Source organism: Klebsiella sp. RHBSTW-00215 (assembly GCF_014103785.1).
Classification (GTDB): Bacteria; Pseudomonadota; Gammaproteobacteria; order Enterobacterales; family Enterobacteriaceae; genus Klebsiella.
Window position 1 is genome coordinate 3,219,108 of sequence record NZ_JABXQS010000001.1, and the last position, 57,671, is coordinate 3,276,778.

47 protein-coding genes and 2 pseudogenes (1 of these 49 only partly in view) are annotated in these 57,671 nt (G+C 55.9%); 29 read left to right on the top strand and 20 right to left on the bottom strand.

Going from position 1 to position 57,671, the window contains the following annotated elements:
- The 4 genes in view from entA to entC are tightly spaced (at most 13 nt apart) and all read right to left on the bottom strand, a layout consistent with a single transcriptional unit that may run on beyond the window.
- Window positions 1–23: the 5' portion of a 2,3-dihydro-2,3-dihydroxybenzoate dehydrogenase EntA gene (gene entA / locus HV127_RS15255; protein WP_182237040.1), read on the bottom strand. It extends 733 nt beyond the left edge of the window; the window shows 23 of its 756 coding nt (coding positions 1–23); it begins with the start codon at window positions 21–23; its stop codon lies beyond the left edge, outside the window.
- Complete coding sequence (entB, locus tag HV127_RS15260; RefSeq protein ID WP_182237043.1) at window positions 23–874, bottom strand: enterobactin biosynthesis bifunctional isochorismatase/aryl carrier protein EntB; 852 nt, start codon at window positions 872–874, stop codon at window positions 23–25. The genes entA and entB overlap by 1 nt, the downstream gene beginning before the upstream one ends.
- Window positions 875–887: 13 nt before the next feature.
- A complete protein-coding gene (entE, locus tag HV127_RS15265) occupies window positions 888–2,495 on the bottom strand; it encodes a (2,3-dihydroxybenzoyl)adenylate synthase EntE (RefSeq protein WP_182240664.1) in 1,608 nt (535 codons plus the stop codon).
- Window positions 2,496–2,504: 9 nt separating this feature from the next.
- The gene (gene entC / locus HV127_RS15270) at window positions 2,505–3,680 is read right to left on the bottom strand and encodes an isochorismate synthase EntC (RefSeq protein ID WP_182237045.1); all 1,176 of its coding nucleotides are present in this window, start codon (window positions 3,678–3,680) and stop codon (window positions 2,505–2,507) included.
- Between the two features lie 313 nt (window positions 3,681–3,993).
- Between entC and fepB the strand changes: the two genes are divergently transcribed.
- Both fepB and HV127_RS15280 read left to right on the top strand, forming a co-directional pair.
- Window positions 3,994–4,953, top strand: coding sequence for a Fe2+-enterobactin ABC transporter substrate-binding protein (gene fepB / locus HV127_RS15275; RefSeq protein WP_182237047.1), 960 nt, complete (start codon window positions 3,994–3,996; stop codon window positions 4,951–4,953).
- A gap of 240 nt (window positions 4,954–5,193) precedes the next feature.
- The gene (locus tag HV127_RS15280) at window positions 5,194–7,320 is read left to right on the top strand and encodes a glycosyl hydrolase family 18 protein (RefSeq protein ID WP_182237050.1); all 2,127 of its coding nucleotides are present in this window, start codon (window positions 5,194–5,196) and stop codon (window positions 7,318–7,320) included.
- Between the two features lie 259 nt (window positions 7,321–7,579).
- Here the strand turns inward: HV127_RS15280 and entS are convergent, their stop codons facing one another.
- On the bottom strand, window positions 7,580–8,821 hold the full coding sequence (entS, locus tag HV127_RS15285) for an enterobactin transporter EntS (RefSeq protein WP_182237052.1): 1,242 nt from the start codon (window positions 8,819–8,821) through the stop codon (window positions 7,580–7,582).
- 112 nt (window positions 8,822–8,933) lie between these two features.
- Between entS and fepD the strand changes: the two genes are divergently transcribed.
- From fepD to HV127_RS15310, 5 genes are all read left to right on the top strand, one after another.
- Entirely contained in the window at window positions 8,934–9,941 is a 1,008-nt protein-coding gene (gene fepD / locus HV127_RS15290) for a Fe(3+)-siderophore ABC transporter permease (protein ID WP_182237054.1), read from the top strand.
- Window positions 9,938–10,930, top strand: coding sequence for an iron-enterobactin ABC transporter permease (gene fepG / locus HV127_RS15295; protein ID WP_181483115.1), 993 nt, complete (start codon window positions 9,938–9,940; stop codon window positions 10,928–10,930). The genes fepD and fepG overlap by 4 nt, the downstream gene beginning before the upstream one ends.
- Window positions 10,927–11,733 carry an iron-enterobactin ABC transporter ATP-binding protein gene (gene fepC, locus HV127_RS15300; protein WP_182237056.1) on the top strand — a complete coding sequence of 269 codons (807 nt, stop codon included), beginning with the start codon at window positions 10,927–10,929 and terminating at the stop codon, window positions 11,731–11,733. The genes fepG and fepC overlap by 4 nt, the downstream gene beginning before the upstream one ends.
- 323 nt (window positions 11,734–12,056) lie before the next feature.
- Window positions 12,057–13,040, top strand: coding sequence for a hypothetical protein (locus tag HV127_RS15305; protein WP_182237058.1), 984 nt, complete (start codon window positions 12,057–12,059; stop codon window positions 13,038–13,040).
- A gap of 2 nt (window positions 13,041–13,042) precedes the next feature.
- Window positions 13,043–13,615 (top strand): N-acetylmuramoyl-L-alanine amidase, encoded by a 573-nt coding sequence (locus tag HV127_RS15310; RefSeq protein WP_182237060.1) that lies wholly within the window; start codon window positions 13,043–13,045, stop codon window positions 13,613–13,615.
- Between the two features lie 81 nt (window positions 13,616–13,696).
- Here HV127_RS15310 and entF read toward each other — a convergent pair whose 3' ends face one another.
- Genes entF through fes form a run of 3 tightly spaced genes read right to left on the bottom strand, consistent with a single transcriptional unit; the run spans window position 13,697 to window position 19,070 of the window.
- Window positions 13,697–17,578, bottom strand: coding sequence for an enterobactin non-ribosomal peptide synthetase EntF (gene entF, locus HV127_RS15315; protein WP_182240666.1), 3,882 nt, complete (start codon window positions 17,576–17,578; stop codon window positions 13,697–13,699).
- A 10-nt stretch (window positions 17,579–17,588) separates the two neighbouring features.
- Window positions 17,589–17,792, bottom strand: coding sequence for an MbtH family protein (locus HV127_RS15320; protein WP_182237062.1), 204 nt, complete (start codon window positions 17,790–17,792; stop codon window positions 17,589–17,591).
- Window positions 17,793–17,819: 27 nt separating this feature from the next.
- Entirely contained in the window at window positions 17,820–19,070 is a 1,251-nt protein-coding gene (gene fes / locus HV127_RS15325) for an enterochelin esterase (protein WP_228727526.1), read from the bottom strand.
- A gap of 365 nt (window positions 19,071–19,435) precedes the next feature.
- Here fes and HV127_RS15330 point away from each other — a divergent pair, with 365 nt between their 5' ends.
- Both HV127_RS15330 and entD read left to right on the top strand, forming a co-directional pair.
- Complete coding sequence (locus tag HV127_RS15330) at window positions 19,436–21,691, top strand: TonB-dependent siderophore receptor (RefSeq protein ID WP_182207189.1); 2,256 nt, start codon at window positions 19,436–19,438, stop codon at window positions 21,689–21,691.
- 69 nt (window positions 21,692–21,760) lie between these two features.
- Complete coding sequence (entD, locus tag HV127_RS15335; protein WP_182237066.1) at window positions 21,761–22,384, top strand: enterobactin synthase subunit EntD; 624 nt, start codon at window positions 21,761–21,763, stop codon at window positions 22,382–22,384.
- A gap of 169 nt (window positions 22,385–22,553) precedes the next feature.
- Here entD and HV127_RS15340 read toward each other — a convergent pair whose 3' ends face one another.
- Together HV127_RS15340 and HV127_RS15345 are read right to left on the bottom strand one after the other, a co-directional pair.
- Entirely contained in the window at window positions 22,554–23,489 is a 936-nt protein-coding gene (locus HV127_RS15340) for a transketolase C-terminal domain-containing protein (RefSeq protein ID WP_182237068.1), read from the bottom strand.
- Window positions 23,482–24,312: a transketolase gene (locus tag HV127_RS15345; RefSeq protein WP_110273255.1), complete on the bottom strand. Its 831-nt coding sequence runs from the start codon at window positions 24,310–24,312 to the stop codon at window positions 23,482–23,484. The genes HV127_RS15340 and HV127_RS15345 overlap by 8 nt, the downstream gene beginning before the upstream one ends.
- A gap of 364 nt (window positions 24,313–24,676) precedes the next feature.
- Here HV127_RS15345 and HV127_RS15350 point away from each other — a divergent pair, with 364 nt between their 5' ends.
- From HV127_RS15350 to HV127_RS31725, 5 genes and pseudogenes are all read left to right on the top strand, one after another.
- Window positions 24,677–25,627: a sugar-binding transcriptional regulator gene (locus HV127_RS15350; RefSeq protein ID WP_182237070.1), complete on the top strand. Its 951-nt coding sequence runs from the start codon at window positions 24,677–24,679 to the stop codon at window positions 25,625–25,627.
- A 364-nt stretch (window positions 25,628–25,991) separates the two neighbouring features.
- The gene (locus HV127_RS15355; protein WP_182237072.1) at window positions 25,992–27,512 is read left to right on the top strand and encodes an FGGY-family carbohydrate kinase; all 1,521 of its coding nucleotides are present in this window, start codon (window positions 25,992–25,994) and stop codon (window positions 27,510–27,512) included.
- A gap of 133 nt (window positions 27,513–27,645) precedes the next feature.
- On the top strand, window positions 27,646–28,581 hold the full coding sequence (locus tag HV127_RS15360; RefSeq protein WP_110273252.1) for a D-ribose ABC transporter substrate-binding protein: 936 nt from the start codon (window positions 27,646–27,648) through the stop codon (window positions 28,579–28,581).
- Window positions 28,582–28,624: 43 nt separating this feature from the next.
- Entirely contained in the window at window positions 28,625–29,245 is a 621-nt protein-coding gene (locus HV127_RS15365; RefSeq protein ID WP_182237074.1) for a DUF2291 domain-containing protein, read from the top strand.
- A gap of 1 nt (window position 29,246) precedes the next feature.
- A pseudogene (locus tag HV127_RS31725) lies at window positions 29,247–29,345 on the top strand (hypothetical protein); the annotation flags it as partial.
- A 147-nt stretch (window positions 29,346–29,492) separates the two neighbouring features.
- Here the strand turns inward: HV127_RS31725 and HV127_RS15370 are convergent.
- Window positions 29,493–30,473 carry an IS5-like element IS5 family transposase gene (locus HV127_RS15370; RefSeq protein WP_042934497.1) on the bottom strand — a complete coding sequence of 327 codons (981 nt, stop codon included), beginning with the start codon at window positions 30,471–30,473 and terminating at the stop codon, window positions 29,493–29,495.
- Between the two features lie 59 nt (window positions 30,474–30,532).
- Here HV127_RS15370 and HV127_RS15375 point away from each other — a divergent pair.
- Together HV127_RS15375 and HV127_RS15380 are read left to right on the top strand one after the other, a co-directional pair.
- Window positions 30,533–31,273: pseudogene (locus HV127_RS15375) on the top strand (iron ABC transporter permease); the annotation flags it as partial.
- On the top strand, window positions 31,270–32,061 hold the full coding sequence (locus HV127_RS15380) for an ABC transporter ATP-binding protein (RefSeq protein WP_182237076.1): 792 nt from the start codon (window positions 31,270–31,272) through the stop codon (window positions 32,059–32,061). The pseudogene HV127_RS15375 and the gene HV127_RS15380, both read left to right, overlap by 4 nt.
- A gap of 535 nt (window positions 32,062–32,596) precedes the next feature.
- Here HV127_RS15380 and HV127_RS15385 read toward each other — a convergent pair.
- On the bottom strand, window positions 32,597–33,937 hold the full coding sequence (locus tag HV127_RS15385) for a HipA domain-containing protein (RefSeq protein ID WP_182237078.1): 1,341 nt from the start codon (window positions 33,935–33,937) through the stop codon (window positions 32,597–32,599).
- Window positions 33,927–34,268, bottom strand: a complete 342-nt coding sequence (locus HV127_RS15390; protein WP_142464039.1) for a helix-turn-helix transcriptional regulator — start codon at window positions 34,266–34,268, stop codon at window positions 33,927–33,929. Before HV127_RS15390 ends, HV127_RS15385 begins: the two co-directional genes overlap by 11 nt.
- A 440-nt stretch (window positions 34,269–34,708) precedes the next feature.
- Between HV127_RS15390 and HV127_RS15395 the strand changes: the two genes are divergently transcribed.
- The 6 genes from HV127_RS15395 (at window position 34,709) to HV127_RS15420 (ending at window position 41,900) form a co-directional block, all read left to right on the top strand.
- Window positions 34,709–35,134, top strand: coding sequence for a nucleotidyl transferase AbiEii/AbiGii toxin family protein (locus HV127_RS15395; protein ID WP_228727527.1), 426 nt, complete (start codon window positions 34,709–34,711; stop codon window positions 35,132–35,134).
- 231 nt (window positions 35,135–35,365) lie between these two features.
- The gene (locus HV127_RS15400; protein ID WP_182237080.1) at window positions 35,366–36,289 is read left to right on the top strand and encodes an aminoimidazole riboside kinase; all 924 of its coding nucleotides are present in this window, start codon (window positions 35,366–35,368) and stop codon (window positions 36,287–36,289) included.
- Window positions 36,290–36,452: 163 nt separating this feature from the next.
- Complete coding sequence (locus tag HV127_RS15405) at window positions 36,453–37,970, top strand: carbohydrate porin (RefSeq protein ID WP_182237082.1); 1,518 nt, start codon at window positions 36,453–36,455, stop codon at window positions 37,968–37,970.
- A gap of 124 nt (window positions 37,971–38,094) precedes the next feature.
- A complete protein-coding gene (locus HV127_RS15410) occupies window positions 38,095–39,465 on the top strand; it encodes a sucrose-specific PTS transporter subunit IIBC (protein ID WP_182237084.1) in 1,371 nt (456 codons plus the stop codon).
- Complete coding sequence (locus tag HV127_RS15415; RefSeq protein WP_182237086.1) at window positions 39,465–40,865, top strand: sucrose-6-phosphate hydrolase; 1,401 nt, start codon at window positions 39,465–39,467, stop codon at window positions 40,863–40,865. Before HV127_RS15410 ends, HV127_RS15415 begins: the two co-directional genes overlap by 1 nt.
- A gap of 30 nt (window positions 40,866–40,895) precedes the next feature.
- Complete coding sequence (locus HV127_RS15420; RefSeq protein WP_182237088.1) at window positions 40,896–41,900, top strand: LacI family DNA-binding transcriptional regulator; 1,005 nt, start codon at window positions 40,896–40,898, stop codon at window positions 41,898–41,900.
- A 146-nt stretch (window positions 41,901–42,046) separates the two neighbouring features.
- On the opposite strand, the gene HV127_RS15425 is transcribed toward HV127_RS15420, so the two are convergent.
- From HV127_RS15425 to HV127_RS15440, 4 genes are all read right to left on the bottom strand, one after another.
- Entirely contained in the window at window positions 42,047–42,886 is an 840-nt protein-coding gene (locus HV127_RS15425; protein ID WP_182237090.1) for a PRD domain-containing protein, read from the bottom strand.
- Window positions 42,886–44,307, bottom strand: coding sequence for a glycoside hydrolase family 1 protein (locus HV127_RS15430; RefSeq protein WP_182237092.1), 1,422 nt, complete (start codon window positions 44,305–44,307; stop codon window positions 42,886–42,888). Before HV127_RS15430 ends, HV127_RS15425 begins: the two co-directional genes overlap by 1 nt.
- Window positions 44,304–46,184 (bottom strand): beta-glucoside-specific PTS transporter subunit IIABC, encoded by a 1,881-nt coding sequence (locus HV127_RS15435; RefSeq protein ID WP_182237094.1) that lies wholly within the window; start codon window positions 46,182–46,184, stop codon window positions 44,304–44,306. The genes HV127_RS15430 and HV127_RS15435 overlap by 4 nt, the downstream gene beginning before the upstream one ends.
- Window positions 46,185–46,395: 211 nt before the next feature.
- Window positions 46,396–47,325, bottom strand: a complete 930-nt coding sequence (locus tag HV127_RS15440; RefSeq protein ID WP_182237096.1) for a LysR substrate-binding domain-containing protein — start codon at window positions 47,323–47,325, stop codon at window positions 46,396–46,398.
- A gap of 171 nt (window positions 47,326–47,496) precedes the next feature.
- On the opposite strand from HV127_RS15440, the gene HV127_RS15445 reads away from it, so the two are divergent.
- Genes HV127_RS15445 through HV127_RS15475 form a run of 7 tightly spaced genes read left to right on the top strand, consistent with a single transcriptional unit; the run spans window position 47,497 to window position 53,962 of the window.
- Window positions 47,497–48,447, top strand: coding sequence for a branched-chain amino acid ABC transporter permease (locus tag HV127_RS15445; RefSeq protein WP_139538538.1), 951 nt, complete (start codon window positions 47,497–47,499; stop codon window positions 48,445–48,447).
- Window positions 48,448–48,456: 9 nt separating this feature from the next.
- Window positions 48,457–49,563 (top strand): ABC transporter ATP-binding protein, encoded by a 1,107-nt coding sequence (locus tag HV127_RS15450; protein ID WP_182237098.1) that lies wholly within the window; start codon window positions 48,457–48,459, stop codon window positions 49,561–49,563.
- Complete coding sequence (locus HV127_RS15455; protein ID WP_142464030.1) at window positions 49,560–50,327, top strand: ABC transporter ATP-binding protein; 768 nt, start codon at window positions 49,560–49,562, stop codon at window positions 50,325–50,327. Before HV127_RS15450 ends, HV127_RS15455 begins: the two co-directional genes overlap by 4 nt.
- The gene (locus tag HV127_RS15460) at window positions 50,320–51,039 is read left to right on the top strand and encodes an ABC transporter ATP-binding protein (protein WP_182237100.1); all 720 of its coding nucleotides are present in this window, start codon (window positions 50,320–50,322) and stop codon (window positions 51,037–51,039) included. The genes HV127_RS15455 and HV127_RS15460 overlap by 8 nt, the downstream gene beginning before the upstream one ends.
- Before the next feature lie 27 nt (window positions 51,040–51,066).
- On the top strand, window positions 51,067–52,224 hold the full coding sequence (locus HV127_RS15465) for a branched-chain amino acid ABC transporter substrate-binding protein (protein ID WP_110273177.1): 1,158 nt from the start codon (window positions 51,067–51,069) through the stop codon (window positions 52,222–52,224).
- A 17-nt stretch (window positions 52,225–52,241) separates the two neighbouring features.
- Entirely contained in the window at window positions 52,242–52,724 is a 483-nt protein-coding gene (locus HV127_RS15470; protein WP_139538534.1) for an L-2-amino-thiazoline-4-carboxylic acid hydrolase, read from the top strand.
- The gene (locus HV127_RS15475) at window positions 52,721–53,962 is read left to right on the top strand and encodes a Zn-dependent hydrolase (protein ID WP_182237102.1); all 1,242 of its coding nucleotides are present in this window, start codon (window positions 52,721–52,723) and stop codon (window positions 53,960–53,962) included. Before HV127_RS15470 ends, HV127_RS15475 begins: the two co-directional genes overlap by 4 nt.
- 46 nt (window positions 53,963–54,008) lie before the next feature.
- On the opposite strand, the gene HV127_RS15480 is transcribed toward HV127_RS15475, so the two are convergent.
- From HV127_RS15480 to HV127_RS15490, 3 genes are read right to left on the bottom strand one after another with little or no spacing between them, the layout of a single operon-like run.
- Window positions 54,009–55,031 carry an ABC transporter permease gene (locus HV127_RS15480; protein ID WP_180349565.1) on the bottom strand — a complete coding sequence of 341 codons (1,023 nt, stop codon included), beginning with the start codon at window positions 55,029–55,031 and terminating at the stop codon, window positions 54,009–54,011.
- Window positions 55,032–55,050: 19 nt separating this feature from the next.
- Window positions 55,051–56,535 (bottom strand): sugar ABC transporter ATP-binding protein, encoded by a 1,485-nt coding sequence (locus tag HV127_RS15485; RefSeq protein ID WP_182237104.1) that lies wholly within the window; start codon window positions 56,533–56,535, stop codon window positions 55,051–55,053.
- 26 nt (window positions 56,536–56,561) lie between these two features.
- On the bottom strand, window positions 56,562–57,485 hold the full coding sequence (locus HV127_RS15490) for a sugar ABC transporter substrate-binding protein (RefSeq protein ID WP_110273172.1): 924 nt from the start codon (window positions 57,483–57,485) through the stop codon (window positions 56,562–56,564).
- Window positions 57,486–57,671: the final 186 nt, after the last annotated feature.

Here is a 57,671-nt window from a genome sequence, read left to right on the forward strand (position 1 = left end):
CCGTGAAAATCTAATCCAGCCATTATTTCACCTCGCGGGAAAGCAGCGCCCACCAGGCATCAATGGTCGGATTTTTCGCCAGCACCACGAAGTCGATATCGCCATGAACCTTACGCCAGCGGGCGGCCAGCGCCATCATGCGCACCGAATCCAGACCGTAGTCGATCAGGTTTTCATCATCCATTGGCTCGTCGGATTCATCCAGCAGCGGCAGCACCAGCGCGCGCAGCGCGGCTTTCGACGCCGGTAGCGGCAGCAGCTCTTCGGTCATCACCACCCGACCGGAGCGACCCGCGACGTATTTCAGCGCCATCAGGTGCTCTTCACGGCTGAAATCAGCCAGCGCATCGGCAACGAAGAACGGCTTAATATCGCGCATAAACGCGTCGGTCGCCGTCGTCATACAGCCGATATGGGCGTAAACACCGGTGATGATCAGCTGGTCACGACCGGCTTCTTTCAGCATCTCTTCCAGCGGTGAACGATGGAATGCGCTGTAGCGCCACTTCACCAGCACGGTGTCGTTGTCGTCCGGCGCAAGTGCAGCGATCACCTGCTGCTGTTCCGGCGAGCGGGTCAGGCCCGGCCCCCACATATCGTTCAGCAGCGCGCGGTCTTCATCGCTCTGCTCTTTTGGCTGAGCGGTGTAAAACACCGGAATGTTATTCTGTTTGCAGAAATCGCGCAGGGCAGCGATGTTGGCCACCACTTTCTCCATCATTGCGCTGTTTTCGCCCCAAAAATTGAGGAAATATTCCTGCATATCGTGGATTAACAGCGCGGCACGGGACGGCTCAAATGCCCAGTTCACTTTGTTCGCCGGGATATCGCTGGCTTCCGGCAGCGCGTAAGCCTGTAATTTAGGGATTGCCATTCTGTCTTCTCCTTCAGCCCAGCTTGCGTTCAGCCAGCCACTGACGTAATTGTTTTTTATCGACTTTGCCCACCGGCGTCAGCGGCAGCGCGTCAACGCACTCCACGCGGTCCGGAAGTTTAAATTCTGCGACCCCTTGTTCACGCAGGAAGCGGCGAACCGCCACCGCGCGCAGAGGTTCTTTGACCACCAGATATGCACAGCTTTTTTCGCCCAGCAGGCTGTCTTCCATGCTGACCAGCGCAACGTGGATCACCGCAGGATGGCGCAGCAGCAGGTTTTCGATCTCTTCCGCCGCGATCTTTTCACCGCCGCGGTTGATCTGATCTTTTTCCCGACCCTGCACGGTGATGTAGCCATCCTCGTCGATCGAAATCAGATCGCCCGAGCAGTAGAAACCATCGGCATCAAACGCTTCGGCGTTGTGCTGCGGGCTTTTGTAGTAGCCGCGGAAGGTATAGGGTCCACGGGTCATCAGGCGCCCCACTTCACCGCGCGGCAGCGGATTACCATCGGCATCGGCCACCCACACTTCATCATCCGGACACATCGGGCAGCCCTGGGTGTTGATAATGCGCTCCGGGCTGTCGTTGAGGCGGGTATAGTTCACCAGCCCTTCAGCCATGCCGAAGACCTGCTGAAGCTGGCAACCAATTTCCGCCGGAATACGGGCGGCGAGCGTCGCGGACAGGCGCGCTCCGCCAACCTGTAAAAGCTGCAGCGATTGCAGTTGGGCATTGCTGCCGGAGTCATGGATCTCCTGTAGCCACAAGCTCACCGCAGGCGGCACCAGCGAGGTCAGGTTGATTTGGTGTTTTTCAATCAGCGGGAAACACAGCGTCGCGCTCGGGTCATGCGCCAGCACCACCACGCCACCGGCGAGGAATACACCTAATGAACCCGGAGAACTCATCGCATAGTTGTGGGCGGCGGGAAGCGCGTTCAGATAGCGCGTTTCGGCGCTCACACCGCACAGTTCATTACTGCGGCGAATGCTGTAGTCATAATCGTTATGGGTGCGCGGGATCAGCTTCGGCGTACCGGTACTGCCGCCGGAAAGCTGGAAAAACGCCACTTCATCGGCAGGCGTCGGATTCGCCACGAAATTATCGGCCGGTTGTTCAATGGCCGCCGTCAGGCTCTGTTCGCCGCTGTCGTTCAGCAGCAGCGCCACGCGTACCGACGGATGCTGCTCAACAAACGCGTTAAGAAAAGCATCATCAGCAAACAGCGCGTGTTCGCGGTCGGCAATCAGCAGCGCGGGTTCAATCTGGGTGGCATAGGCATTCAGCTCGCTACGTTGATGGCTGAACAACGCGTTAACCGGCGCAACGCCAATACGCAGTAGCGCAAACAGAGTGATATAAAATTCCGCAACGTTACCCAGTTGCACCAGCGCCGTTTCGCCGCGCTTCAGGCCCTGACGTTGTAGCGAGAAGCCAAGGTTATCCACCAGACGGTTGAATTCGCGATAGCTGTACTGTTTGTCGCCTTCGATAATCGCGATGGCGTCATTTTCCGCATGGCGAGTAATCAGATTGGTGAGCGGCAGATCCTGCCAGTAACCTTTTTGCCGATAGCGGGCCGCGAAATCTTCCGGCCAGCGATTAAATTCAATCATCATAATCCCTTATTGCAAGCCGAATACGTTCAGCATGGTGGTCAGTTTGACGCCGGTTTCGCGCCACTCGCCCAGCGGCGAAGAGGCCGGGACGATGCCTGCGCCAGCAAACAGGCGCAACGTGTGCTGATGCAGACGGGCGCAGCGAATCGTCACCACCCACTCGCCGTTACCTTCGTCATCGCACCAGCCGACAATGCCGCCAAACAGTTGGCGGTCAAACGGCTCCAGTTCGTTAATCAGGCGTTTCGCCACCTGATGCGGGAAACCGCTCAGCGCTGGCGTCGGGTGCAGCAGGCAGGCGAGCGACATGGCGTTTTCTTTTGCCAGCGCGGTCCCCTGAATCTGCGTCGCCAGATGCCACAGGGTGGGCGTAGTGGTCAGTTGCGGGAAGTCCGGCAGAGAGAGTTCGCTGCTGCGCGGCGTTAATACGGCTTTCATCGCCTGAGTCACCAGGTCGTGCTCATGACGGTCTTTTGCCGACGCCAGCAGCTTATGCCCCGCTTCGCGATCCAGCACATCGTCCGGCTGACGGCGGGCCGAACCGGCCAGCGGCACCGAGCTAAAATGCGCCCCTTCTTTACGCAGCAGCAGTTCCGGGCTGGCGCCCAGCAGCACGCCGCCGTCTGATAACGGCACGTGAAAGTTAAAGCTGGCCGGGTTCTGGGCGATCAGTCGCTCAAGCAGCGCCCCGCTATCAACCCGTTCGCGAGTGGTGATATCAATCAGGCGTGACAGGACAACTTTGTCCACTTCCGGCGTCGCGGTCAGGGCCGCTGCGCGCTCAACCATCGCCATAAAGGTGTCCTGCTCGGGAATTTCCCGACGCTGCACCACGTCCATTGGCGTCTGGCTTGATGCATAACGCGCGGACTGCTGTTTTTGGGTGCGAGAAAAGTCTTCCCAGCGCTCAGGGATGAACAGCTCGGACGGCTCGTTGGTATCAAACGGGATAGCGCCAACCATCACCGGCTTTGCAATCCCCGCAGCACGCGCCTCTTTAAACGCAGCCGCCATCTTGCTCTGGAACTCACCGGCCAGATTGTCGCCATCGGCGGCGGGATGCGAAAAGCGGCTAAAGCAGCCAGACGTTCTGAAACTGCGGTACGGCGACATAAAGAAGAAGCTTTCCGGCGACAGGGTCATTTTTTTCTCCCGAACATCCTCAGCCAAAGACGTTTCCATATCATCCTCCAAAAAAACGATAAAGATATTACGAATAATTATCATTTATATTTTGGTTGGCTAACCTAAAAGGTATTGCTCTACATGTCAACCATACAGGTAGCATGTTGTGCTACTTATACCCGTCATACTTCAAGTTGCAGGTGTGTTGACTGCGTTCGCTCACCCGAATCACTTACTACAGTAAGCTCATCGGGATTCGTTCACTTGCCGCCTTCCTGCAACTCGAATTATTAGGGTATAGACTTGCATCCACGCGGCGCAAAGCTGAAAATGAGAAGCATTTATCACAACTTAATCAGGATGCGAATACGTGAATTTCTCCACTTTTTGCCGCCGTACTCTCTTCGCCAGCGGTCTGGCGATTTTAGGAATTAGCTCAGCGCTGGCGGCAGACTGGCCGCGCCAGATTACCGACAGCCGCGGAACACATACGCTGGAAAGCCAGCCGCTGCGCATTGTCTCCACCAGCGTGACGCTAACCGGCTCGCTACTGGCAATTGACGCGCCGGTCGTCGCCAGCGGGGCCACCACGCCCAATAACCGCGTCGCCGATAGTCAGGGTTTTCTGCGTCAGTGGAGCGATGTGGCGAAAGAACGCAAATTGTCGCGACTTTATATTGGCGAGCCGAGCGCCGAAGCCGTTGCAGCCCAGATGCCGGACCTGATACTGATTAGCGCCACCGGCGGTGATTCGGCAATGACGCTCTACGATCAGCTTTCCACCATCGCCCCGACGCTCATCATTAACTACGATGATAAAAGCTGGCAGGCGCTGCTGACCCAACTGGGGAATATCACCGGCCATGAAAAACAGGCCGCCGGGAGAATTGCTGAATTTGATAAACGGCTGGCGGCGCTGAAAGAAAAGATGAAGCTACCGCCGCAGCCAGTCACCGCGCTGGTCTACACCGCAGCGGCCCACAGCGCCAATATCTGGACCAAAGAATCCGCTCAAGGACAGATGCTCGAACAGCTGGGCTTTACCCTCGCCGACCTGCCCGCCGGGCTACATGCCAGCCAGAGCCAGGGGAAACGCCATGATATTGTGCAGTTGGGTGGGGAGAATTTAGCCGCCGGGCTTAACGGCAAGAGCCTGTTCCTGTTCGCCGGTGACCAAAAAGACGCCGATGCGATTTACGCCAACCCGCTGCTGTCGCACCTGCCTGCGGTCGAAGGAAAACGCGTTTATCCGCTGGGGACCGAAACCTTCCGCCTTGATTACTACAGCGCCCTGCTGGTGCTGCAACGGTTATCAACGCTCTTTGGTTAACATCATCGTCCCGGCGCATGCCGCCGGGATATCATCAAACATCATTCCCAACATCATCCCTTTGTTATAAAAATACTTTCTTATTTATATCCAGCCCAAACACCTCATCGCCATCACTCTTTCCTCAGCCTAAATATCATCGTTTTTTGTGTTGTTTTGTGATTAGCCCTGGGCAGCCAGTTAGCCGATTATCTGCTCCACACCACTCACGGTGAGCATTCACAGCAAAAGGAAATTAACGTGGCAACCAGCAAATTGATTAAGGGCGATACCCTTACTGAAACCAGCAACGCAGCTGATGGTTTTAACCCGGCAACAGAGGTCAGCAACTATAGCTACACTTCTGCCCGCGTCACAAAACCGGTTTACAACAAATACAAAGCCTCTACCACCAAACCAAAAGTCTTCGGTTACTACACCGACTGGTCCCAATACGATGGCCGCCTACAAGGTGGAGATTCGAAAGATAACCGTGGTCGTGGTTACGATCTGACCAATATATCCCCTACAGCATACGATAAAATCATTTTCGGTTTCGTCGGTGTAACTGGCTTCCATAAAAATGATGGTCTGTGGCGCGATGTGGTTGCCGAAGGCGCAGAGCAGTGCGGTAAAGTTCAGTACGAACCAACCTTCCTCGATCCGTGGGGCGACTTCCAGTCCTACGTTAACGTTGGTCACTCTGTAAGCGGCTGGGACGTTGATCCGAAAACCGTAACCCAGACCAACACCAAAGGCCTGCTTGGTGGTCTGCGTGACCTGCAGGCAAAAGCTAAACAGCAGAACCACGATCTGGTGCTGTCCACGAGCATCGGCGGCTGGACCATGAGTAACGGTTTCCACGAAACCGCAGCTTCTGACGCTGCGCGTAAAGTCTTCGCCAAAGGCGTGGTGAAACTGTTCAAACAGTTCCCGATGTTCAGCGAAGTGGATATCGACTGGGAATACCCGAACCATGAAGGCGCAGGTAACCCTTGCGGCCCGGAAGATGGTGAAAACTATGCCCTGCTGATTGGTGAACTGCGCAAACAGCTGGATTCCGCAGGCCTGAGTAATGTGAAAATCTCTATCGCCAGCTCTGCTGTGGTTAAGACGTTCGGTTATTCCAACGTTAAAGCGCTGCTGAATGCCGGTCTGCACGGCATCAACCTGATGACCTATGACTTCTTCGGTACTCCGTGGGCGGAAACGCTTGCACACCATTCTAATCTGAAAGCGGTGGAGAAAGACGGCTGGGCAATCAACACTATTGTTGAGCATCTGCTGTCCGAAGGCTTCCCGGCTGAACGCATCAACATCGGTTATGCAGGCTATACCCGTAACGGCCGCAGCGCTGAGCTGGAGTCACTGTCTCCGCTGAAAGGCACCTATAACGCAGGCACTGGCGATACTACTGGTACGTTTGAATCTGGTACCAACGAATGGTACGACGTGATTTATAACTACCTGGATCTGGAAAACCAGAAAGGCCGTAACGGCTTCAACGTCTACACCGACCAGGTTGCCGATGCTGACTACCTGTACAACCCGGAAAGCAAGCTGTTCATGTCTCTGGATACCCCGCGTTCAGTGAAGGCGAAGGGTGAATACGCAGCGAAGTTGGGTCTGGGCGGGATGTTCACCTGGACTATCGATCAGGACAACGGCGTGCTGCTTAACGCCGCTCGTGAAGGTCTGGGCTACGAAATTTCTTCCGAAGTTGTCGATATGGAACCGTTCTATTTCGAAGGTATTAACGTAGAAGAAGCGGAAGAAGAGCAGGAAGAAGACGATCAGACTCCGACTAAAATCAACCACGCGCCGAATGCAGCCATCGAGTTACTGATCGTTGGCGGCTCCCGCGTGCGTCTTTCCGGCGAAAAATCGTCTGATGAAGATCAAGACGACTTAACCTACAGCTGGGGCGTGCCTGCGGCTATCGATCTGGCGGACAAAACCACTGCGACCATCGAGTTCAATGTTCCGGAAGTGACCGTGGATACCGAATTCACCTTCACTCTGTTCGTTCGCGATACCTGGGGCGAGCCGTCAACACAGCAGCGCTTTTTGCTCTCCGTTGTCGCCGCGGCATCTCAGAATGACGAAGGCGAAGATGAGTCCGAAGAGCAGAACGATGATGAAGCTGCAGACGACCAGGATAACACCGACGATCAGCCTCAACCAGCAGATGACGATGTCGTTCCGTCTGATGAAACCACTCCTTACCCGCTGTGGGATACCAATGCCGTTTATGGCGGAAACTGGGGTACGTTTGAAACCGTGAGCTGGAAAGGCCATAACTACCAGGTTAAATGGTGGTCTATGGGCGACCAGCCGGACACGAACTGCGATCAGTTCGCGGTCTGGACCGACCTTGGCGCGTACTAAGCGTTAACCCTCACTGACGAGTGATAGCAAGCCCCGGAGCCATCCGGGGCTTGCTACTGATATTGTGCTCGCATTTCTGCCGGGCGGCGGCTAGCGCCTTGCACGGCCTACAAAAACCGCAATAACATCAGCATCTAACATTGATGGTAACCTACAAACGATACCAAACCCGATGGCGTCCGTAGGCCGGATAAGGCCTTGTGCCGCCATCCGGCATTGCCTCCGAAGCTGATGATATCCACCGGGTTATCTATAACACTTAGCTTTCCGTCACGACTTCTGGTCGCTGAAAACGGCGCAATTCACGCAACAGGCCCACCAGCACAACGCCCACAATGACCAGCGCCCAGCCGCTAGCGCTCGCCGAAGCCACCGGCGTCAGAATCGCACCCAGACCGCCGAGCAGCGCCGCGCCGATCGCATCGCCGGTCACGTTCTGCGCTGTCCACAAGCCGTTGATACGACCGAGCATGTTTTCCGGAGTTTGCGTCTGAATCAACGTATATTGCAGCAGCGAGCTTATCGCGCTCAGCCAGCCAAACACCGCCAGGCACAGCGCGCCAAGTTCCCACATCGGCATCAGACTGAATAGCGCAATCGCCACAAACGAGCCAACGGTGGTTGCCAACATCAGCACGCCGGGCTTCGCCGTCTGCGCCAGCTGCCCGCTGGTCAACGCCCCCAGTGCCGCCCCCAGAGGGATCGCGGCGTACAGCAGGCCAATCTGCGATGTCGACATCTGCCAGCTTCCGGCCAGCGCCGGATAGAGCACACGAACCGCGCTCGCCATCGTCAGCAAACCGCCGAGCAGCGCGATGCCGCCGATAAGCGGGCTGTTAAACAGGAATTTCACTCCCGCCAGCAGCGATTTCAGCGGATGTTCACGCGGCTGCGGAGGCGGCGCTAACTGCGGTAAACGCAGCAGCGTCAGAGTGGTAATAAAGGTCCCGGCCGCCGCCAGACCGTAGTTCCAGGCTACCCCGCCGGTGGCCAGCAGCAGGCCACCAATCATCGGCGAAATCACCGACCCCAGACGCACCGTCAACATGGTGATCGCCCCCGCCTGCATCAGGTTTTCCCGCCCGACCAGCGCCGGAGTCGCCGCCAGCAGCGCAGTCACGCCAATGGAGGCAAACAGGCCGTCCCAGATCCCCAGCAGATAGATAGCAATTAGTGACGGCTCCGGCAGCATGGCGTTCAGGCACAGGCCGACAAACCCAATCCCACAGGTACCGCGCGCCAGCAGAATCAAGCGCTTGCGCTCATAGCGGTCGGCCAGCACACCGCCCACCATCAAGCCAACAAACATCGAAGCGCCGGTTAAGGTGACCGACAGCCCAACCTGCCAGGTCGAGTGGGTCATCATCTGGATTTGTACCGGGATCGCTACGCCCAGCAGGCCAAGCGACAGAATTGAGATAAAGCGGGCGATAAAGACGGCGCGAAAGGCCGGATGAGTTTTCAGCAGGCTGAGATTCAGCAGCCGGGATTGTCGGTTCATGACAGCGCCTTGTTATTATTTTCCATACCATTTTTATGGGTGCACATGCTAACATAACCGAATAGAATCGATAACGATAATTACTATCATTATCATGTCAGGGATGTAAGCCATGTCGTCTTCCATGACCACGGCGCGCGCCTTTGCCGTGCCGGGTCTTTTGATCGTTTTAACCATCGCCGTTGCGCTCAGCCTGTTGATTGGCGCGAAACCCCTGCCGTTTAGCGTCGTCGTTGATGCTTTTACCGGTACCTGCCAAAGCGCCGATTGCACCATCGTCCTTGATGCCCGACTGCCGCGAACCCTCGCCGGACTGCTGGCGGGCGCCGCGCTGGGCCTCGCCGGGGCGCTGATGCAAACCCTGACCCGCAACCCGCTGGCCGACCCGGGGATCCTCGGCGTCAACTCCGGCGCCAGCTTTGCTATCGTGCTCGGCGCGGCGCTGTTTGGTATCTCTTCGCCACAGGAACAACTGCTGATGGCCTTTTGCGGCGCGTTCGGCGCATCGTTATTGGTGGCCTTTACCGGCAGCCAGGGCGGCGGTCAGCTTAGCCCGGTTCGCCTGACCCTCGCGGGTGTGGCTCTGGCGGCGGTGCTCGAAGGCCTTTCCAGCGGTATCGCCCTGCTTAACCCCGACGTCTACGATCAACTGCGCTTCTGGCAAGCGGGTTCACTGGACGTGCGCACGCTGCAAACCCTGAAAATCGTCCTGATCCCGGTGTTGATTGCCGGTCTCGTTTCGCTGCTGCTCAGCCGGGCGCTCAATAGCCTCAGTCTCGGCAACGATACGGCGACCGCGCTCGGCAGCCGGGTCGCGCGTACTCAACTGATTGGGCTGCTGGCGATTACCGTCCTGTGCGGTAGCGCCACGGCAGTCGTTGGGCCAATTGCCTTTATCGGCCTGATGATGCCGCATATGGCCCGCTGGCTGGTGGGAGCCGATCATCGCTGGTCGCTGCCGGTCACCCTGCTGGCCACTCCTGCCCTGCTCTTGTTTGCCGATGTGCTTGGCCGCCTGCTGGTTCCCGGCGAGCTTCGTGTATCGGTGGTCAGCGCCTTTATCGGCGCACCGGTTCTGATCTGGCTGGTGCGCCGCCAGCCGCGCGGAGGTGGAATGTGATTGCCCCTTCTCGCCGCCTGATTTTTAGCTGCCTGCTGCTGGTGATCGCCAGCGTGCTGGTCTCCCTGTGGGGGCTCGGCACCGGCCTGGTACCGTTAAGCGTTGAGCAAGTTATCTCCGCGCTGATTGGCGATGCGCCGCGCAACGTCACCATGGTGGTGACCGAATGGCGTCTGCCGCGCGTGCTGATGGCGCTGCTGATCGGTGCCGCGCTCGGCGTCAGCGGGGCGATTTTCCAGTCGCTGACCCGCAACCCGTTGGGCAGCCCGGACGTCATGGGCTTTAACACCGGTGCCTGGAGCGGCGTGCTGGTGGCGATGGTCATGTTTGGCCAGAACCTGGCGGCTATCGCCATGGCGGCAATGGCTGGCGGCATCCTCACCGCGCTGGTGGTGTGGCTGCTGGCCTGGCGCAACGGCATTGAGACCTTTCGCCTGATTATTATCGGCATCGGCATCCGCGCCATGCTGGTGGCGTTCAACACCTGGCTGCTGCTGCGCGCCTCGCTGGAAACCGCGCTCTCAGCCGGGTTATGGTATGCCGGTTCCCTTAACGGCCTGACCTGGGGCAAAACCTGGCCCTCTGCGCCGCTGATTCTGCTGATGCTGGTTTTTGCCGCACTGCTGGCGCGACGCATGCGGTTGCTGGAGATGGGCGACGATACCGCCTGCGCGTTGGGCGTGCGGGTTGAGCGTTCGCGCCTGCTGATGATGCTGGTCGGGGTGGTGCTTACCGCCGCCGCCACCGCGCTTGCCGGGCCAATTTCATTTATCGCCCTGGTAGCGCCGCATATCGCGCGCCGCCTTAGCGGTACCGCTCGCTGGGGCCTGACTCAATCCGCGCTGTGCGGCGCGCTGGTGCTGGCGCTCTCTGACTACTGCGCGCAGCGCCTGTTTATGCCTTATCAGTTACCGGTGGGCGTGGTGACCGTCAGCCTCGGCGGTATCTACCTCATTGCGTTGTTAATTCAGGAGTCCCGCAAAAAATGACCGCTGTAACTTCCCGTTTGCGCGGCGACCAGTTGACCCTGGCGTACGGCAAAAAGACCATCGCCGAATCGCTGAACGTGACCATTCCCGATGGACATTTTACCGCCATTATTGGCCCTAACGGTTGCGGTAAATCGACGCTGCTGCGCACCCTTAGTCGTCTGATGACGCCGACCAGCGGTCATGTCTGGCTCGATGGTGAGCAGATCCAGCATTACGCCAGTAAAGAGGTCGCCAAACGCATCGGCCTGCTGGCGCAAAACGCCACCACGCCGGGCGATATCACCGTTCAGGAGCTGGTGGCTCGTGGGCGCTATCCGCACCAACCGATGTTTACTCGTTGGCGCAAAGAGGATGAAGAGGCGGTCAGCAAGGCGATGAAAGCCACCGGGATCACCGACCTGGCGCTGCAAAGCGTCGATACGCTCTCAGGCGGCCAGCGTCAGCGGGCGTGGATTGCTATGGTGCTGGCTCAGGAGACGGCCATTATGCTGCTCGACGAGCCGACCACCTGGCTCGACATCAGCCATCAGATCGATCTGCTGGAACTGCTGAGCGAGCTGAATCGGGAGAAGGGATATACGCTGGCGGCGGTGCTGCATGACCTGAACCAGGCCTGCCGCTATGCCACCCATTTGATTGCCCTGCGCGATGGCAAAATCGTCGCGGAAGGCGCGCCGAAAGAGATTGTTAACGCGGAGCTGATCGAGAAAATTTACGGCCTGCGCTGTACGATCATTGAAGATCCGGTGGCGCATACGCCGCTGGTGGTGCCGCTGGGTAAAAGCGGGAATAGTCGATAACAGGTGAGTGAAATCCTGTTTCTCAGAAGCATCTGGAATATGGCCCCGCTCTCTGCGGGGAAATATAACAAAATTGCGATCTGCATCACATAACCATTCTGGTTTATGAAGCGTTGCTGGTTATAATTCACTAAGAATTATCCTGGTTAATAAATATCAAAGAAGGACTTCATAAACATTCTTGATATTTTAGCCGCCAGAATGACACCAATGAATACTATTCACAGGCCCATCAATCCCTTACAAAAAAAATTACCAACACCATGTCAGATATTTAAAAACAGGTTCAATACCTACTCCCATAAAAATATCCGGAGATTATCATGATACGTGGTTTTTCTCTCAACAATCAATTTATTAACTATCTAAAATTTCATACTGAACAACTCGTGAACGTTATTGAGTCCACGCGACTTGTCGTTTACCCACCCAATCCATATGATCGTTTTAACACCGTTAAGTCTTGTTTAAACGGGGAAGATTTAACTATTAATAAAATATTTGCTCTCGAGCAAGAACTGGTTCAGTTATACCCCGATGAATTCATTCCCTATCTATACCAGGAGACAAAAGATCGATATATTAAAGTATTACCGAACGAGGCCCTGGATAAAATAAAACAACTAGAAACACCTCTCCCCCTAAACAATCAACCAGCAGAATTACGAAACAGGATGACATCACTCTACGGCTACTTACAAAAATATTATTTTTTTATTAATGAACGTGAGCATTTCATTCGCGAAATGAAAACTAATTTTATCGCAATGCTGTTTATACTGGCAATCCTCACATTATTAGCAAGCATCTGGTGTTTTCACTATCAGGATAGTTTGCAGCTATCTTTAATGTTCGGGATGGTCTGCGGTGGATATCTCGGCGCAATTATCAGCACCGTTCGTCGGATACAGACAATGGCTGATGCACCCATTGATGGAGTCGATCGTGAGGCGATATTACTCAAAATTTATCAAGGCAAGCGAGGGATATATTTATCCATCTTATTAGGTGCATGTGCTCCATTCGTTATCTATTTACTTTTACGTTTCGTCCCAGCTGATAAAGGAATTGTTATTTTCGGCATAAGCTTCCTTCCTGTTTTCAGTGATCCACCAATTCATATTCAGCCAACGATTAGTGAGTTATATCTCACACCACTCCTCAGGGATACAAAAGACATTGCTAAAATACTATTCATTTCCATTCTCAGCGGTTTTTCTGAACGTTTAATCCCTGATGTACTGGATCGTATTTCCACCGAATTAAACAATCAATTTAAAAATCAAAATAGCCAACAGAGGAATTAGTGATGGGTAACTGGAAAGGTATCGTTGGATTAAATTTCAACACAATAGAATTCGACCATTATTGTCACGCTTTGCATTGGACACAGTGGCGACCTTCATTCATCGTATTACATAATACAAGCTCACCAACGCTAACTCAGCGTCCGCATGGTTTTACTCATCAGCATATGGAAAATCTTGAAGATTATTATAAAAACAAGATGCATTGGTCTGCGGGACCTCATCTTTTCATTGATGACAAACAAATCTGGGTATTTTGCCCACTAAATTTATCCGGCGTCCATTCACCATCCTATAATAAGTTAGCGCTCGGTATTGAAATGCTGGGGGATTATAATATTGATGAATTTAATAGCGGTCGCGGCCTTCTGGTACAACAAAATACCATCGCAGCGATGACATCGCTTTCCGCTGTTTTAGGTCTCGATCCGCAAACTATGAAGCTCCACAAAGAAGACCCAATCACCACACATAAAGGCTGCCCGGGAAAACATGTCGTAAAAGAACAGATCATCAGCGCAGTAACTAAACTTCTACAGCAGCGCCATCAGGGCGAGCATTTATTCCCAGGGTGACCAAGATACTGTGCCAGCTAAATGCTCCGGACACCCGGATTGCTGCATAATATATTATGCCTCAATCCGGGTTACTATCATTTACCCCAAAATCTCCCTGACTACCGGGCCGATCGCCTCAAAGGCCTGTGGAGAGATAATATCCACATGGGCGCAATCCTGGCTAAAGACCTCCAGCTCACCAACCCATGGCCCCCAGACCACCTGCGGATCCATTCCAGCCTGACGGGTTTTCTCCGCCACGAATAGCGTCGCTTTACCGTCAAACTTCGCGCTGTGGGCGGTAGTCAGCAAGCGTACTGCATCGGCATAGTTGCCTTCGATAACTCTGAATAGCTCGCCGGAAGCCTGCCCCTGCTGAGCGGCAAGAAACGCCTCACGTTCCCGTTCGATCTCCGCCAGCACCTCAGGATCCAGACCGTTAGCCTCTTTCTCCGCCCAGTTCTGCGTTTCCGGCGGCCAGGTGTCCAGCAGCCCGAGGAACGCCACCGCTTCGCCGCGCTGACGTAAACGGGCGGCAATGCCCTGCGCCAGCGTGCCGCCGAGCGAATAACCGAACAGGTAATAAGGGCCGTGCGGTTGCTGCTTAAGCAAGGTTTGCAGATGATGCTCGCAGACCGCATCCAGATCCGCCGCCGTCGCCATTGGTCCCTGCGGTCGCGGCGACTGAATGCCGGTGATAGACCAGTGCGGACTTAAATAACGCGCCAGCACGCTGAACTGCCAGGCAAAACCAGAAGCAGGATGGAAGCAGAACAGCGTCGGGCCATCGCTCGCTCGCAGCGGCAGTATCGTGTCGAAGCCCAGGCGCTGCACCTGCTCATCGCTGAGATCCGAAGCCAGCAGCGCGCTCAGCTTGCCGACGGTCGAGGCGACCATCACCTGCCCCGGCGTCACCTGACGTTCCAGCTCGCGGCTCAGCAGCGCCGCCAGGCGCATTGCCAGCAGCGAATGACCACCTAAAGCGAAGAAATCAGCTTCAATATCGTTTACTTCGCAACCCAGCAGCTGACTGAACGCCGTTGCCACGGTGCTTTCAATCCCCGGCTTCGGCGGACGACCGCTGCGCTCGCGGCTTAGCGTCGGCAGCGGCAGCGCTTTGCGATCCAGCTTGCCGTTAGCGCTCAGCGGCAGCTCCGGTAATTGAATCAGCACAACCGGCACCATATGCGGTGGCAGCTGTTCCCCCAGCCGCGCTTTGAGCGCGGCGGTATCCAGCGGCAGGCCAGATTCAGTAACCAGATAGCCCACCAGCTGACGAGCATCGCCGCCAGTGGCTGCCACCTGGTTGAAAACGCAGGCATGAGTCACCGCCTGCGCGACGTCCGGCAACTCCGACATCACGCGATCGATTTCGCCCAGCTCAATACGCTGACCGCGAATTTTCAGCTGATCGTCGCTGCGCCCGAGATACTCCACCGCGCCGAAATCCTGCCAACGGGCAACGTCGCCAGTGCGATACATGCGCTCGCCCGGTGCGTAAGGGTCGGCAATAAAGCGGCTGGCGGTTAAATCAGGACGCCCCAGGTAGCCCTGCGCCAGCTGAATGCCGGTCAGGTAGAGATCTCCCGCCACGCCCGGCGGTACCGGGCGCATCGACGCATCCAGAATACGCAAACCGGTATTCCATACCGGCCAGCCAATCGGCACGCTGGTGCCGGTGACCGCCGCCAGTTCAGGCCCGCAGGCCGGATACCAACTGACGTCCACTGCCGCTTCCGTCGGGCCGTACAGATTATGCAATGGCGCGCCGGTCAGCGATTCCCACTCCCGGCACAGCGCCGTCGGCAGCGCTTCACCGCTGCAGAATACCCGCCGCAGGGTTTGACAGGAGGCGACATTTTGCGCATCCAACGAAGCAACAAACGCCGCCAGCATCGACGGCACAAAGTGGGTCGTGGTCACGCCGTAGCGGGCGAAGAACCGCTGCATCGCCAGCGGGTCGCGATGGGCCTCAGGCTCGGCCATCACCAACTGCGCACCGGCAATAAACGGCCACCAGAACTCCCATACCGAGACATCAAAACTGCACGGCGTTTTCTGCGCCACTACGTCGTCAGCACAGAGCGGATAGTGGTTCTGCATCCACAGCAGGCGGTTGACGATGGCGGTTTGCCCGACCATCACCCCTTTAGGACGTCCGGTAGAGCCGGAGGTAAAGATGATATAAGCGGTATGGTCAGGCTGAGATATGGCCAGCGGTGCAGCGTCACTCGCTTCCAGCGGCTGCTGGTAACAGAGACTTTCCAGGTTGGGGATATCGCTAAAGCGCGCCAACTGATCCTCAGAAGTAATCAGTAGCGATGGACGCGCATCTTCCAGCATCATTCGCAGACGATCGTCAGGATAACCGGTATCCAGCGGCAGCCACGCGGCCCCGGCTTCGACAATGCCGTGCAGCGCCAGGGTCAGGAACACCGAACGCGGCAGCGCCACCGCCACGCTATCGCCCGGTTTAACCCCGCGTGCGCGCAGCAATTCCGCCAGCGCCACCACCTGCTGGCGCATCTCTTTGTAGCTAAACTGCCAGTTGGCATCCACCAGCGCCGGGGCATCCGGGGTTTTCGCTGCCTGCTCCGCCACCAGCGCGCTCAGCGTGGTGGAAGGCAGAGCAACGCCGGTATTGTTGACCTGCTCCAGTTGCGTTATTTCCGCCGCCGATAGCATATTCGCGTCGCCGCAGCGCAGGCCCGGATGGTCAGCAAACTGCGTCAGCAGCGCGGAGAGCCGGGCGATATGCCCGCGCAGCGTCTGTTCATCGTAACGCTGTTTATTGGCCAGAATCTCCAGTGACAGACCGCCCGCTTCGTCCGGGAACAGCGCCAGCTCAAGGTCATTGACCGGGCCGGTCGCCAGAGTGTGGGTTATCGCCTGCACGCCGTCGATATCCAGCTGATAATCGAAAACTTTTATATTGAGCACCGGGCCAAATAGCGGCTCATCACCCGCCGCCTTGCCGCTGTCGCGGACGATCTGCTCGGCGTCATAGCGCTGGTGGCGGCGCATTTTTTTCAGCTGCCCGGCAAGGCGCGTTGCCAGCTCGGGCAGCGTTTCCTGCGCGTCAATATTGACCGCCAGCGGCAGGACGTTCAGTACCGGTCCGGTTGCGGTTAGCGCCGCCGACCCCATGCGGCGCATAAAGATAAAGCCCGCCGCGTAATCCATTCGGCTGCACAGTCGCCCCAACCACAGGGTGGTCAGCGCCAGCGCCAGATCCGCACGCTGACACTGCGGAGCACTCGCTGCCAGACGGCTAAAGACGCCAGCATCGACCTCCAGCTTCATGCGCCAGATATCGGTGCCGCTCGCCCTTCCCGCCAGCGGCGCGGCAGACAGCGAAGCCGGAGACGGTAGCGCTTTACGCTGCGCCTGCCAGAACTGTTTGTCACGCTGCCAGGCGTCGCTACCGTAGTAGCGTTGATACTCTTCCACGACTTCCGCAAAGGGAGTAAACGGCGAAACAGGCGTTTCTTCACCCCGCTGCCAGGCGCGATAAATTGCAGCGATCTGGCGAGTAATCGCCGGGAAACTGAAGCCATCGACCAACAAATGGTGATAACGCTGATACCAGTACCAGCGATTATCTCCTACCCGTAACAGCTGATGGCAGACCAGCGGATTGCCGCCGTCTACGCGCAGATTCTGCCCGAGGTCGGCATGCATCAGCGCCAGCGCGGCGGCGTGCGGGTCGCTCGCGGCGCGCAGATCCTGATAATCCGGTTCGGCAAACACATGAGTTTCATCGACCCACTGCCAGGCTTCGCCGTTATCTTCACAAAAACGCATGCTGAGGGTATCGGCCTGCGACAGTCCGGTAACAATCGCCCGTCCGAGCAGAACCGGGTCGATCTCACCGCGCAGTTCTACATAGTGGGCGACGCTCCAGGCACCGGGTAGCGTCGAGAGGCGCTCCGCCATCCAGATCCCCGGCTGTGCCGCAACCAGCGGTAAACGAGTGGTCATCATCAGCTCCTTAGGACGCGTGGTGCGCGGGGGTGAGGGTGGACCAGTTCGCCGCCAGCCAGGCGTTGCACGCTTCTAGCGACTGCGGCTGGCACTCCACCGCCCAGCCTTCCGGCAGCGAGCAGTGGTGTGGCCACAGGCTAAACTGCTGTAATTCGTTGCGCAGAATGTAAAACTGCCCTTGCGGATTATCGAAGGGGTTACTGAATTGCATTTCAAATTCCTCGTAAAGCGCGCTTTGCTACTCTTCGCGGCATAAAGGCTGCCACAGCTGGATTAACCCCGCGGTCAGCCCGCCGCGCCAGCAAAGCGCATCATGCCCGCCGTCAACCTGACGCCAGAAAATCGTCTGCTGTTCCAGATGCGTGAGAAGCGCCTGGTTTGCACGAAAAATAATCGGCTCGCGAATACCGGCTTCCAGCCAGATTCGCAGCCCTTGCGGGTGTAACTCGCCGCGGCTTAGGCGATCAATCAGCAGTCCCGTCTGTACCCCACCGCGATGCGGCCACCAGTAGGAACCTGACTGGCTAAGCACGCAGCCAAAGCGCTGCGGCCAGTAGAGCGCGGCGAACATTGAGGCCAGGCCACCAAAGCTCTGGCCTGCCACCACGGTTCGGTCAGCGCAATCGCTGAAAGGGGCCATCTGACGAACTAACGGCAGCAGCTCTTCCTGAACCGCCAGCCAGAACGCTTCATTGCAGGGAAGCTCTTCGCCGCGATGCTGGTTATCAATCACGTCAATCAGCAGATAAACCGCCTGCGGTAGCCGCTCTTCACGGGTTAATCCTGCCAGCGGCGACCATATTGGCATGCTTTCGGTCCAGAACTGGCCATCAAGCAGAATAGCCAGAGGGCGCTCTTGCGGATTCGCATCACCGGTAGCGTAAACCCAGATCCGTCGCGTATTGCCGAGGCGCTGACTCTGCCACTCAATGCAGACCGGCGGCTGATAAGGTTCATCGCGCAGCGCCCAGCCCGGTTGTTCCGGGGCTTCAGGCAGCTCCAGCGCAGACACCGCATGACCGCGGCCGCCCTTCCAGCTTTGTGGATTGAGCGGGTCGGAGATCGCGCGCGGCAGCAGTTTGCGCCAGCCTTCACGCAGCAGCGTGCGGTCCGGGCTATCGCCGTTAAAAAGCTCAGGGGAAAAGTCGTTATCGCGCTCGGAGGGAACAAAACAGTAGCTCCCGCGCCAGGTGGGTGAGAGCGTGGTTTGCCAGAACCAGGCATCGGTACCGGGAACGCGTTGCAGCGTCTGCGGCAGCGAATTTTTATGATGATCGGTGACGCCGGTGATGTAAATCCATACCCGCTGGATCGTCGAGGAGGCCTCGCTGCCCGCCGGGTCTCGCCACCAGAACGTCACCCGATACGCGTCGTCAACGGCCTCAATCTGCGGGCCGGAGAGGCTTTGCCACCAGTCGTCACTTCCTGTCTTTTGCATTCCTTTTTTAACCTTATGTTTATCGTGACATTTATCAACAAACGTATCAATAAACGTAATATTTATTGATAATATTATTGATAACTATTTTCATTTGCAATAGCGTATTAGCGCGCTGTGGGAAGCGCGTCTTTCAAAATTAAACATGTCAGAGATGGCTTATTTAGAGCCAGGACAGCAGGCGTCATTGTTGCCGGCAGTTTGAACACGGACAGCGCGGAGAACCCGGAGCGTACATAGAGTACGCGAGGAGTACGAGCACTGCCCAGGTCCAAACTGGCAAATAAAATAGCCTGCTGCCGGGTTCTTAGTCAGCGACGGAGTGCCTGTGCCCTCTACTGGCAACATTGATACCGCCTCCCCTCCCGACGGGAAAGGGCTTTTGGGGAAGGTGGCGACGAAAAGCAGGATTTACAATGAATAACAGGATCAAATCCCTGGCCTTGCTGGTCAATCTGGGAATCTATGGGGCTGCTTTTCCGCTGAGCGCGGCGGAAACCTCCTCTGATAGCAAAGCCGCAACCGCTGACGAAACCATGGTCGTTACCGCTGCCGAACAGAACCTTCAGGCTCCAGGCGTCTCAACCATCACCGCCGATGAAATCCGTAAACGTCCGCCTGCGCGCGACGTATCTGAAATTATCCGCACCATGCCGGGCGTTAACCTGACTGGCAACTCCACCAGCGGCCAGCGCGGCAACAATCGCCAGATTGATATTCGCGGCATGGGCCCGGAAAACACCCTGATCCTGATTGATGGTAAGCCCGTAACCAGCCGTAACTCCGTGCGCCAGGGCTGGCGTGGCGAACGTGATACCCGCGGTGATACCGGCTGGGTTCCGCCGGAAATGATCGAGCGCATTGAAGTCCTGCGCGGTCCGGCTGCCGCACGCTACGGTAACGGCGCGGCGGGCGGTGTCGTGAATATCATCACCAAAAAAGGCGGCGATGAGTGGCACGGTTCATGGGACACATATTTCAATGTACCAGAACATAAAGATGAAGGTTCCACCAAACGAACCAATTTTAGTCTTAATGGGCCGATGGGTGGGGATTTCAGCTTCCGGTTGTACGGCAACCTAGATAAAACCCAAGCCGACGCATGGGATATCAACCAAGGGCATCAATCTGCACGAGCAGGAACTTATTCCACTACACTCCCTGCTGGGCGAGAAGGTGTGATTAATAAAGATATCAATGGTTCCGTCCGTTGGGATTTCGCTCCAATGCAGTCTCTAGAGTTTGAGGCTGGCTATAGTCGCCAGGGCAATCTGTACGCGGGAGATACCCAGAACACTAACTCTGACGCGTATACTCGCTCCAAATACGGCGATGAAACAAATCGTATGTATCGCCAAAACTATTCTTTGACATGGAATGGTGGCTGGAATAACGGAGTTACAACCAGTAACTGGGTACAATATGAACACACGCGTAACACGCGAATTCCTGAAGGACTCGCCGGGGGGACAGAAGGCAAGTTCAATGAAAAAGCCAGCGAATCTTTTGTTGATACCGATCTTGATGACGTTATGCTGCACAGTGAAATCAGCATACCTTTCGACCTTTTGGTGAACCAAAATCTGACGCTTGGAACTGAATGGAACCAACAGCGGATGAAAGACTTGAGCTCCAATAGTCAGCCGCTAACCGGTAACAATACTGGCGGTGCGATTCCCGGCGTAGATTCAACAAATCGCAGCCCATACTCAAAAGCAGAAATTTTTTCTCTGTTTGCAGAGAACAATATGGAAGTAACCGAGAGCACCATGCTAACTCCGGCGCTGCGCTTCGATCACCATAGCATCGTTGGTAATAACTGGAGCCCGTCACTAAATCTGTCTCAAGGTCTGGGCGATGACTTTACTCTGAAAATGGGTATCGCTCGCGCTTATAAAGCACCAAGTCTATACCAGACCAACCCAAACTATATTTTATACAGTAAGGGCCAAGGCTGTTATGCCAGTGCCGGTGGCTGCTATCTACAAGGTAATGATGATCTGAAGGCCGAAACCAGCATCAATAAAGAAATCGGTCTTGAGTTTAAACGTGATGGTTGGCTGGCTGGCATTACTTGGTTCCGTAACGATTACCGGAATAAAATTGAAGCGGGCTATGCTCCCATTGACAAAAATGACAGTGGAACCGATCTGTATCAATGGGAGAATGTGCCAAAAGCCGTTGTTGAAGGCCTTGAGGGGACATTAAACGTACCGGTAAGTGAAACGGTGAACTGGACCAATAACATCACCTATATGCTGAAAAGCGAGAACAAAACAACCGGCGATCGCTTATCGATTGTTCCAGAGTATACGTTGAATTCGACCCTTAGCTGGCAGGCTCGTGATGACCTTTCAGTACAATCCACCTTTACTTGGTACGGTAAACAACAACCCAAAAAATACAACTACAAAGGACAACCCGCAGTTGGTCCAGAAACTGCTGAAGTTAGCCCTTATAGCATCGTTGGCCTAAGCGCGACGTGGGATCTAACCAAAAATGTCAGCCTGACCGGCGGCGTGGATAATGTCTTTGATAAGCGTCAGTGGCGCGCAGGTAACGCACAAACAACTGGCGATCTTGCAGGTGCAAACTACATAGCTGGCGCAGGTGCGTATACCTACAACGAACCGGGCCGTACTTGGTATATGAGCGTCAATACCCACTTCTGATTGCTCAGCTTGATCTCCTCCGCCCTCTTCTCATAGAGGGCGGACGGGAGAATCTGCTAACATTCCACGATGCAAATCCAACACTCAATCATTCAGCTTGCGGGTCATTCACTTCAGCGGGTGGATTTCGACCCGGCGACCTTTCAGCCTGAAGATCTGTTCTGGCTCCCGCATCACGCCCTGCTAGCCGACTGTGCCCGCAAGCGGCAGAGCGAACATCTTGCCGGGCGTATTGCGGCGGTTTATGCGCTACAGGAAGTGGGAGAGAAAAGCGTTCCTGCCATTGGCGACCAGCGCCAGCCCCTATGGCCCACCCCGTGGTACGGCAGCATCAGCCACAGCAAACAGACCGCGCTGGCGGTAGTTTCTGCCCAGCCGGTCGGCATTGATATCGAAAGGATCATGACGCCTTCGCTGGCGGCAGATCTGGAAAGCAGTATCGTCAACGCAGCGGAAAAAAGAGTTCTGGATGACAGTGGTTTACCTCCTGAGCTGGCGCTGACGCTGGCGTTTTCGGCGAAAGAGAGCGCGTTTAAGGCCTGCCATGTGGACGTACAAGCCGGAAGAGGTTTTACCGATTTTGAGTTGGTGTATATAAAGGAAGAAATTTTGCTTCTTCGGCTATCCGCTAAAGAGTTTAGGCTGCAATGGATTAAGGCCGGAGAATTTGTTATTACGCTTTGCACGTCGTAAAAGGTGCCGTTTTAGACACCGTGCTCGTATTTCTGCCGGGCGGCGGCTGACGCCTTGCCCGGCCTACAAACACCACGACATCATCATGTTGCGCTTTCTTTGTAGGCCCGGTAAGGCGCTAGCCGCCACCGGGCAATTCCAGAGACATACACTTTTCTACAAGCTGAAATCAACGCATCTTCTGCGCCAGTTCAGCAATAGAGGCCGCATCAAAACCGTGATGTTTACGCAGCCAGCCGCGATCTGCCGCAGCCGCATACTCACCATCCGGGATCCCCAGGCGCTTGAGCTTAATACCGACGCCCGCTTCCGCCAGCACTTCCGCCACCAGGCTACCCAGTCCGCCGTTGACGTTATGCTCTTCCACCGTAATCACCGCTTTGCATGGCTTCAGCGCTGCCAGCAGCGCGGCGGTATCACAAGGGCGGATTGAAGGCACGCTCACCACTTTAGCCTGAACCCCGGCATCGGCCAGAATCTGCGCCGCATCGACAATTTCATGCACCGTAGAGCCAGTTGCTACCAACGCGATATCTTCGCCTTCGCGCAGTGTCACTACCGCACCTGGCGCAAACTGATAATTTTCGTCGTGCAGCTCCGGCAACGCCTTGCCATCGAGGCGAATATAAACCGGCCCCTGATAGCGAATGGCGTAATCGATAATCTGCCGACATTCACGCGGTGAAGAAGGGGCAAAAATCTGGATATTACCGAAGCCGCGCATCACCGCCAGATCGTCAATCGCGTGGTGGGTACTCGCCAGCGGGCCGTAGCTGGCCCCGGCGTTGAGGCCAAATAGCTTAACGTTGGTGTTGTTGTAGCAAACGTCGACTTTAATTTGCTCGTTAGCGCGGGAAATCAGGAACGGCGCGGCGTTACAGGTCACCGCAACTTTTCCGCCCAGCGCCAGGCCAGCTGCTGTGCCGACCATACTCTGCTCGGCGATGCCCACATTAACCAGGCGGCCAGGGAATTGTTTAATAAATGGGGCGATTTTTGCCGTTGAGGTTGAGTCAGCTACCACCGGCACCAGATCAACACCGCTTTCAACTGCATCAATAAACGCTTCAACCATCACGCTCGCCAGGTGTTCTGCATTACTCATCTTTCAATTCCTCCAGTGCCAGTGCAATTTCTTCGCCTTTCGGTACCCGGTGGTGCCATTCCGGACGCCCCTGGATAAAGGAAATACCGGCACCTTTTGTGGTGTTGGCGATAATAACGTTCGGTTTACCTTCCTGCTTCAGCCCTTCCAGAGTCGCCACCACCGACGCCATGTCGTTGCCCTGGCACTCGGTTACCGTCATGCCGAAGGCTTTCCATTTATCGGCCAGCGGATCGGTATTCATAATTTCACGGGTCGGCCCAGCCAGCTGGAGGTTGTTCTTGTCATTAATGATGACGAGGTTATCAAGCCCATAGTGCGCCGCGGCCAGAGCCGCTTCCCAGTTGCTGCCTTCAGCCAGTTCGCCATCGCCGGTAATTAAAAAGATGCGGCGGGAGCTGTTGCTTTTCTTCGCAGCCAGCGCCAGCCCCACCGCAACAGGCAAACCGTGGCCCAGCGCGCCGGTGTTGAGTTCGATGCCCGGCGTTTTTTGACGTACAGGGTGGCCAGGAAGATGAGAGTTGGCATGCTGATAGGTATCCAGCCAGTCAACGGGGAAGAAACCCGCTTCGGCCAATACGCAGTAGTAGCAACCCACCGCGTGGCCTTTCGACTGGATGTAGATATCACGCTGATCGTCAGCAATACGGTCCGGCGCAACGTTCATAATGCGGAAGTAGAGCGCGGTAATCAGTTCAACCTGAGACAGGTCGGCTCCGGTGTGCCCACCCGCAGGGCTGTTGGCATTCAATCTGACGATATGGCGACGAACGGCGCGGGCTTTACGCTCAAGTGCCTGGACATCATAGCTATAGGGATTCATTTAATACCTCTGAATTTATTTTCAACTTGGAATATTTATTCCGTCAGGGACTAAAAAAACCAGACATCCCCAGGCAACGCATCGCAAGGCTTACGCCGCTGCATCATACTCAGGAACATTCTGCCTCCTTACCACCAGGCCTGACTGCGCCTGGGTACTTTTCAGTTGACCTGAAATCATCATGAATATATATTCAACAATGACTCTTTATTCAATTATGCAGCCACTGTTCTGTTTTTGTCCATAGCTGTTTTTGAGGATTGGCGAAAGTTAGATATCCATCACACTTAACTGTCTTTTCTTTTCGCGTATGATGATGAGCTCTAAGATAATGGCTGCACGTAAATGATTTTCGGGGAAATATATGGCTAAGCAGGATGAACAACGGCTATTAGTTAAGATTGCCACTCTTTACTATCTTGAAGGACGAAAGCAGTCCGATATCGCTCAACTTCTCTCGCTTTCTCAGTCATTTATCTCCCGAGCGATTACCCGTTGCCAAAAGGAAGGCGTGGTCAAAATTAGCGTTGTTCAGCCATCCAATATTTTCCTCAATCTTGAAAAAGGTCTCGAGGATCGCTACGGAATTAAACAAGCCATCGTGGTGGATACCGAAGAGGACGCGAACGATCACACCATCAAGCGCGCCATTGGTTCCGCCGCCGCCCACTATCTGGAAACGCGATTACGCCCAAAAGACCTGATTGGCGTCTCCTCCTGGAGTTCGACCATTCGTGCGATGGTCGATGAAGTTCACGCGCAAAATCTGAAGGCCAACGGCGTGATTCAACTGCTGGGTGGCGTAGGACCAAACGGTAATGTCCAGGCAACGATCCTCACCCAGACCCTGGCGCATCATCTTAACTGTGATGCCTGGCTGCTTCCTTCCCAAAGCATTGAAGGCTCAACGGAGGAGAAAAATCGTCTCGTTGCCAGCAAAGATGTCGCCGATGTCATTGCCCGCTTTGACGAAGTCGATATTGCCATCGTCGGCATTGGCATCCTCGAGCCTTCGCAACTGCTTAAAACGTCGGGGAACTACTATCACGAAGATATGCTTCAGGTGCTGGCTGCACGCGGCGCGGTCGGAGACATTTGCCTGCACTACTACGACAAAAACGGCAAAGCGGTGTTACGCGATGATGAAGATCCTGTTATCGGCATGGCGCTGGAAAAAGTGAAGAAGTGCCCCAACGTAGTGGCCCTTGCCGGCGGCAGCGATAAGGTTGCGGCTATCAAAGGTGCGCTATCAGGCGGTTATATCGATGTGTTAATTACTGACTACCCCACCGCACGCCTGCTTATCGCGGGTTAACTTCCTCATTCCAACACTTTCCCACAGCCTTTACGCTTTCCAGGAAGCGTAAAGGTAATGCAAATAAATATTTATATTTCAATACGATAAATGCGTTAACCTGCTCTCTTTTTCACTCATTGTCAGATGCTCCACCGAACGGATAAGTGTGATTGCCAGCACAATTGATAACTTTTCCTGTAGCCCGATGGGAAGTTTCTGGCTAAGGTATCAAATAAATAATCACTATCGAATATATATTCAGTGATTAAAAAAGTGAAAACGAATTGTCACATCATGGCCTGCTAAGAAGCAATGCGATAAAGAGGAATGCCGACTCTTCCCCCTCCGCGCCAGGACGAAGTGTGACTCAGGAGACTACCTAATGCAGGCAACACGTAAAGAGTTCATCATTGCACTGGACGAAGGCACCACCAACGCCAAAGCCGTCGTGCTCGATAGCCGCGGTGACGTGGTAGTGAAATTCTCACAGCCGCTGGCGATTCAAACGCCGCGCGATGGTTGGGTCGAGCAATCGGGAGAAGTTCTGGTCGAAGCCTCACTCGACGTTATCGCTAAAGCGGTTGAACACGTCGGTGCAGAGAACGTCGCCGCATTGGCCATCAGCAACCAGCGCGAGACCGCCATAGGTTGGTATCGCCAGAGCGGTAAACCCATTAACGCCGCCATCACCTGGCAGTGTACCCGTAGCGCCGCGTTTTGCGATGAACTACGCCGCGACAACAAAGAGCAGCAAATCAAAACCACCACTGGCCTGCCGATTGCGCCTTTGTTCTCGGCCTCAAAAATGCGCTGGCTGCTGGAATCCATTCCTGAGGGCCGCATGTTGGCTGAACGCGGAGAAATCTGCCTCGGCACCATCGACAGCTGGCTGCTGTGGAATTTAACCCAGGGCGAAGCGTTCCATTGCGATCACTCCAATGCTGCACGCACCCAATTGCTGAATCTGCAAACCGGGCAGTGGGACGACGAGATGCTGGCGCTGTTCCAGATCCCTCGCGCTGCGCTGCCGGAAATTAAACCTTCCAGCGGATTATTTGGCTATACCCGCGGGCTGAACAATATCCCTGACGGTATCCCAGTGATGGCGATGGTGGGTGATTCCCACGCCGCGCTGTTTGGTCACGCGCTTGGCGAACTGGGCTGCGTTAAAGCCACCTACGGCACGGGGTCATCAGTGATGGCGCCGGTAAAATCCGCACAGTGCGATATCGACGCACTGGCCACCACCATCGCCTGGCACGACGGCGACAGCATCACCTACGGACTAGAAGGTAATATTCCGCATACCGGCGATGCCGTGGCGTGGATGGCCGACAGCACCGGCCTAAGCGAGCTTTCTGATGCCGAGTTGGCTCACGAACTCAATACCCTCCCCGCCTCCGTGGACTCTACGCTGGGCGTCTATTTTGTGCCAGCCCTTACCGGACTTGGCGCACCATGGTGGGATGACAGCGCCCGCGGCGTGATTTGCGGTCTGAGCCGCGGCGTTAAACGCGCACACCTGATTCGCGCCGCGCTGGAGTCCATTACCTATCAAATCGCCGATGTTGTTGTCGCCATGCGTCAGCAGGATGACTTCCACCTGGCGGCATTAATGGTCGACGGCGGCCCAACGAAAAATGATTGGTTAATGCAGTATCAGGCCGACCTGCTGGGATGCCCGGTGATGCGCAGCGATGTTGCCGAACTCTCGGCGATTGGCGCAGCCCTTCTGGCCCGCAAAGCCCTGAACCCAGGCTCGGTGACCGACCTGAAAGCCTTCTTAACCGAACATAGCGAATTTATCCCCGATATGGCCCGCCACCAGCGCCTGCAGAAAAGATGGCAGGAGTGGCGCCATGCGGTGAACAGAACATTATGGAAACCGGCAACGTCCGCCTGACGCCCACCAGGGAATCTCGTGTGTGACGAACCTTAATCATCAACAGAAGGAGACCCCCGGCCCATAAACTTGATTTTCAGGCCTTACGTTGTTTCACCGTACCCGACAATAACAACCAAGAGAGAAAATTGTCATGAAATTACGTTTAACGCTTTTAACAGCCGCTACCCTGACCGCTTTTTCTTTTGCCGCCCAGGCAGCAGAAAAAGGCACCATAATGATCATGGTAAACTCGCTGGATAATCCGTATTACGCTTCTGAAGCCAAAGGCGCCAGTGAGAAAGCAAAAGAGCTGGGATACCAGACCACCATTCTTTCGCATGGCGAAGATGTAAAAAAACAGAATGAACTGATCGATACCGCCATCGGTAAAAAAGTTCAGGGCATTATTCTGGATAATGCTGACTCTACCGCCAGCGTCGCGGCGATTGAAAAAGCGAAAAAAGCCGGTATTCCAGTGGTATTAATCAACCGCGAAATCCCTGTCGATGACGTCGCCCTTGAGCAGATTACCCATAATAACTTCCAGGCCGGTTCTGAAGTCGCCAACGTATTTGTTGAGAAGATGGCAGAGAAAGGAAAATATGCCGAACTGACCTGTAACCTTGCGGATAATAACTGCGTTACCCGCTCTAAATCTTTCCACCAGGTTATCGACCAATACCCGGATATGGTCAGCGTGGCGAAGCAAGATGCCAAAGGGACGTTGATCGATGGCAAACGCATTATGGACAGTATTCTGCAAGCGCACCCTGACGTGAAGGGCGTAATTTGCGGCAACGGTCCTGTCGCTCTTGGCGCAATTGCCGCGCTGAAAGCCGCCAATCGCACCGATGTCGTAGTTGTTGGTATCGATGGTAGCAACGACGAACGCGATGCGGTGAAAGCCGGAACCCTGCAGGCGACGGTGATGCTCCAGGCCCAGGCTATCGCCGCTCAGGGCGTGACCGATCTGGATAACTACCTGCAAAAAGGTGAAAAACCAGCGAAGCAGCGCGTGATGTTCCGCGGGATTCTGATCACTCAAGACAATGCAGACAAAGTTCAGGACTTCAATATCAAGTCCTGAGTTCGGGTTGTTGCGCCCCTACGGGGGCGCATAGGAGAGTATTATGTTTAAAAAAACCTGGCTGGCGCTGGCCGTTCTTACGCTTGGAGGCTGCCGTATTGTCTCTCAGCAAGAGCTGGCCGATCTTAAATCCCCGCCCAATCCGCACATGACGAGTATTGACAAAACATGGCAGGACCAGATCGTTCCACAGGTCGTTGCCAGGGCTCGTCCCGTTGCCGAGTTGATGACCGCCCTGCGCGCGGCGAAAGATTTCGACAGCGCCTGCAAAACGTTAGGCTATCGCGCTCAGGATGAGAATCCATGCGTTTTTTACGTCAAAGTTGAAGGTAATATCAGCAAAATTGATTCTGCTTCCCGTAGCGGAAAAATGACCATTCAGGATCTCAGCGGCAGCAACGTGGTGGTGCAAATTGGCCCAACGCTGCGCGGGACGTTATTACGCGACGGCTATCAAGGTGCCAGCTATCAGGACTTTAACGACCAAGTACTGTTTGGCGAATATGGTCGGGCGATTAACGAACATGCGGTCAATATGATTCAAGCGGCACAGGTGAAAACCGGCGAAACGACACAGGTATATGGCGTGTTTTCAGCCTGGGATATTCCGCAGACCATTCCTGATATTACGCCAGCGAAAATTGTTCGTGCGGGAGGACAATAACATGCAGCGGCAAGAACTCGTCAATTCCCAACCAGTCGAATCTGAAGTTATTATCGAAACCCGCGGATTGTCTCGCGTTTATCCAGGCGTTATTGCCTTAGGGAAGGTGCGAATAAGCGGGGAAATTCTTCTCGGCTGACTCAGTCATTTCATTTCTTCATGTTTGAGCCGATTTTTTCTCCCGTAAATGCCTTGAATCAGCCTATTTAGACCGTTTCTTCGCCATTTAAGGCGTTATCCCCAGTTTTTAGTGAGATCTCTCCCACTGACGTATCATTTGGTCCGCCCGAAACAGGTTGGCCAGCGTGAATAACATCGCCAGTTGGTTATCGTTTTTCAGCAACCCCTTGTATCTGGCTTTCACGAAGCCGAACTGTCGCTTGATGATGCGAAATGGGTGCTCCACCTTGGCCCGGATGCTGGCTTTCATGTATTCGATGTTGATGGCCGTTTTGTTCTTGCGTGGATGCTGTTTCAAGGTTCTTACCTTGCCGGGGCGCTCGGCGATCAGCCAGTCCACATCCACCTCGGCCAGCTCCTCGCGCTGTGGCGCCCCTTGGTAGCCGGCATCGGCTGAGACAAATTGCTCCTCTCCATGCAGCAGATTACCCAGCTGATTGAGGTCATGCTCGTTGGCCGCGGTGGTGACTAGGCTGTGGGTCAGGCCACTCTTGGCATCGACACCAATGTGGGCCTTCATGCCAAAGTGCCACTGATTGCCTTTCTTGGTCTGATGCATCTCCGGATCGCGTTGCTGCTCTTTGTTCTTGGTCGAGCTGGGTGCCTCAATGATGGTGGCATCGACCAAGGTGCCTTGAGTCATCATGACGCCTGCTTCGGCCAGCCAGCGATTGATGGTCTTGAACAATTGGCGGGCCAGTTGATGCTGCTCCAGCAGGTGGCGGAAATTCATGATGGTGGTGCGGTCAGGCAAGGCGCTATCCAGGGATAACCGGGCAAACCGACGCATGGAGGCGATTTCGTACAGAGCATCTTCCATCGCGCCATCGCTCAGGTTGTACCAATGCTGCATGCAGTGAATGCGTAGCATGGTTTCCAGCGGATAAGGTCGCCGGCCATTACCAGCCTTGGGGTAAAACGGCTCGATGACTTCCACCATGTTTTGCCATGGCAGAATCTGCTCCATACGGGACAAGAAAATCTCTTTTCTGGTCTGACGGCGCTTACTGCTGAATTCACTGTCGGCGAAGGTAAGTTGATGACTCATGATGAACCCTGTTCCATGGCTCCAGATGACAAACATGATCTCATATCAGGGACTTGTTCGCACCTTCCCTAGGCGTCTCGTCGGCGGCGGCATTTGGCGCAGCGCTGGCGATTGTGTTGGGAATCGGTATCCCCGGCATTCCTGACCAGTGGTTTATCTCGGCCAATGCCTTTATCTTTGCTCTGCTGGCGGCGCTGCTGCTGGACGGCATTACGCGCTGGACGCAGGTCGCCACCTCCGGAGTCATTCTGTTTGGTATCGCGCTGGTATTTACCTTTAATGCGCTGGTGTCGATGCTGCAGTTTGTCGCCAACGAAGATACTCTCCAGGGGCTGGTATTCTGGACCATGGGCAGTATTGACCGTGCCTCCTGGCAAAAAGTGGGGATTTTGCTGGCCGTGCTGGCGGTGGTGATGCCGCTATCAATGCTCAGTTCGTGGAAGCTGACCGCACTGCGCCTCGGTGAAGACAGGGCGATCAGCTTTGGTATCAACGTGCGCCGACTGCGCCTGACGACGCTGCTGCGCATCAGCATTCTGTCGGCAATTTCGGTAGCATTTGTTGGCCCAATCGGCTTTATCGGCCTTGTGGCTCCGCATATCGCCAGGCTGATTTTCGGGGAAGATCACCGTTTTTATCTCCCGGCCAGCGCGCTTATCGGTGCGCTGGTGCTGTCGCTGGCCTCGGTTGCCTCAAAAAATCTCATCCCCGGCGCGATTATTCCGGTCGGTATTGTAACCTCCCTGGTGGGAGTCCCTTTCTTCCTGAGCATCATTTTGCGCCACCGGGGGCACGTATGAGCCATCTTTTATCCGGGCTGGCGCTGTCCCATTTCAGCGCCGGCTATCCCAAACGTCAGGTGATTCACGATCTGACCGTACCGCAGCTACCGCGCGGCAAAATTACCGCGCTGCTCGGCCCCAACGGCAGCGGAAAATCCACGCTGATGCGGGCGATGGCCGGGCTGGGACCGAGCAGCGGCGAACTGTCGCTTGATGGCGAGAACCTGCTGGCGCTGCCCTTTGCTCGCCGCGCGGAAAAAGTGGTCTATCTGCCCCAAACGCTGCCCGCAGGCGTGCATTTGCACGTACTGGAGTCGATTATCGTCGCCCAGCGCGCAGCCGGAGGACTGCACAATCCGAAAAACCAGTCGCAGGTGATGTCTCTGCTGCGCCAGCTAGGTATTGAGCATCTGGCGCTGAGCTACCTCGATCAGCTTTCTGGCGGCCAGAAGCAGCTTGTCGGCCTGGCGCAATCGCTTATTCGTCAGCCTTCCCTGCTGCTGCTGGACGAGCCGCTTAGCGCGCTGGATTTAAACTACCAGTTCCACGTGATGGATCTGGTACGCAAAGAGACGCAAAAGCGCAATATCATTACTTTGGTGGTGGTCCACGATATCAATATCGCCTTGCGCCACGCGGATCATGTGTTGATGCTGAAAGAGGGGCAGCTACTTGGGGATGGTGCGCCAGCCGAGGTCATTACTCCGCAGACCCTGGCCGCCGTTTACGGCGTGCGCGGGCGTATCGAGCCTTGTTCTCAAGGAGTGATGCAGGTGATTATCGATGGGCTGGTGGCAGGCGTTTAGGTCGCTGTTGCCGCGACCCGGTGTTTGCAGAGGGTTGCACCGGTATGTTGGTTTCTTTGTCCCACGTTTGTGTTTTGAGCGACAGGTAGCTGTAACCCAGCCTTATCAAATGCAGCAGGACGGGGATTTTAACGCGGGTATCTTCGGTAAATTTCATCATATTCCCTGTTTTATCATTTTGTTGCGCTCCGAGCCATGCAGCGGCTACTGCCTGAGAGCGATATATACCCTAAATAATTCGAGTTGCAGGAAGGCGGCAAGTGAGTGAATCCCCGGGAACTTACTAAAGTAAGTGACTGGGGTGAGCGAACGTAGCCAACGCATCTGCAACTTGAAGTATGACGGGTATACGACGAGTATTATTTAGCTTTGCGCCTATGTTACACGTTCCGCTTAAACTGATTGAATAGATTTGAGTTTGCCTGTCTGTCGTAATCAGAGGTTTATATTTTTTGTGATGTGTCGATTGAAAGGCGACATATCGCAAAATAATCAAACTCTATGTTGTTATGCGTTTCTGGAGTGAAAGGATATTTCAGCAGATCCCTGCCTCATCCCCTCCCAGATAACGCGCATGCAAAAATGCGGAGCTGACAGCATCAATGTCATTTCCTGCCACGCCGTGCTCCTCAAAATGATTACGCCATTCCCTGACTACGCGCCAGATACTGTCAATTTCCGCAATGGCATCTACCCGGTTTAAACCAAAACGCTCACACCACGAAAGCGCATTAACCAGCGTGGCTTCTTTACCCAACGCGCCTACGCCAAGGTGCAGACGACGATGGAGGGAATGAACGGGACGAGGAACGACATCGTATAAGGGGCTAATACGCCATGCGAGATTGACGGCGCGTTGAGGCTCTTGCGCCCCTCTGACAGGCGTTTGCTCTGTTGACTCCATCAGGACAAAGCCATGATTGCGTAAATGGTCATCGTCATTGTTGACTAAAATATTGAAGACCATACGGCGGTAAAGTTCTTTCAAATCATCAGCGAGGCTGGCCGCAGCAAGATGGCGGCGCATGGCATCTGCCAGTTCAGCATAGCTGCTTTCTATCGATGCCATCTCATGGATGTTCATTAGGGTCAGTGCAGACACAAAATGGCGTCGCCCGGTGGTATCTCCTGCCCCCACACGGTCAAAACGCTTAATCAGCATCGCGAAGCGTCCCGTGCCGATCTCTTCGAGGCGCGTCTCAGGAACATGGAGCCCTGCTGCATGCGCTAGTCTTAAGGTTGCATGTTCAATTGCCGGGTAACAAAAACCCCGGTCGCTACGGGAAGAGAACTTCGCCAGCCAGTGGCTACCATCCTCAATCACCACGGTCGCTTTTGGGCGCATTCCTCCCATGCTGGATCCCGCATCAAATATCCCGTGCAGATTCGCGGGCAAAGGTAAACCATTCTCGATCCTCTCGGCAGCATCTAACAGATATCCGAGTGATTTGATATCCGTCGAAGCCGCTAACTCTCTGGCCGGTTCACCATCGGGAGTGATATCTAATGCCCCGGTCCGGTTTGGCCCAGCTTCAAGAAGATACACTGACTCCGGTAATGCGTTCGCCGGAACCCGCTTTTTGGCTTCAATGACGCGGCGACCCCATGCATCAGGCGCGGCATCACGGATCCCGCCAAACAACGCTGACTCTTGCGCAAACAACGCCTGTCCGGCCACCTGCTGCCCTTGTAGCATCCCCAGCCCGACGGGATCGATTTCAATTGCCCCATTGCGTTTCAGGTACTTCAGGCCATAGACAAAGCGCGATGCCCGAAGCTCAATACCTTCTTCCTGCAACTGCAATTTACCGGCAGGAACAGGCTGAGTTGCTCCCGGCAAAAACGCATGCACCATTAACGTCTGTTCAGAAATCATACTCTTCCAGTTCCTTGTTACTGAGTGGCCTTGCACGGCGAGGCCGACTCGCGATTTCCTGAGCATCAACCACGTTATCTTTTTTAGTCAGCACGTCCGCCAACGTCGCGCCAGGGCGGATAACGCTGAGGTAACGCAGGATTTGGCCTATTGCAACACCTGCATCGCCATTTTCAATGCGGCTCACCGTGTTACGACTCAGATTTGCACGTATGGCAACTTCTGACTGAAGCATTTTGCGGGCAACTCGACTACGCGCCAGCGTTCGCCCCAACGTAACTAGCTGGAGATGTTGTTCTGAAGAGAGTAATTCTTGCTGCGATCGCTTCACTTTGCACCTTAAAACAATCATTAACATTACTATGCTATATTTTAGGTGCACCTGAGCAAAATTCAACCTAAAAATCTGATAGCCGTTCGTATATCACTATTCATGCACCTTAAAACAGGCGTAAACTGAAAATTGCATGTTTTAAGGTGCATAAATGGTATCCACATCTCTTACCGGCATGTCATTCCTCTGAGGAACCCCATGCAACTGAGAGCGTCCATATGCCCTTTGTTCACCCGCTTTTTAAGGCTGGCAGCCTACCGTGGACTATTGAATTCAAAGAGAGCGTATTTCCGATAACTTTTTCAATTGAGAGAGATATTCCGGGTTATTATCCATCAACCAATGCAATACCTTGGCATTATCAAGGATCTTCGTTATATGTGATTTTATGATAACTAACTAAAGATTATTGCCACCATAATCATCACTTAATTTTTCTGTATCAATCTGAGCGGCAGCCATTTCTCTCTCTAACCTTTAGCGAAAATTTAGATTTCTCCGGTGGTGTCAATTTCAACAGTAAACAACTACTGGCAATGAAAACCTGTCTGGAGAACTATATTGGCGATCGCTATGGTTTTGATGTCTCCGTTAAAGAACCGGCAGATTTAAAGGACGATCCTGAATACGCAGGCCTGAAAGTGGATAAATGGCAGGTTTCTATTATTACTGCGCCACAACGTCAGGATCTCCCCAGTCAACGGATCAAAATCGAAGTGGCGAATATTCCTTCTTATTCGCGAGAGCCTAAAGCCTTACAGGCAAATTATAACTTTCTGCCCAAAGGCTATTTCGACACGCTGGTATTAGCCGAAACGCTGGATGAAATCATGGCTGATAAGTTAATTACCCCTGACGGCTGAAACCCCGTAGCGCAGCACAAGCAGGGAAAGTATCCGGGGTCATATATCCCGACCAGCGCAACATCACTGAGAAAACCGCCAGACTTCCCGGATCGTCACTCTTCTGCGAGCGCGATCTCGTTTTCATGCCCTGGCTCGCACTTTTCCGTATGTGACGTTCCCCTCATTCTGTTGCTATGTTTTAATAAGCTAAACCGGTTTAACTAAGTTTAGCTATGGAGAATTTTCAGCATGAATGCAAAAGTTTGGGTTCTGGGAGATGCGGTAGTCGACCTGCTGCCGGAAAGCGAGGGCCGCCTGCTGCAGTGTCCCGGCGGCGCGCCGGCTAACGTGGCGGTGGGTATCGCTCGCCTTGGCGGCAACAGCGGCTTTATCGGGCGCGTCGGCGACGATCCGTTTGGCCGCTTTATGCGCCATACCCTGCAACAGGAGCAGGTCGACATTAGCCATATGCGCCTCGATGGCCAGCACCGCACCTCCACCGTAGTCGTCGACCTTGACGACCAGGGCGAGCGAACCTTCACCTTCATGGTACGCCCCAGCGCGGATCTGTTCCTGGAGGAAGCAGATCTCCCGCAGTTTGCCGCCAGACAGTGGCTACACGTCTGTTCCATCGCGCTGAGCGCCGAACCCAGCCGCAGCACCACCTTCGCGGCGATGGAGAAGATCAAACTTGCCGGCGGCCGGGTGAGCTTTGACCCCAATATCCGCCCGGACCTCTGGCAGGATCAGGGCCTGCTGCACGCCTGCCTCGATCGCGCCCTGCGGCTGGCAAACGTGGTGAAGCTCTCCGAAGAAGAGCTGGTATTTATCAGTGGTAGTGATGATTTAGCGCAGGGGATCGCCAACGTCGTCGAGCGATATCAACCTGAACTCCTGCTTGTGACTCAGGGCAAAGCAGGCGTACTCGCCGCATTCCAGCAACAGTTCATCCACTTCAACGCCAAACCTGTCGTGAGCGTAGATACCACCGGCGCGGGCGATGCTTTTGTTGCCGGACTGCTTGCTAGCCTTGCCGCCAACGGAATGCCGACGGATATTGGCGAGCTGGAACCCACGCTCACCCTGGCACAAACCTGTGGCGCACTGGCAACAACGGCGAAAGGCGCGATGACCGCGTTGCCTTATCAGCACGATCTTAATCGCCAGTTTTGATCCTTTAGGCCGCCCAGCGCGGCCCACTTTGTTGCATCCATCACAATTATTAAACCGGTTTAGCAAATTCCATTTCAAAATGTTAAAGGTCGTGTTTAACATAGCACCTAAACCGGTTTAGCAAACACACTATTTTCAATTTTCCTTTTGGGATGCAACCAGCATGTATAGAAAAAGCACACTCGCGGTTCTTATCGCTTTGCTAACCGGCGCCGCCTCAGCCCATGCGCAAACGGACCTCAGCAGTATCGAAGCCCGCTTGATCGCAATGGAAAAACGCCTGCAGGAAGCGGAAAACAGAGCGCAAACGGCAGAAAATCGCGCCGAGTCGGCGGAGAAAAAAGTCCAGCAGCTCACGACACAGCAGCAAAAAACCCAGGACAGCACCCAGGAAGTGGCTCAGCGAACCGCCAAACTGGAGAAGAAAGCCGACGAGAAAAGCGGCTTTGAGTTCCACGGCTACGCCCGCTCCGGCCTGTTGATGAACGATGCGGCATCCAGCAGCAAAAGCGGCCCCTACCTGACGCCAGCCGGGGAAACCGGCGGTGCCATCGGTCGCTTAGGCAACGAAGCCGACACCTACGTCGAGTTGAACCTTGAACATAAACAGACGCTGGATAACGGCGCGACCACCCGCTTTAAAGCGATGCTGGCGGATGGACAAAAAACCTATAACGACTGGTCGGCCGACTCCAGCGACCTGAATATTCGTCAGGCGTTCGCTGAACTTGGCAGCTTACCGAGCTTCGAAGGGCCATTTAAAGGCTCCACGCTATGGGCAGGTAAACGCTTTGACCGCGACAACTTTGATATCCACTGGCTCGATTCCGACGTGGTGTTCCTCGCGGGCACCGGCGGCGGTATCTACGACGTGAAGTGGAACGACAGCATTCGCAGCAACTTCTCCCTTTACGGGCGTAACTTCGGCGATCTGGAAGACATTGATAACAATGTGCAGAACTACATTCTGAGCATGAACCACTTTATCGGCCCGGTGCAGGTGATGGTCAGCGGCCTGCGGGCGAAAGATAACGACGACCGTAAAGATGCCAACGGCGATACCATTCAGACTGACGCCGCTAACAATGGCGTCCACGCGCTGGTTGGCCTGCATAACGACAGCTTCTACGGCCTGCGTGAAGGCAGCAGCAAAACCGCCCTGCTCTACGGTCACGGTCTGGGCGCAGAAGTCAAAGGTATCGGCTCGGATGGCGCGCTACTCTCAGACGCCAATACCTGGCGTTTCGCCACCTACGGCACCACGCCGCTTAGCGAGCGCTGGCACCTCGCCCCAGCGGTGTTGGCGCAAAGCAGCAAAGACCGCTATGCCAAAGGCGATAGCTACGAGTGGGTCACCTTCAACATGCGCCTGATCCAGGAGATCACCCAGAACTTCGCCCTCGCTTACGAAGGCAGCTACCAATACATGGATCTGCATCCCGAAGGCTACAAAGATCGCAACGCGGTGAACGGCAGTTTCTATAAACTCACCTTCGCCCCAACGTTTAAAGTCGGCGACATCGGCGATTTCTTCAACCGTCCCGAGCTGCGCCTGTTCGCGACCTGGATGGACTGGAGCAAAAAACTGGATAACTACGCCAGCGACGACGCCTTCGGCAGCAGCGGTTTCAACGCGGGCGGCGAGTGGAATTTTGGTATCCAGATGGAAACCTGGTTCTGACGGTTAGTACCTGACGACAGATATCTCCGGGGCGACAAGCCCCGGACACAATAACGACGCAGAGACTGCGCCCCCGTAAACACGGGGCGACAATACGAAAATTATTACGCATTCAGAGGGTATTATGGATTTTGAACAGATTTCCCGCTCGCTGCTTCCGCTTCTGGGAGGCAAGGAAAATATCGCCAGCGCCGCGCACTGCGCCACGCGTCTGCGCCTGGTGCTGGTCGATGATTCGCTGGCCGATCAGCAGGCCATCGGCAAAATTGAAGGGGTTAAAGGCTGTTTCCGTAACGCCGGGCAGATGCAGATTATTTTCGGCACCGGGGTGGTGAATAAAGTCTACGCTGCCTTTATTCAGGCGGCAGGGATTGGTGAATCCAGCAAATCGGAAGCCGCCGACATCGCAGCGAAAAAGCTTAATCCTTTCCAGCGTATCGCCCGTCTGTTATCAAACATCTTCGTGCCGATTATCCCGGCTATCGTCGCCTCCGGCCTGTTGATGGGCCTGCTTGGGATGGTCAAAACCTACGGCTGGGTCGACCCGAGCAACGCCATCTACATCATTCTGGATATGTGCAGCTCGGCGGCATTTATTATTCTGCCGATCCTGATTGGCTTCACCGCCGCCCGCGAATTCGGCGGTAACCCTTATCTCGGTGCGACGCTCGGCGGCATACTGACCCACCCGGCTCTCACCAATGCCTGGGGCGTGGCCGCAGGTTTCCACAGCATGAACTTCTTCGGCCTTGAGATTGCGATGATCGGCTACCAGGGCACGGTGTTCCCGGTGCTGCTGGCGGTGTGGTTTATGAGCATCGTTGAGAAGCAGCTGCGTCGTGTGATCCCCGACGCGTTGGATCTGATCCTCACACCGTTCCTGACGGTGATTATTTCCGGTTTTATCGCCCTGCTGATTATCGGCCCGGCCGGTCGCGCCCTCGGCGACGGAATTTCGTTTATCCTTAGCACCCTGATTACTCACGCCGGTTGGCTGGCCGGACTGCTGTTTGGCGGCCTCTACTCGGTTATCGTCATTACCGGGATTCACCACAGCTTCCACGCCATCGAAGCCGGGCTGCTGGGCAATCCGTCCATCGGCGTCAACTTCCTGCTGCCGATTTGGGCGATGGCCAACGTCGCTCAGGGCGGTGCTTGTCTGGCGGTATGGTTTAAAACCAAAGACGCCAAAATTAAAGCCATTACTCTACCGTCGGCGTTTTCCGCCATGCTGGGCATCACTGAAGCGGCGATTTTTGGTATTAACCTACGCTTTGTGAAACCGTTTATCGCGGCGCTTATCGGTGGCGCGGCGGGCGGCGCGTGGGTGGTATCCATGCATGTCTATATGACCGCGGTAGGCCTGACGGCAATCCCCGGCATGGCTATCGTGCAGGCCAGCTCGCTGCTGAACTATATTATCGGGATGGTTATCGCCTTTGGCGTTGCCTTTGTCGTCTCGCTGGTACTGAAATACAACACGGACGCTGAATAATGTCACTTCCATCACGCCTGCCTGCGATTTTGCAGGCCGTTATGCAGGGCCAGCCGCGCGCGCTGGCCGATAACCACTATCCCCGCTGGCACCATGCGCCGGTAACCGGGCTGATGAACGACCCTAACGGCTTTGTTGAGTTTGCCGGGCGCTATCATCTGTTTTATCAGTGGAACCCGCTCGCCTGTGATCATAAGTTCAAGTGCTGGGCGCACTGGAGTTCTGCCGATCTGCTGCACTGGCAGCATGAACCGATCGCCCTGATGCCGGACGAAGAGTACGACCGCAACGGCTGCTACTCCGGCAGCGCGGTGGATAATGACGGCACGCTAACGCTGTGCTACACCGGCAACGTCAAATTCGATGATGGTAGCCGAACCGCCTGGCAGTGCCTGGCGACGGAAAACGCCGACGGCACTTTCACTAAGCTCGGCCCGGTATTACCTCTGCCGGAGGGCTACACCGGCCACGTACGCGACCCGAAAGTCTGGCAGCATGAAGGCCGCTGGTACATGGTGCTGGGCGCGCAGGATCGGCAAAAGCGCGGTAAGGTGCTGCTGTTCAGCTCCGCAAATCTCCATGAGTGGACGAGCGAGGGCGAAATTGCCGGTTACGGCATCAATGACCTGCACGACGCGGGCTATATGTGGGAGTGCCCGGACCTGTTCCCGCTCGGCGACCAGCATATTCTAATTTGCTGCCCGCAGGGCATCCCCCGCGAGGAAACGCGCTTTCTTAACACCTACCCGGCAGTGTGGATGGCGGGTGATTTCGACTACGGCCGCGCCGCTTTCAAACACGGCGAACTTCACGAGCTGGACGCCGGATTCGAGTTTTACGCCCCGCAAACCATGCAGACCAGCGATGGCCGCCGCCTGCTGGTCGGCTGGATGGGCGTGCCGGACGGCGAAGAGATGCGCCAGCCGACGCTGGCTAACGGCTGGATCCATCAGATGACCTGCCTGCGCGAACTGGAGTTTGTCGACGGCAAGCTCTATCAGCGCCCACTGCGTGAACTCACCGCCCTGCGCGGCGAAGCGCACGGCTGGCAGGACAGCCCTCTGCCGCTGACGCCGATGGAAATCAGCCTCGAAACCGCAAGCGACGACGCGTTAAGCGTCGATTTCGGCGGCGCGTTGACGCTTGAGCGCGATACCCGCGGGATCCGTCTGGCGCGACGCAGCCTTGCCAGCGATGAAACGCACTATCGCTACTGGCGCGGCGAGGTGCGCTCACTGCGAATTTTCATCGACCAGTCGAGCGTGGAAATTTTCATCAATGACGGCGAAGGGGTGATGAGCAGTCGCTACTTCCCGACTTATCCGGCGCTGCTGACTTTCACGGGCAGCAAGCCGGGCGCATTCTGTTACTGGTCGCTGCGCACATGCATGATAGAATAAGCGTTTTGCTTTCAGGCTCATGGCGTCGTGATGAAAACCAAACGCGTTACCATTAAAGATATCGCCGAACTGGCGGGCGTTTCCAAAGCGACCGCCAGCCTGGTGCTGAACGGGCGTGGCAAAGAGCTGCGCGTGGCGCAGGAAACGCGCGAGCGCGTGCAGGCGATTGCCCGCGAGCAGCACTATCAGCCGAGCATTCATGCCCGCTCGCTGCGCGATAACCGTAGCCACACCATCGGACTGGTGGTGCCGGAGATCACCAACTACGGCTTTGCGGTCTTTTCCCATGAGCTTGAGATGCTGTGCCGCGAGGCGGGCGTCCAGCTGCTTATTTCTTGTACCGACGAAAATCCCGGTCAGGAGAGCATGGTGGTGAACAATATGATTGCCCGTCAGGTCGACGGGCTGATCGTTGCCTCCTGCATGCATAACGATGCCGACTATCTGAAGCTCAGCGAGCAGCTGCCGGTGGTGCTGTTTGACCGCTGCCCTAATGAAAGCGGCCTGCCGCTGGTGATGACCGATTCAATTACCCCGACGGCAGAGCTGATTTCTCGTATCGCGCCGTCGCATAGCGATGAGTTCTGGTTTTTAGGCGGTCAGCCTCGCCTGTCGCCATCACGCGACCGTCTGGCGGGATTCACTCAGGGCCTGGCCCAGGCGGGTATCGAACTGCCTCCGGAATGGGTGATCAACGGCAACTATCATCCCAGCTCCGGCTATGAGATGTTCGCTGCCCTCTGCGCGCGTCTCGGCCGGCCGCCAAAGGCGCTGTTTACTGCAGCCTGCGGGCTACTGGAAGGGGTACTGCGCTACATGAGCCAGCACCATTTGCTGGATTCAGACATCCATCTGGCGAGCTTCGACGATCACTATCTCTACGATTCGCTGTCGCTGCGTATTGATACCGTACAGCAGGACAACCGCCAGCTGGCCTGGCACTGCTACGACCTGATAAGCCAGTTGATTGACGGCAACACGCCAGAGCCCCTACAGCGCTACCTGCCCGCAGCGCTGCAGTTTCGTCATCGTTGAAATAACGCGGCATCGGATACCCGTTTTAGACACCGTGCCCGGATTTTTGCCGGGTGGCGGCTGACGCCTTACCCGGCCTACAAAACCGATAATATGCTCAGGCGAATTGGGGAAACGCGCACTTTTATCCCCAGAATAGAAAACACTCACGCATCCAGCCCGCTGATTCGCACCAGGTGCACGGTGAGCCATAGCAGTTCGTTGCCGCCGAGGGTGATATCGAGCTGGGCCTTAACGTAATCGCGGATCAGCAGCGCGCAGCGGTAGGCTTCCGGATACTCCTTAATCACCTGCACCAGCAGAAAACTGTCCCGCGCGCCGTCCAGCTCCCCCTCTTGCAAACGCTGGAGGAAGAACTGCATATGGACCAGAAAGCGCGAGTAGTTAATCGATTCGGTGTCTATCTGCTGCTTAAAGTGGTACTGCACAAGATTAAAAATATCCTTCAGCATTTTCACCGACTGCATGGTCTGCGCCACGTCGTCGCCCTCGCTCTGGCCGTTCACCAGATGAAATGCGATATTCCCGGCTTCCTCTTCCGGCAGCTCAATCCCGTACTGCTGGCGAATTATCGTCACCGCTTCGCTGGCGACGCGAAACTGCTGTGGGTAAAAACGCCTGACTTCCGGCAGCAGGCGGTTTTGAATGGCGATCCCTTTGCGACTGCGTTCAATAGCAAACGTCAGGTGGTCGGCGAGGGTAAAGAAAATCTGCTCGCGAACCTTACTGGCAAGCTGCATATTGGCGCGGGAAATAATCATCGCCGCCATTTCGATGACCTCATCCGGAATGGTGGAGAGCGCTTCAAGATAACCGCTGCGCACGCCGAGCGTCTGGGTCACAAACAGCTTCTCTATCATCTGCGGGGCAATCTCATCCCCCGGTCGGCTGTTGAAGCCAATACCTTTTCCCATGACGATAACCTCCCGGTTATCGTCATCCATGGAGAGCACCAGGCTATTATTGAGCACCTTTTGAACAATCATCACAGAGACTCGTCGTGGTTACCGTTTTGCGTAATGACATCCTTATACCACCAGAAGCTGCGTTTGCGGATCCTTTGCAGACTCTTCAGGTCGTCCTCGCCTCGATCGACGTAGATAAAACCGTAGCGCTTGGCGTAGCCCTGATGCGTGCTGACCACGTCAATCGCCGCCCACGGGCAGTAGCCCATCAGCTCGACGCCATCGGCAATCGCCAGGCGCATTTGTTCAATATGCGCCTGTAAGAACGCGATACGATAATCATCATTCACCGTCCCATCATGCTCCAGCTTATCCGGCGCGCCCATGCCGTTTTCGCTGATCAGAATCGGCAGGCCGTAGCGCTCGCACACTTTGCGCAGCGTCAGGCGTAGCCCCACCGGGTCGACCACCCAGCCGTAAGGGGTTTTACCCACCCAAGGATTTTCCGCAGGCCGATAAACCCCCTCTTCGCCCAGCATAATTTGCTGATCACCCGCGCGCGGCGCAACGTCCGCGCCGTCGCCCCGACTGGCGGCAATCGTCGCGGTGGAGTAGTAGTTAATGGCGATAAAATCCGGCCGCCCCTGCTGCAAAATCAACGCATCTTCTGGCTGCATTTCCGGCGCGAGGCCGCGATCCTGTAAATACGACCACGCTAAGGCGTTGTAGCGGCCATGCACCGCCACATCCAAAAAGCTCCAGCAGCGCAGCGTTTCCCAGTTATGCGCGGCGATGGCATCTTCCGGTTTGCAGCTTTCGGCGTACATCGAAGTGGTGTTTATCGCCGGGCCGATGCGCAGCCCGGGAAACTCGCGGTGGCAAAGGGCAAAGATCTGCGCCTGGGCCAGCATCATATGGTGATTCTGCTGGTACAGCGCTTTCTTGTCCGGCAGCTCACGATCCGCAGGCACACCAATCGCGCCAGGGTGCAGGATCATGGTGTTCTGCTCGTTAATCGTCAGCCACAGCGGGACTTTATCGGCAAACTCGCTGAACAGCAGCCGGGCATAGCGCACAAACGCCTCCCCGGTTTTGCGGTTTAGCCAGCCGCCTTTTAGCTCCAGCGCCCAGGGCAGGTCGAAGTGGTACAGAGTGACAATCGGCGTAATGCCGTGGCGCGTCAGGGCGTCAATCAGGCGATGATAAAAGGCCAGCCCGGCTGAATTCACCGCGCCGTCGCCGTCCGGGATGACCCGCGACCAGGCCACCGAAAAGCGATAGGCCTTCAGCCCCATTTGCGCCATCAGCGCGACGTCCTCTTCTACACGATGATAGTGGTCGCTGGCGATACGAAAGTCCGCCGTTCCCGGCGGGTGGCTGAGCATATCAACCACTGACGGTCCTTTACCGTCTTCATTCCACGCGCCCTCGACCTGATAGGCTGAGGTGGACGCCCCCCACAAAAAACCGTCCGGGAACTGCGCTTTGTTTTGATAAATCATGCCTGCGCCTCCTTAGTGGATTGCACCATCAGCTGTTCGCCGTAGTCGACCTGCGCGGCGGCGGTCAGGCGCAGTGAGTGCTGCTCGTCACCGTTGACCACAATCACCGGAGTAATCAGGTCATACCCGGCCTGTTCGATAGCGGGAATATCAAAGCGGATCAGTTCCTGCCCGGCTTCCACCTTATCGCCCACTTTCAGCACGGAGCTAAAGTGCTGGCCGTTAAGATTAACCGTGTCGATACCAATATGGATTAGCAGCTCAAGCCCGCTTTCGCTTTGCAGACCCACCGCGTGACACGATGGCAGGAACATCATCACCGTGCCGCTAAACGGCGCGCGCAGTACCCCTTCCTGTGGACGAATCGCCAGGCCCTCACCCAGCAGACCGCCGGAAAAGACATCATCATTCACTTCACTCAACGCCACCACCTGGCCGCGCAGCGGGCTGAGCACTTCAATCTCACCCTCACTTTTCGGGCTAACCACAGGCTGCGGCGCCTCGCTGACCTCTTCTTGATCCTCAGGCGTATCTTTAAAGGCGATAAACCAGGTCAGGGTAAAGGTCACCACGATAGAAATCGCGCAGGTCACCAGCGCATGGACGATGTTCATCGGGTTTTCGCCAATAAACGCCGGCAGCGCCGCGAGGCCTGGAGAGACAAACGCGTAGCGCACCAGCCCGCTCACCCCGGCATAAACCCCGGCGCAGCCGCCGCCGATCATCGCGGCAATCAGCACGCGGCGGAACTTGAGTAGCACCCCGTACAGCGCCGGTTCGGTGATCCCCAGCAGCGCGGTAAAACCCGATGACGAAGCCAACTGGCGCAGGTTGCTATTTTTGGTTTTCAGCGCCACGCACAGCGTCGCCGCGCCCATCGCCACGTTTGACGCCAGCATCCCCGGTCCGTTAATCATCTCGTAACCGCTTTTACTCAGCTGTCCGGTGGCGATTGGCGTCATCGCCCAGGCGGTGCCGGTAATAATCAGGAAGGGTTGCAGGGTTCCCATCAGCATCGGGATCAACCAGCTGGCGTGGCGGTCGATTGCGCCCGCGCCTGCGGCGACCAGATCGTTAAGCAAAATGCCCGCCGGGCCGACAACCACCAGCGCCAACGGCGCGGTGATCAACAGAATCAGCATTGGCTTAACGAAGAATTTGATAATCGAGGGTGAGACCTTTTCGGCAAAGCGCTCTACCCACGACATCAGCCACACCGTCAGAATAATCGGCAGCACCGATCCGGCGTAATCGGAAAGCAGAACGTTGATGCCGGCAAAATCGACCGCTTTACCGGCAGCCATCATCTGGCCGATGCCCGGGTGCAGCAGCACGCCCGCAAGGGTCATCGCCAGAATGGGGTTACATTCGAACTTCAGCGACGCCCCGTAAGCCAGCAGTACCGGCAGGAAGAAGAACGCGGCATCGGCAATAATGTTGAGCAGCTGATACGTCGAACTGGTTTCGCTAATCACGCCGGTTAGCTTAAGAATGGCCAGCAGCGCCTTGATCATCCCCGCGCCGGTAATCGCCGGGATCACCGGGGTGAAGGTGGTCGAAATAACGCTGATAATGCGTGCGAAAATGCCGGTCGGTTTGGCGTTTTTGTCGCCGCTTGCCGGACTTTTCTTCTCCGGCAGCGCCTTATTAAGCAGGCGATAAACCTGCTGCACCTCATTGCCAATCACAATCTGGAACTGGCCGCCCTTCTCCACCACGCTTATCACGCCGGGGATAGTGCCAATCTGCGCATCGTTAACCTTTGCGCGGTCGTTGAACTCCATACGCAAGCGGGTCGCGCAATGGGTGAGCATTCGGATATTCTCCGCACCGCCCACCGCGTGGAGGATTTTGTCTGCTGTTTCGTTATAGTTCATAGTGTTCCCTGGTGTTGGGGCAAAAAAAAAGACCAAAACAGAGACGCTCCCCTTGGCGGGAGAGCATTTCTATTTTGGTCTTGCCTGCTTTCGCAGTAGCACGCCATCATAAAAATGGGTTATTTCGGCGGATTATCTAAGCGGCTTTGCTGTATTTCAATCACCAGCGGGTAAAAATGTGATCTTGATTGAGTAAATTCTTAAGTAAATATCAACCGAGAGCCTGCTGACGCAGCCAGCTCTGCAATAGCTTAGCGTTTGGCGTCATATCGCTATCCTGACGCACGCAGAGGTAGTAATCCCGGCCATCATCTATCGCCGAATCGAAGATTTTCACCAGCTCGCCGCTCTTCAGATAGGGGGCGATCAGCGGCTCGCGCATCAGAGCGCAGCCCAATCCAGCCTGTACGCCGGCCAGAGTCAGCAGGCCATCCTCAAATAATGGCCCCGTCGAGCGCGGTGGACGCTTTACCCCCTGCTGCACAAACCACTGGTTCCAGGTCGTGCGCTCCTCGTCGTGCAGCAGCGGCATCTGCAATAGCTGCTCCGGGGTATCAATATGCCCATGCAGGCGCAAAAAGGCCTGGCTGCATACCGGCACCATTCTGCCGGAAATCAGCTTTTCGCTCTGATAACCCACCCAGTGGCCGTTGCCAAAGCGGATCGACATATCGGAGGCGTCGCTAAGGTAGTTACGGTGGTTGGCGTAAACCACGTTGATTTCAGTGTTCGGATTGGCATGCACGAACGACGGCAGACGGGGAATAAACCAGCCCATGCCAAACAGCGGGATCAGGCTGATCGTCACCTGCTGGGTTTGCACCTGATCGACCAGATGCTCAGTGGCCTGGCGCAGCACGTTAAACGCCGCGCGGATCGAGCGATAATACTCCCGCCCCTGCTGGCTGAGAGTCAGCCGCCGCCCCTGGCGTTCGGTGAGCGGGATCTGCAAATAACCTTCCAGTACCTTCAGCTGATGGCTTACCGCCGAGGGTGAAATCGCCAGCTCCTGCGCCGCCAGGGTCACGCTACCCAGCCGCGCAATCGCCTCAAATGCGCGCACCGCCCGCAGCGGCGGATCGTTGACTAAAGTGCTCTCCGACCAGCTAACCGGCCCTTCTGATTGTTCTGTTTTTTTCATATGTTGATTTTCTTAGCGCATTACCAGATCCAGCACATTCTTTAATTATATTAAAAATCATAAAGATAGTTAACCACACTTTTATAATAAGAAAGAATATATGCGTATTTTACAATTTAATTCATTTGTTGGATGGTAGCTGTTATTTGAGCATCTTGTCGGAAGAATCAGTTGGACACACTCATACAACAAATTATCAACGGGGTCATGCTCGGCAGCATTTACGCCCTGATTGCGCTGGGCTACACCATGGTGTACGGCATTCTGCGCATTATTAACTTTGCCCACGGCGATATTCTGATGGTCGGCGCGCTGACCACGCTCTCCGGGATGAACGCGCTTAATGCCCATTTTCCCGGCCTGCCGCCGCTGGCGCAGCTGGGGCTGGCACTGCTGCTGGCCATGGCGGTGTGCGCCCTGCTGGCGATGGCGGTCGAGCGTTTTGCCTACCGTCGCCTGCGCAACGCGCCGCGCCTGGCGCCGTTGATCTCAGGGATCGGCGTTTCAGTTCTGCTGCAAACCGTGGCGATGATCGTCTGGTCGCGCAATCCGCTGATGTTTCCACAGATCCTGCCGATGGACCCGATAGCCGTGACCCACGGCAGCGAAGCGCATCCTCCGGCGATCGTGACCGTTACCGGCATGGTCACCGTCGCGCTGGCCCTGGCGGTCATGCTCGGCCTGTGGCTGCTGGTGGAGTACACCCGCTTAGGACGCGGCATGCGCGCGGTGGCGGAAAACCCACGTATCGCCACGCTGATGGGCGTAAACCCTAACGCCATTATCGCCCTCACTTTCGCCATTGGCGGCGTATTCGCCGCTCTGGCCGGCGTGATGATGGCCAGCAACTACGGCAATGCCAGCTTCTCAATGGGATTTCTGCCCGGCATTAAAGCCTTTACCGCCGCGGTGCTCGGCGGCATCGGTAATATTCGCGGCGCGATGATCGGCGGCCTGCTGCTGGGGCTTATCGAATCCCTCGGCGCGGGCTATCTCGGCGACCTGACCAACGGCGTTTTCGGCAGCAACTATCAGGATATCTTCGCCTTTATGGTGCTGATTCTGGTGCTGGTTTTCCGCCCTGCCGGTTTACTCGGCGAACGCGTCGCGCATCGGGCCTAGGAGATAACAATGACAACAGCACAACTCGATACGCCCATCGTCTCCCGCCGCTTCTGGTCCGGGATGACCCTGTTCGTCTGCGCGCTGCTGGTCGCGCCGATGGTCGCCAGCCAGCTTGGCGGCAACTACTGGGTACGGGTTATCGACTTCGCCCTGCTCTATATCATGCTGGCGCTGGGTCTGAATATCGTGGTCGGCTACACCGGCCTGCTGGATATGGGGTTTATCGCCTTCTACGCCGTCGGCGCGTATCTGGCGGCGCTGCTGGCCTCGCCGCACCTGCTGGATGTGTTCCCGATTTTAAATAGCTGGTTTCCGGACGGCCTGCACACCTCGTGGCTGGTGATTATTCCGCTTGCCGCGCTGGTGGCGGCGGGCTGCGGTATCGTACTGGGCGCGCCGACGCTGAAGCTGCGCGGCGACTACCTGGCGATTGTCACTCTTGGCTTCGGCGAAATTATCCGCATCCTGATGCGCAACCTCGACCGTCCGGTCAACATCACCAACGGCGCAAAAGGCATCTCCGGGGTTGATTCACTGCATCTGTTCGGCCTCAAGTTTAGCGGCGTCTATCACTGGTTCGGTTTTAAAGTCCCGGCACTGTGGTTGTGGTACTACCTGCTAATGCTGGTCATCGTGGCGATTATTTTTGTCTGCCTGCGTCTACAGCATTCGCGCATCGGTCGCGCCTGGCACGCCATCCGCGAGGATGAAGATGTCGCCCGGGCGATGGGGATCAATCTGCGTAACTACAAGCTGCTGGCTTTCGCTATCGGTGCTTCTTTTGGCGGCGTGGCGGGCGCGCTGTTCGGCGCATTTCAGGGCTTCGTTTCGCCGGAATCCTTCACGCTACAGGAGTCGATTGCGGTGCTGGCGATGGTGGTGCTCGGCGGGATGGGGCATATCCCCGGAGTGATCCTCGGCGCGGTGTTGCTGACCGCGCTGCCGGAACTGCTGCGTAGCCAGGCCGCGCCGGTACAGCAGGCGCTGTTTGGCGAAGTGCTGATTGACCCGGAAATATTGCGCCAGCTGTTTTACGGCCTGGCGCTGGTTGGGGTGATGCTACTGCGTCCTCAGGGCATCTGGCCCGCACGTCATAAAGGAGCGAAAGCATGAGCCTGCTAAGCGTGCGCCATATGACGAAACGCTTCGGCGGCCTGACGGCAGTCGACAACGTGTCGCTCACCATCAACGAGGGTGAAATCTACGGCCTGATCGGCCCCAACGGCGCAGGAAAAACCACCTGTTTTAACCTGATTACCGGGCTTTACCCGGCGGACAGCGGCGAATTCGCTATCGGCGGGGAAGCCTATTTCCCGAAGAATATTGAGAAAGTCACCGCCGCAGGCATCGCCCGCACCTTCCAGAACGTGCGGTTGTTTAACGAAATGTCGGTGCTGGAAAACGTGATGGTGGGCCGCCACGTGCGCACCCGCAACGGTCTATGGGCCGCGCTCTCCCGCCATAAACGCGCTCGCGCCGAAGAGGCGCAGACCCGCGAGCTGGCGTGGCACTGGCTGGACTATACCGGCATCGCGCAGTTCGCCCACTATCGCGCCTGCGACCTCGCCTACGGCCACCAGCGGCGTCTGGAAATTGCCCGCGCGCTGGCTACCGACCCGCGTCTGCTGGCGCTGGATGAACCGGCTGCCGGGATGAACGCCGCCGAGAAAATGGCCCTTGGCGAACTACTGCTGCGCATTCGCGATGACGGCAAAACGCTGCTGATGATTGAGCACGACGTCAAACTGGTGATGGGGATCTGCGATCGCCTGATGGTGCTGGATTATGGCAAAACGTTAACCAGCGGCACGCCGGAAACCGTACGCCGCGATCCGGCGGTGATCGCCGCCTGGCTGGGAGGCAATGTCCATGTCTGATCTATTAACCGTCAACCAGTTAGGTGTTCATTACGGCGGTATCCAGGCGGTGCGCGACGTCTCTTTCAGCGTGAAAGAGGGTGAGCAGACCACGCTGATTGGCGCCAACGGGGCGGGCAAAAGCTCAACCGTCCGCGCCATTACCGGGCTGGAACCCTTTAGCGGCGACATTCTGTTTAACGGCAAGCCGATACGCAAACGCCGGGCCGAATCCCTGCTGCGTGAAGGGCTGGTGATGGTGCCGGAAGGTCGCGGCATCTTCGCGCGCATGACGGTGCTGGAAAACCTGCAAATGGGCGCGTGGCTGCGACGCGACGCGGCGGCGGTCAAACAGGAGATGCGTGCCATTTTCGAAAACTTTCCGCGCCTCGCCGAACGCCAGCATCAGCTGGCGGGGCTGCTCTCCGGCGGCGAACAGCAGCTGCTGGCGCTTAACCGCGCCCTGCTCAGCCAGCCGCGTCTGCTGATCCTCGACGAACCCTCGATGGGCCTGGCGCCGCTAATGGTCGAAAACATTTTTCGCGTCATCGCCACCCTGCGCCAGCGCGGCGTCGCTCTGCTGCTGATTGAGCAGAACGCACGCCTGGCTCTTGAGGCCACCGACAGCGCCTGGGTGATGGACAGCGGCAGCATCGTCGAGCGCGGTCCATCGCAGACGCTGCTGGCCGATGACCGTATTGCACAGATTTATTTGGGCGAAATGCCCGTTTAACACACCAACCAGCATCAGGGAAAAACAATGAAAACAGTAAAAATCAGTGCGCTCAGCGCCGCTATTCTGCTCAGTGGTTTTGCCTCATCCGCCGCGTGGTCTGCGGCCAGCGAAACCGTCATTATCGGCCTGGCAGGCCCGCTGACCGGCCCTTCCGCACGTATTGGCAAGGACCTGGAAAACGGCGCGCAGCTGGCGATTGACGATATCAACAAGCAGCACCCGACCATCGGCGGCAAGGCAGTAACCTTCAAGCTGCAATCGGAAGACGATCAGTCGGACCCGCGAACCGCCGTTGCCGTCGCCCAGCGTCTGGTCGATAGCGGCGTCGCGGGCGTGGTCGGTCACTGGAATACCGGCACCAGCATTCCTGCCGCGCGGGTTTACCACGATGCGGGTATCGCCCAGGTTGCGCCGGTCGCCACCGGGCACGCCTATACCAAACAGGGCTTCGACACCAGCTTTCGCGTGATGGGCCACGATGATGACGGCGGCCAGTTTGCCGGTCAGTACGCAGTGCAAACCCTGAAGGCCAAACGCATTGCGGTTATCGATGACCGTACCGCCTTCGGCCAGGGGCTGGCGGATGAGTTTATTAAGTCGCTGGAAGCGCAGGGAATCAAAATCGTTGACCGCCAGTACGTCGATGACAAAACCGTCGATTTCAGCGCGGTACTGACCGCGATCCGCAGCAAAAACGCCGACCTGATTTTCTTCGGCGGCGTCGATAGCCAGGCTGCTCCGCTGGCTCGCCGCATTAAACAGCTGGGCATGAACTCCACCCTGATGGGCGCGGGCGGCTTCGTTAGCCAGACATTCCTCCAGTTGGCGCAGAAAGAGGGCGACGGCGTGGTGGCGCTGGAGCCGGGGCTGCCGGTCGAACAGATGCCGGGCGGTAAGGCCTTTGAGCAGGCTTACCAGTCGCGCTATCACACCCATATCGAGCTGCATGCGCCGTTCGCCTATGACGCCACCCGCGTGCTGGTTGCGGCGATGGAAAAAGCCGACTCCGTCGACCCGGCCGACTACCTGCCCGCGCTGCGCGCCATTAGCTATTCCGGGGTCACCGGACAAATCGCCTTTGATAAAGAGGGCAACCTGAAATCGCCAACCTTTACCGTCTACAAAGTCGTCGACGGTAAATGGCAGCCGCAAACCGTACTCGGCGGCGCAACAACGAAGTAACGCAGTGAGGCAATGTGATGAGTGATAATAATGAGCTGGGCATTCTCGCCCGCCGCAAAATTGAAGCAGAAATAATCAAGCCGATTTACGACATCCTGGTGCGCGAGATAGGTAAAGCTCGCGCCCAGGCCGTTATCGGCGAAGCGATTGAAAACGCCGCCATTGAGGCGGGAAAAGCGTTTGCCAGCCAGGAGCCGAACGGCGCGGATATCCAGAGCTTTGTCGCCCTGCAGTATCTGTGGGAGAAAGATAACGCCCTGGAGGTCAAGGTGCTGGACGCCGACGACCAGCAGTATAACTACAACGTCAACCGCTGCCGCTACGCCGAGATGTACCACGAAATGGGGCTGGGCGAAATTGGCCACCTGCTCTCCTGCGCCCGCGACGACAAGTTTATCGTCGGCTACGCCCCGGACGTGGAGCTGACCCGCACCACCACCATTATGCAGGGTGGAAAGTGCTGCGACTTCCGTTATCGCGTGAAAAAGGACCAGCCATGATAACCGTCAACGGCGAACGTCTGTGGTCGACGCTCAACGAGATGGCCCTTATCGGCGCGACGCCGGCGGGCGGCGTAACCCGGCTGACGCTGAGCGACGAGGACCGCCAGGCGCGCGACCTGCTGCGCCAGTGGGCGCAGGAAGCCGGTTTTTCCTGCGAAGTCGATAGCATGGGCAATATGTTTATTCGCCGCGCCGGTAAAAATTCGCAGCTTGCTCCGGTGCTGACCGGTTCGCACGTTGATTCTCAGCCGCTCGGCGGCCGCTATGACGGGATTTACGGCGTGCTGGCCGGACTGGAGGCGCTGCGCAAGTTAAACGATCTCGGCGTTGAGACCGAACGCGATATCGTGCTGGTGAACTGGACCAACGAAGAAGGGGCGCGCTTTGCCCCGGCAATGCTGGCATCCGGCGTCTGGGCCGGACAGTTTAGCGAAGCCTATGCGCTCGCCCGTGAAGATCGCGACGGCATCAGCGTCGGCGAGGCGCTGGAGGCTATCGGCTATCGCGGCGAAAGCCCGACGGCCGCCTTCCCGCTGCACGCCTGCTACGAAGTACATATCGAACAGGGGCCGATTCTGGAAGAAGAAGGCATTGATATCGGCCTCGTCCATGCGGCAATGGGTCAGCGCTGGTTCAACGTCACGCTGGAGGGTTTTTCCGCCCACGCCGGAACCACGCCGATGGGCAGCCGCCGCGATGCGTTGACTGCTTTCGCCGAGCTGGCGCTGGCGGTTGAGCAAATCGGCATCGCGCACAACCCCGACGGCCGGGCGACGATTGGTATGGCGCAGGTGATCCCGGGATCGCGTAACGTGGTGCCGGGCCGCGTGATGTGCAGCGTCGAGTTTCGCCATCCGCAAACCGCAGCGCTGGAAGCGATGGAGCAATCTCTTCATGGCGCTGCTGACGCGCTGGCGGCGCGCGGCGTGACGGCAAACGTCGAGCGTATTTTCGATTATGCGCCGATTGCCTTTGACGCCGGGTGCCTGGGGCGCAGCCAGCGAGCGGCAGAAGCACTGGGCTACAGCGCCAGGACCATGGTTTCTGGTGCCGGTCACGATACCTGCTATATCAGCAAGGTCGCGCCCGCCAGCATGATTTTCATCCCCTGCGAGAAAGGGATTAGCCATAACGAGGCGGAGAATATTCTGCCCGCGTGGGCGGAGAAAGGGGCCAACGTGCTGCTCAACAGTTTGCGCCTTGCTGCCGATGAGCAGGAGCCGGGTAGCGCGTAAACGAGCAACCAGCCCGCAGCCATTCACGCTGCGGGCTATCTTTGAGTTAATGCTTCTTGCGGTTACGCCGCATATCGATGGTCACCGCCGCGACGATAATGATGCCTTTGATAATATCCTGCACGTAGGCGTCGACGCCGACAAAGGTAAACCCGCTTTTAATCAGGCCGAGGATCATCGCGCCGATTAAGGTCCCGGTAATGCGCCCCACCCCGCCCATCAGGCTGCTGCCGCCAATGACCGCTGCGGCAATCGCATCCAGCTCATAGGACATTCCCATGCTCGACTGCCCGCTGCTGACGCGCGCCGCCAGCACCACGCCCGCGAGGCCGGAGAGCGCCCCGGCGATGGTATAGACGATCACCAGGTACTTATTCACGTTAATACCGGAGACCTTCGCCGACGTCATATTGCCGCCGATGGCGTACACGTATTTGCCATAGCGGGTATGTTTCAGGGCAATGTGAAATACCGCGGCGACGACGAAGAAAATAATCACCGGCATCGCCCCCTGGCCGATAGCGGTAAAGCTGTCGGATAAGAAGCTAATCGGGTTGCCCTGGGTGTAATACTGCGCGAGGCCGCGCGCCGACACCATCATCCCCAACGTCGCGATAAACGGCGGAATACCGGTGCGGGTGACGAGAAACCCGTTGGTTAATCCGCACAGCAGACCGACGCCAATCCCGGCACCAATCGGAATAACCGCAGGCATATTGACCAGCGACGGGAACATCGGCGTCAGGCTGTCGGAGGTTTGCGCGAGGCTTGCCGCCACCACGGCGGCAAGGGCAATGACCGAGCCTGAAGAGAGGTCAATCCCGGTGGTAATAATGACCTGCGTCACCCCCACCGCGATAATGCCGATAATCGCCACTTGCAGAACAATTAATATCAGGCGGTTGGTATTCATTAAAAAGGACTGGTCGCGCACGTACCAACCGGCAATTTCAAAAGTCAGGGCAATCACCAGCATGACGATAAATATTCCGGTATCTTTCGGCAGTCGGTGGCGTAATTGCCCAAAGAAAGAGGGCTTATCATTGACCGGGGTCGCCGTTATTTTCATATTGCTCATTCTCTGTGCCTCAATGGGATGCCAACGACAAAATGGTTTCCTGATCGGCGTCCTCTTTATCGAGAATGCCGGTAATACGCCCTTCATGCATCACCATCACCCGGTCGCTCATGCCGAGAATTTCAGGTAATTCAGAAGAGACCATAATCACCGCCACGCCACGGTTCGCCAGTTCGCTAATCAGATGATAAATTTCCGCTTTCGCCCCCACGTCGATTCCGCGCGTTGGCTCATCGAGAATCAGTATTTTCGGCTGGGCTAAAAGCCAGCGGGCAATCAGCACTTTTTGCTGATTACCGCCGCTGAGGTTATTAATAATCTGATCCATCGTTGGGGTTTTAATATTCAGGCGGCGGATTTGCTCCATGCAGTCTTCGGCCATTTTGAGATGCTGAACAAAGCCGGTTTTACCGATATATTCCGGCATTTTGACGATGCTCATATTCTCCAGTACCGATAACACCAGAAACAGACCGGACTTTTTGCGGTCTTCGGTGAGCAGCGCCATGCCTTTTTCGATGGCCGTTGACGGCGAATCGATATTAACTGGCATACCGTCTATCAGTACTTCGCCGCTATCGGCTTGCTCCATGCCAAACAGGCTCTCCATCACTTCGCTGCGTCCAGCTCCCACCAGCCCGGCCACGCCAAGGATTTCACCACGGCGCACGCTAAAGTTAATATCGTGAAAAAACCCTTTACGCGTCAAATTGCGCACCGTCAGCACCTCTTCGCCAATGGTGTTATTAAACTTGGGAAAGAGCTGGGTTAGCTCCCGGCCAACCATCTGAGTAATCAGCGACTGGCGGGTAAACTCGGTGGTATTTTGACTGCCCACCCAGGTGCCATCGCGAAATACGCTGATTTCATCGGTAATCGCGAATATCTCGTCCATCTTATGGCTGATGTAAATAATGGCTTTTCCCTGCTGGCGCAAATCGCGAATAATCGTAAACAGGTGCGCCACTTCGCTCTCGGTTAATGCCGAGGTCGGCTCATCCATAATCACAATATCCGCGTTCCAGGAAACCGCTTTGGCAATTTCCACCATCTGCTGGGCGGCGATACTTAACTCCCCCACCAGCCGGTCAGCGGATAAACGGATATTCAGTTTATTCAGCAGTTCCTGAGTCTGGCGGGTAAGCTGGCGATGATCGACAAAGCCATATTTCATCGGCTCACGGCCCAGCCAGATATTTTCCGCCACCGTCATATGCGGCACCAGATTAAGCTCCTGGTGGATCATCGAGATCCCGGAGCGCAGCGCGTCCATCGTATCCTGAAACTGGACCGGCTCTCCTTTGACGCGGATCGCGCCTTTATCGGGGCGGTAGATCCCGATAAGGCATTTCATTAACGTCGATTTCCCGGCGCCGTTTTCGCCCATTAGCGCGTGCACCGTCCCCGGGCGCACGCGTAATGAGACATTGTCGAGCGCCTTCACGCCAGGGAAGAATTTGCTGATACCTTCGGCTTCAAGTGCAAAAGCGTTCATACGTCCACCTCCAAACCACTGAGCAATTATTTCTGGTTGCGGTTCACAAACTCAGCCATGTTGTCTTTGGTGATCAGTTGGTAAGGAACGTCGATGATCTTTTCCACTTTCTCGCCGTTCGCCAGCTTCACCGCGGCGTCGACTGCACCTTCACCCTGCCCTTTCGCGTCCTGGAAAATGGTGGCGATCATCTTGCCGTTTTTGAGCATTTGCAGCGCATCGGGCGTGCCGTCCACCCCAGCGATAAGAATGTGGTTCGGGTTTTTACCCAGCGCCTGCAGCGCACCGATGGCCATTTCATCGTTGTTGGACGCGATGGCCTGAATATCATCACCGCTGGTCATCCAGTTGCTGACCACATCAACGGCGTCGTTACGCATAAATTTAGCGGTCTGTTTTTGCACAATTTTGATATCCGGGTACTTCGCCACCACCTCTTCGACGCCTTTGGTGCGGTCGCGAGTCGATTCATTCGCCAGGTCGCCGAGCAGAATGGCGACGTTGCCTTTACCGTTCATCGCCTTGGCTAACGCTTCCATCTGTAAGCGCCCCGCCAACACGGAATCAGAGCCGACATAGGCCATTTTGTCGGTCAGCTGCGCCTGCGGGCGGCGGTTCACAAAGACCAGCGGAATCCCCGCTTTGGTGGCCTGGTCCATAATTGGCTTCACCGCGTTGGTGTCGACCGGGTTGACGATAATCACATCGACGCCCTGGCCAATAAAATTTTGCACCTGCTGTAGCTGCTGCGAGACGTCACCTTTGGCATCTTCCACCTGCGACTTAACGCCGTCTTTTTGCATCTCTTTTTGCATGGCGGTGCGCAGAATCGTCAGGAAGTTGTCATCAAATAGCGCCATGGACACACCGACCGAAATATCTTTCGCCATCACGACCGCTGGCAGCATGCAGGCTATCAAAGAGGCAACAACCGTTTTCTTGATATTCATAGTTGATCCTTTATTTACAGGTACATCGGTTAGGTAAGATAAAATGAAAAATTAGTTTCATTAATTGTGCATTAAGCGCCTGCTTTTTCAGCTTTTCGAAAAAACGGACCGCACGCTGGCGCATTTTTCACTGTTGATCGGAATCACAAAATTCAGTTGTTTTAGAATGTGTTTTTGAAACATCAG

Bases quoted from the DNA above. Each gene is read 5' to 3' on its own strand.
- HV127_RS15485 (WP_182237104.1), bottom strand. From the start codon at position 56,535: ATGAACGCTTTTGCACTTGAAGCCGAAGGTATCAGCAAATTCTTCCCT.
- entD (WP_182237066.1), top strand. From the start codon at position 21,761: ATGCAAATCCAACACTCAATCATTCAGCTTGCGGGTCATTCACTTCAG.
- HV127_RS15305 (WP_182237058.1), top strand. From the start codon at position 12,057: ATGATACGTGGTTTTTCTCTCAACAATCAATTTATTAACTATCTAAAA.
- HV127_RS15430 (WP_182237092.1), bottom strand. From the start codon at position 44,307: ATGATTTATCAAAACAAAGCGCAGTTCCCGGACGGTTTTTTGTGGGGG.
- HV127_RS15345 (WP_110273255.1), bottom strand. From the start codon at position 24,312: ATGAATCCCTATAGCTATGATGTCCAGGCACTTGAGCGTAAAGCCCGC.
- HV127_RS15435 (WP_182237094.1), bottom strand. From the start codon at position 46,184: ATGAACTATAACGAAACAGCAGACAAAATCCTCCACGCGGTGGGCGGT.
- HV127_RS15455 (WP_142464030.1), top strand. From the start codon at position 49,560: ATGAGCCTGCTAAGCGTGCGCCATATGACGAAACGCTTCGGCGGCCTG.
- HV127_RS15405 (WP_182237082.1), top strand. From the start codon at position 36,453: ATGTATAGAAAAAGCACACTCGCGGTTCTTATCGCTTTGCTAACCGGC.
- HV127_RS15440 (WP_182237096.1), bottom strand. From the start codon at position 47,325: ATGAAAAAAACAGAACAATCAGAAGGGCCGGTTAGCTGGTCGGAGAGC.
- entE (WP_182240664.1), bottom strand. From the start codon at position 2,495: ATGATTGAATTTAATCGCTGGCCGGAAGATTTCGCGGCCCGCTATCGG.
- HV127_RS15450 (WP_182237098.1), top strand. From the start codon at position 48,457: ATGACAACAGCACAACTCGATACGCCCATCGTCTCCCGCCGCTTCTGG.
- HV127_RS15350 (WP_182237070.1), top strand. From the start codon at position 24,677: ATGGCTAAGCAGGATGAACAACGGCTATTAGTTAAGATTGCCACTCTT.
- HV127_RS15360 (WP_110273252.1), top strand. From the start codon at position 27,646: ATGAAATTACGTTTAACGCTTTTAACAGCCGCTACCCTGACCGCTTTT.
- HV127_RS15470 (WP_139538534.1), top strand. From the start codon at position 52,242: ATGAGTGATAATAATGAGCTGGGCATTCTCGCCCGCCGCAAAATTGAA.
- HV127_RS15320 (WP_182237062.1), bottom strand. From the start codon at position 17,792: ATGCAATTCAGTAACCCCTTCGATAATCCGCAAGGGCAGTTTTACATT.
- HV127_RS15465 (WP_110273177.1), top strand. From the start codon at position 51,067: ATGAAAACAGTAAAAATCAGTGCGCTCAGCGCCGCTATTCTGCTCAGT.
- HV127_RS15410 (WP_182237084.1), top strand. From the start codon at position 38,095: ATGGATTTTGAACAGATTTCCCGCTCGCTGCTTCCGCTTCTGGGAGGC.
- HV127_RS15425 (WP_182237090.1), bottom strand. From the start codon at position 42,886: ATGATTGTTCAAAAGGTGCTCAATAATAGCCTGGTGCTCTCCATGGAT.
- HV127_RS15460 (WP_182237100.1), top strand. From the start codon at position 50,320: ATGTCTGATCTATTAACCGTCAACCAGTTAGGTGTTCATTACGGCGGT.
- HV127_RS15420 (WP_182237088.1), top strand. From the start codon at position 40,896: ATGAAAACCAAACGCGTTACCATTAAAGATATCGCCGAACTGGCGGGC.
- HV127_RS15310 (WP_182237060.1), top strand. From the start codon at position 13,043: ATGGGTAACTGGAAAGGTATCGTTGGATTAAATTTCAACACAATAGAA.
- HV127_RS15380 (WP_182237076.1), top strand. From the start codon at position 31,270: ATGAGCCATCTTTTATCCGGGCTGGCGCTGTCCCATTTCAGCGCCGGC.
- HV127_RS15480 (WP_180349565.1), bottom strand. From the start codon at position 55,031: ATGAAAATAACGGCGACCCCGGTCAATGATAAGCCCTCTTTCTTTGGG.
- fepC (WP_182237056.1), top strand. From the start codon at position 10,927: ATGACCGCTGTAACTTCCCGTTTGCGCGGCGACCAGTTGACCCTGGCG.
- HV127_RS15370 (WP_042934497.1), bottom strand. From the start codon at position 30,473: ATGAGTCATCAACTTACCTTCGCCGACAGTGAATTCAGCAGTAAGCGC.
- HV127_RS15365 (WP_182237074.1), top strand. From the start codon at position 28,625: ATGTTTAAAAAAACCTGGCTGGCGCTGGCCGTTCTTACGCTTGGAGGC.
- entB (WP_182237043.1), bottom strand. From the start codon at position 874: ATGGCAATCCCTAAATTACAGGCTTACGCGCTGCCGGAAGCCAGCGAT.
- HV127_RS15385 (WP_182237078.1), bottom strand. From the start codon at position 33,937: ATGATTTCTGAACAGACGTTAATGGTGCATGCGTTTTTGCCGGGAGCA.
- HV127_RS15475 (WP_182237102.1), top strand. From the start codon at position 52,721: ATGATAACCGTCAACGGCGAACGTCTGTGGTCGACGCTCAACGAGATG.
- entF (WP_182240666.1), bottom strand. From the start codon at position 17,578: ATGACCACTCGTTTACCGCTGGTTGCGGCACAGCCGGGGATCTGGATG.
- HV127_RS15355 (WP_182237072.1), top strand. From the start codon at position 25,992: ATGCAGGCAACACGTAAAGAGTTCATCATTGCACTGGACGAAGGCACC.
- fepD (WP_182237054.1), top strand. From the start codon at position 8,934: ATGTCGTCTTCCATGACCACGGCGCGCGCCTTTGCCGTGCCGGGTCTT.
- HV127_RS15340 (WP_182237068.1), bottom strand. From the start codon at position 23,489: ATGAGTAATGCAGAACACCTGGCGAGCGTGATGGTTGAAGCGTTTATT.
- HV127_RS15415 (WP_182237086.1), top strand. From the start codon at position 39,465: ATGTCACTTCCATCACGCCTGCCTGCGATTTTGCAGGCCGTTATGCAG.
- HV127_RS15330 (WP_182207189.1), top strand. From the start codon at position 19,436: ATGAATAACAGGATCAAATCCCTGGCCTTGCTGGTCAATCTGGGAATC.
- entS (WP_182237052.1), bottom strand. From the start codon at position 8,821: ATGAACCGACAATCCCGGCTGCTGAATCTCAGCCTGCTGAAAACTCAT.
- HV127_RS15400 (WP_182237080.1), top strand. From the start codon at position 35,366: ATGAATGCAAAAGTTTGGGTTCTGGGAGATGCGGTAGTCGACCTGCTG.
- entC (WP_182237045.1), bottom strand. From the start codon at position 3,680: ATGGAAACGTCTTTGGCTGAGGATGTTCGGGAGAAAAAAATGACCCTG.
- HV127_RS15490 (WP_110273172.1), bottom strand. From the start codon at position 57,485: ATGAATATCAAGAAAACGGTTGTTGCCTCTTTGATAGCCTGCATGCTG.